This is a genomic window from Cellulomonas olei, assembly GCF_039548315.1.
Lineage (GTDB): Bacteria > Actinomycetota > Actinomycetes > Actinomycetales > Cellulomonadaceae > Cellulomonas.
In genome coordinates, this window is the sequence record NZ_JBCLVN010000034.1 from 1 (window position 1) to 42,429 (window position 42,429).

36 protein-coding genes and 1 pseudogene are annotated in these 42,429 nt (G+C 75.6%); 17 read left to right on the plus strand and 20 right to left on the minus strand.

Annotation, left to right across the window (positions count from 1 at the left end):
* From AAHH18_RS11465 to AAHH18_RS11485, 6 genes and pseudogenes are all read left to right on the plus strand, one after another.
* A pseudogene (locus AAHH18_RS11465) lies at window positions 1-523 on the plus strand (hypothetical protein); the annotation flags it as partial.
* A gap of 187 nt (window positions 524-710) precedes the next feature.
* Window positions 711-2,660 (plus strand): acetate--CoA ligase, encoded by a 1,950-nt coding sequence (gene acs / locus AAHH18_RS11470; RefSeq protein WP_283321908.1) that lies wholly within the window; start codon window positions 711-713, stop codon window positions 2,658-2,660.
* A 169-nt stretch (window positions 2,661-2,829) separates the two neighbouring features.
* The gene (locus AAHH18_RS18305) at window positions 2,830-2,901 is read left to right on the plus strand and encodes a putative leader peptide (RefSeq protein WP_374225953.1); all 72 of its coding nucleotides are present in this window, start codon (window positions 2,830-2,832) and stop codon (window positions 2,899-2,901) included.
* An 84-nt stretch (window positions 2,902-2,985) separates the two neighbouring features.
* On the plus strand, window positions 2,986-4,419 hold the full coding sequence (locus AAHH18_RS11475) for a dicarboxylate/amino acid:cation symporter (protein WP_343301721.1): 1,434 nt from the start codon (window positions 2,986-2,988) through the stop codon (window positions 4,417-4,419).
* 85 nt (window positions 4,420-4,504) lie between these two features.
* Window positions 4,505-4,690 carry a type II toxin-antitoxin system HicA family toxin gene (locus AAHH18_RS11480; protein ID WP_343301722.1) on the plus strand — a complete coding sequence of 62 codons (186 nt, stop codon included), beginning with the start codon at window positions 4,505-4,507 and terminating at the stop codon, window positions 4,688-4,690.
* Between the two features lie 7 nt (window positions 4,691-4,697).
* Complete coding sequence (locus tag AAHH18_RS11485; protein ID WP_343301723.1) at window positions 4,698-5,111, plus strand: hypothetical protein; 414 nt, start codon at window positions 4,698-4,700, stop codon at window positions 5,109-5,111.
* 39 nt (window positions 5,112-5,150) lie between these two features.
* On the opposite strand, the gene AAHH18_RS11490 is transcribed toward AAHH18_RS11485, so the two are convergent.
* From AAHH18_RS11490 to AAHH18_RS11510, 5 genes are all read right to left on the minus strand, one after another.
* The gene (locus AAHH18_RS11490) at window positions 5,151-6,338 is read right to left on the minus strand and encodes a glycoside hydrolase family 1 protein (protein WP_283321753.1); all 1,188 of its coding nucleotides are present in this window, start codon (window positions 6,336-6,338) and stop codon (window positions 5,151-5,153) included.
* Between the two features lie 58 nt (window positions 6,339-6,396).
* Window positions 6,397-9,873, minus strand: a complete 3,477-nt coding sequence (locus AAHH18_RS11495) for a GH36-type glycosyl hydrolase domain-containing protein (protein WP_343301724.1) — start codon at window positions 9,871-9,873, stop codon at window positions 6,397-6,399.
* Window positions 9,874-9,965: 92 nt separating this feature from the next.
* Entirely contained in the window at window positions 9,966-10,868 is a 903-nt protein-coding gene (locus AAHH18_RS11500; protein WP_343301725.1) for a carbohydrate ABC transporter permease, read from the minus strand.
* Window positions 10,869-10,873: 5 nt separating this feature from the next.
* Entirely contained in the window at window positions 10,874-11,839 is a 966-nt protein-coding gene (locus tag AAHH18_RS11505; protein ID WP_283321755.1) for a carbohydrate ABC transporter permease, read from the minus strand.
* A 4-nt stretch (window positions 11,840-11,843) separates the two neighbouring features.
* Window positions 11,844-13,115 (minus strand): extracellular solute-binding protein, encoded by a 1,272-nt coding sequence (locus AAHH18_RS11510; protein WP_283321756.1) that lies wholly within the window; start codon window positions 13,113-13,115, stop codon window positions 11,844-11,846.
* 201 nt (window positions 13,116-13,316) lie between these two features.
* Here AAHH18_RS11510 and AAHH18_RS11515 point away from each other — a divergent pair, with 201 nt between their 5' ends.
* Complete coding sequence (locus AAHH18_RS11515; protein WP_343301726.1) at window positions 13,317-14,417, plus strand: LacI family DNA-binding transcriptional regulator; 1,101 nt, start codon at window positions 13,317-13,319, stop codon at window positions 14,415-14,417.
* A gap of 9 nt (window positions 14,418-14,426) precedes the next feature.
* On the opposite strand, the gene AAHH18_RS11520 is transcribed toward AAHH18_RS11515, so the two are convergent.
* Complete coding sequence (locus AAHH18_RS11520) at window positions 14,427-15,692, minus strand: MFS transporter (RefSeq protein WP_343301727.1); 1,266 nt, start codon at window positions 15,690-15,692, stop codon at window positions 14,427-14,429.
* Between the two features lie 85 nt (window positions 15,693-15,777).
* Between AAHH18_RS11520 and AAHH18_RS11525 the strand changes: the two genes are divergently transcribed.
* Window positions 15,778-16,677 (plus strand): LysR family transcriptional regulator, encoded by a 900-nt coding sequence (locus AAHH18_RS11525; RefSeq protein WP_343301728.1) that lies wholly within the window; start codon window positions 15,778-15,780, stop codon window positions 16,675-16,677.
* A gap of 87 nt (window positions 16,678-16,764) precedes the next feature.
* Here AAHH18_RS11525 and AAHH18_RS11530 read toward each other — a convergent pair whose 3' ends face one another.
* Entirely contained in the window at window positions 16,765-18,117 is a 1,353-nt protein-coding gene (locus AAHH18_RS11530) for an NAD(P)-binding domain-containing protein (RefSeq protein ID WP_343301729.1), read from the minus strand.
* Between the two features lie 90 nt (window positions 18,118-18,207).
* Here AAHH18_RS11530 and mshD point away from each other — a divergent pair, with 90 nt between their 5' ends.
* Window positions 18,208-19,104, plus strand: a complete 897-nt coding sequence (mshD, locus tag AAHH18_RS11535; protein ID WP_343301730.1) for a mycothiol synthase — start codon at window positions 18,208-18,210, stop codon at window positions 19,102-19,104.
* A 35-nt stretch (window positions 19,105-19,139) separates the two neighbouring features.
* On the opposite strand, the gene AAHH18_RS11540 is transcribed toward mshD, so the two are convergent.
* Window positions 19,140-20,000 (minus strand): helix-turn-helix transcriptional regulator, encoded by an 861-nt coding sequence (locus AAHH18_RS11540; protein WP_343301731.1) that lies wholly within the window; start codon window positions 19,998-20,000, stop codon window positions 19,140-19,142.
* A 147-nt stretch (window positions 20,001-20,147) separates the two neighbouring features.
* On the opposite strand from AAHH18_RS11540, the gene AAHH18_RS11545 reads away from it, so the two are divergent.
* The 3 genes from AAHH18_RS11545 (at window position 20,148) to AAHH18_RS11555 (ending at window position 24,576) form a co-directional block, all read left to right on the plus strand.
* On the plus strand, window positions 20,148-21,002 hold the full coding sequence (locus AAHH18_RS11545) for an SDR family oxidoreductase (RefSeq protein ID WP_343301732.1): 855 nt from the start codon (window positions 20,148-20,150) through the stop codon (window positions 21,000-21,002).
* Window positions 21,003-21,104: 102 nt separating this feature from the next.
* On the plus strand, window positions 21,105-23,594 hold the full coding sequence (locus AAHH18_RS11550) for an RNA degradosome polyphosphate kinase (RefSeq protein WP_283321769.1): 2,490 nt from the start codon (window positions 21,105-21,107) through the stop codon (window positions 23,592-23,594).
* A 10-nt stretch (window positions 23,595-23,604) separates the two neighbouring features.
* Window positions 23,605-24,576, plus strand: a complete 972-nt coding sequence (locus AAHH18_RS11555) for an NUDIX hydrolase (RefSeq protein ID WP_283321770.1) — start codon at window positions 23,605-23,607, stop codon at window positions 24,574-24,576.
* Window positions 24,577-24,619: 43 nt separating this feature from the next.
* On the opposite strand, the gene AAHH18_RS11560 is transcribed toward AAHH18_RS11555, so the two are convergent.
* The 3 genes from AAHH18_RS11560 to AAHH18_RS11570 form a co-directional block, all read right to left on the minus strand.
* On the minus strand, window positions 24,620-25,624 hold the full coding sequence (locus tag AAHH18_RS11560) for an inorganic phosphate transporter (RefSeq protein WP_283321771.1): 1,005 nt from the start codon (window positions 25,622-25,624) through the stop codon (window positions 24,620-24,622).
* A gap of 6 nt (window positions 25,625-25,630) precedes the next feature.
* Window positions 25,631-26,251, minus strand: coding sequence for a DUF47 domain-containing protein (locus AAHH18_RS11565; protein ID WP_283321772.1), 621 nt, complete (start codon window positions 26,249-26,251; stop codon window positions 25,631-25,633).
* Between the two features lie 369 nt (window positions 26,252-26,620).
* On the minus strand, window positions 26,621-27,223 hold the full coding sequence (locus AAHH18_RS11570) for a hypothetical protein (RefSeq protein WP_343301744.1): 603 nt from the start codon (window positions 27,221-27,223) through the stop codon (window positions 26,621-26,623).
* Window positions 27,224-27,444: 221 nt separating this feature from the next.
* Here AAHH18_RS11570 and AAHH18_RS11575 point away from each other — a divergent pair, with 221 nt between their 5' ends.
* Both AAHH18_RS11575 and AAHH18_RS11580 read left to right on the plus strand, forming a co-directional pair.
* Complete coding sequence (locus AAHH18_RS11575; protein WP_343301733.1) at window positions 27,445-28,902, plus strand: sugar porter family MFS transporter; 1,458 nt, start codon at window positions 27,445-27,447, stop codon at window positions 28,900-28,902.
* 146 nt (window positions 28,903-29,048) lie between these two features.
* Window positions 29,049-29,816: an ABC transporter ATP-binding protein gene (locus AAHH18_RS11580; RefSeq protein WP_283321774.1), complete on the plus strand. Its 768-nt coding sequence runs from the start codon at window positions 29,049-29,051 to the stop codon at window positions 29,814-29,816.
* Window positions 29,817-29,835: 19 nt separating this feature from the next.
* Here the strand turns inward: AAHH18_RS11580 and AAHH18_RS11585 are convergent, their stop codons facing one another.
* Together AAHH18_RS11585 and AAHH18_RS11590 are read right to left on the minus strand one after the other, a co-directional pair.
* Entirely contained in the window at window positions 29,836-31,575 is a 1,740-nt protein-coding gene (locus AAHH18_RS11585; protein ID WP_343301734.1) for an ATP-binding cassette domain-containing protein, read from the minus strand.
* On the minus strand, window positions 31,572-32,663 hold the full coding sequence (locus tag AAHH18_RS11590) for an ABC transporter permease (RefSeq protein ID WP_343301735.1): 1,092 nt from the start codon (window positions 32,661-32,663) through the stop codon (window positions 31,572-31,574). The genes AAHH18_RS11585 and AAHH18_RS11590 overlap by 4 nt, the downstream gene beginning before the upstream one ends.
* 107 nt (window positions 32,664-32,770) lie before the next feature.
* On the opposite strand from AAHH18_RS11590, the gene AAHH18_RS11595 reads away from it, so the two are divergent.
* Entirely contained in the window at window positions 32,771-33,397 is a 627-nt protein-coding gene (locus AAHH18_RS11595; protein ID WP_283321777.1) for a TetR/AcrR family transcriptional regulator, read from the plus strand.
* 203 nt (window positions 33,398-33,600) lie between these two features.
* Here AAHH18_RS11595 and AAHH18_RS11600 read toward each other — a convergent pair whose 3' ends face one another.
* Window positions 33,601-34,299 (minus strand): alpha/beta fold hydrolase, encoded by a 699-nt coding sequence (locus AAHH18_RS11600; RefSeq protein ID WP_343301736.1) that lies wholly within the window; start codon window positions 34,297-34,299, stop codon window positions 33,601-33,603.
* A gap of 188 nt (window positions 34,300-34,487) precedes the next feature.
* Here AAHH18_RS11600 and AAHH18_RS11605 point away from each other — a divergent pair, with 188 nt between their 5' ends.
* The gene (locus AAHH18_RS11605; RefSeq protein WP_343301737.1) at window positions 34,488-35,042 is read left to right on the plus strand and encodes a hypothetical protein; all 555 of its coding nucleotides are present in this window, start codon (window positions 34,488-34,490) and stop codon (window positions 35,040-35,042) included.
* A gap of 32 nt (window positions 35,043-35,074) precedes the next feature.
* Here the strand turns inward: AAHH18_RS11605 and AAHH18_RS11610 are convergent, their stop codons facing one another.
* Window positions 35,075-36,094 carry a LacI family DNA-binding transcriptional regulator gene (locus AAHH18_RS11610; RefSeq protein WP_343301738.1) on the minus strand — a complete coding sequence of 340 codons (1,020 nt, stop codon included), beginning with the start codon at window positions 36,092-36,094 and terminating at the stop codon, window positions 35,075-35,077.
* A gap of 154 nt (window positions 36,095-36,248) precedes the next feature.
* Between AAHH18_RS11610 and AAHH18_RS11615 the strand changes: the two genes are divergently transcribed.
* The gene (locus tag AAHH18_RS11615) at window positions 36,249-36,638 is read left to right on the plus strand and encodes a VOC family protein (protein WP_343301739.1); all 390 of its coding nucleotides are present in this window, start codon (window positions 36,249-36,251) and stop codon (window positions 36,636-36,638) included.
* Between the two features lie 21 nt (window positions 36,639-36,659).
* On the opposite strand, the gene AAHH18_RS11620 is transcribed toward AAHH18_RS11615, so the two are convergent.
* From AAHH18_RS11620 to AAHH18_RS11640, 5 genes are all read right to left on the minus strand, one after another.
* The gene (locus AAHH18_RS11620; RefSeq protein ID WP_343301740.1) at window positions 36,660-37,742 is read right to left on the minus strand and encodes a serine hydrolase domain-containing protein; all 1,083 of its coding nucleotides are present in this window, start codon (window positions 37,740-37,742) and stop codon (window positions 36,660-36,662) included.
* 65 nt (window positions 37,743-37,807) lie between these two features.
* On the minus strand, window positions 37,808-38,515 hold the full coding sequence (locus tag AAHH18_RS11625) for a helix-turn-helix transcriptional regulator (protein WP_343301741.1): 708 nt from the start codon (window positions 38,513-38,515) through the stop codon (window positions 37,808-37,810).
* An 85-nt stretch (window positions 38,516-38,600) separates the two neighbouring features.
* Entirely contained in the window at window positions 38,601-41,183 is a 2,583-nt protein-coding gene (locus AAHH18_RS11630) for an ATP-dependent Clp protease ATP-binding subunit (RefSeq protein WP_283321785.1), read from the minus strand.
* A gap of 174 nt (window positions 41,184-41,357) precedes the next feature.
* Window positions 41,358-41,714 carry a hypothetical protein gene (locus AAHH18_RS11635; protein ID WP_343301742.1) on the minus strand — a complete coding sequence of 119 codons (357 nt, stop codon included), beginning with the start codon at window positions 41,712-41,714 and terminating at the stop codon, window positions 41,358-41,360.
* Between the two features lie 130 nt (window positions 41,715-41,844).
* Window positions 41,845-42,429 (minus strand): methyl-accepting chemotaxis protein (locus AAHH18_RS11640; protein WP_343301743.1); only part of this gene is annotated, 585 nt, incomplete at its 5' end.

The following is a 42,429-nucleotide window of genomic DNA, read 5'->3' on the forward strand; positions in this document are numbered from 1 at the left end:
GGGCCCCGCGCCGGCCGCCGTGCGCTCGCGCCGCGCCGGGTCCGCCGCTCCGCGCCCGGAGCCGGTCCGCCGCCCGGGCGGTGGCGCCGGCCGGCACCTGCTGGGCGTCCTGGTGGGCCTGCTGCTGGGCGCGGTGGGTGTCTGGGTGACCGTGCTGGGTCAGTCGCGGGTGCTCGGGGCGCAGGCACCGGGCTGGGACGCGTCGTACGACCCGGTCGGCGTCGTGCTGGTCACCGCCGGGGTGCTGGTGCTCGCGCTCGTCGTCGGTCTGGGCCTGTGGACGCCGGCGGTGCCGGTGACCGCGGGCCTCGTCGCGGCGGTGGTGGGCGTCGTGTACCTGTACGTGCCGGCGACGACGCACGCGGACACCGTGCGGTGGTTCGCGACGGACAGCACGACGGGGTCGGTGACGCGGGCGACGGTCACCGCGACCTCCGGGACCGTGTTCGTCGTCGGGGCGCTGCTGCTCGCCGCGGGGCTGACCGTCGCGGCAGCCCGACGCCGGTGGCTGCCCCGCGACTGACCTGCGCCACCTCCCCTCGCACGGGACGAAAGTCCTACTAGAGTGCGGTGGGCGCGGGCCGCACGGTCCGCCACCCGACCGCACCGACGTCGTTGCGCTGGAGGCACCCGTGGCCGTCGACAACTCCGCTCCGCAGACCGCGCAGCCCACGCCGCCCGAGGGGGACGCGGGCTCCCGGCGCGAGAGCCTGGAGAACCTGCTCACCGAGGACCGCCGGTTCCCGCCGGACCCGGAGTTCGCCGCGCAGGCGAACGCGCACGCGGAGCTGTACGCCTGGGCCAACGCCGCGCCGCTGGAGTTCTGGGCCGAGCAGGCGCGCTCGCTCCTTGACTGGTCGCAGCCGTTCGAGGAGGTGCTCGACTGGTCGGGCGCCCCGGTCGCGCGCTGGTTCGCCGACGGGCGCCTCAACGCGGCGTACAACGCGGTGGACCGCCACGTCGAGGCGGGGAACGGCGACCGGGTGGCGCTGCACTTCGAGGGCGAGCCGGGTGACACCCGCACGCTCACGTACGCCGACCTGCAGCGCGAGGTGTCGCGGGCCGCGAACGCCCTGACCGCGCTGGGCGTGCGCACCGGCGACCGGGTCGCGATCTACCTGCCGATGATCCCCGAGGCCGTCGTCGCGATGCTCGCGTGCGCCCGGATCGGCGCGCCCCACTCGGTGGTGTTCGGCGGCTTCTCCGCGGAGGCCCTGCACTCCCGCATCGTCGACGCCGAGGCGTCCGTCGTCATCACCGCCGACGGCGGCTACCGGCGCGGGGCCCCGAGCCCCCTGAAGCCGACCGTCGACGAGGCGCTCGCCAAGGGCAGCGGCGACCTGGTGCGCCACGTGCTCGTCGTCCGGCGGACCGGCCAGGACGTGCCGTGGACGCCCGAGCGCGACGTCTGGTGGCACGACGCGGTCGACACGGCCGACGACCACCACGAGCCCGTGGCCGTCGAGGCCGAGCACCCGCTGTTCATCCTCTACACCTCGGGCACGACCGGGAAGCCGAAGGGCATCTTCCACACCACCGGCGGCTACCTCACGCAGACCGCGTGGACGCACCGCAACGTCTTCGACCTCAAGCCGGAGACGGACGTCTACTGGTGCACCGCCGACATCGGCTGGGTGACCGGCCACTCGTACGTCGTCTACGGCCCGCTGGTGAACGGCGCGACCCAGGTGATCTACGAGGGCACCCCCGACACCCCGCACCGCGGGCGCTGGTGGGAGATCGTGCAGAAGTACCGGGTGTCGATCCTGTACACCGCCCCGACGGCGATCCGCACCTGCATGAAGTGGGGCGAGGACGTGCCGGGCGCGTTCGACCTGTCGAGCCTGCGCGTGCTCGGGTCGGTGGGCGAGCCCATCAACCCGGAGGCGTGGACCTGGTACCGCCGGGTGATCGGCGGGGACCGCACGCCGGTCGTCGACACCTGGTGGCAGACCGAGACCGGCGCGATCATGATCAGCCCGCTGCCCGGCGTCACCACGGCGAAGCCCGGGTCGGCGCAGACCCCGCTGCCGGGCATCGCCGCCGACGTCCTCGACGACGACGCGCACCCCGTGCCGAACGGCTCCGGCGGCTACCTCGTGCTGACGAAGCCCTGGCCGTCGATGCTGCGCGGCATCTGGGGCGACGAGCAGCGGTTCCGCGACACGTACTGGTCGCGGTTCCCCGGCCTGTACTTCGCCGGCGACGGCGCCAAGAAGGACGAGGACGGCGACATCTGGCTGCTCGGGCGCGTCGACGACGTCATGAACGTGTCCGGCCACCGCCTGTCCACCACGGAGATCGAGTCGGCGCTGGTGTCGCACCCGTCCGTCGCGGAGGCCGCCGTGGTCGGCGCCGCCGACGACACGACCGGGCAGGCCGTCGTCGCGTTCGTGATCCTGCGCGGCGACGCCGCGGCAGCCTCCCCGGAGGACGTCGCCACCGAGCTGCGCGCCCACGTCGCCCGGCAGATCGGGCCGATCGCCAAGCCCCGCACGATCCTCGTCGTGCCGGAGCTGCCGAAGACGCGCTCCGGGAAGATCATGCGCCGGCTGCTGCGCGACGTGGCCGAGCACCGGCAGGTCGGCGACGCGACCACCCTCGCCGACTCCTCGGTCATGGACCTCATCCAGCAGGGCCTGGCGGCGCCGCGGGCCTGACGGCACGTCGCAGACGTCCGGTGCGTGAGAGGTCGGCGCGCGCACCGGGCGCCCGGTCCGTACGATGGCGCGGTTGCCCCGCCACGGCGGGGCGTGCCGGCCCGCCGGCCCCGGGTTCCACGGGGCGCGCGCCGGCGCCGACCGCAGCGAGACCAGGGGGCACGTCGACATGACCGGGTGGGACCTCACCGCGCGTCGCGCCGTCGACCTCCGCCGGGTCGCCAGCGCGCTCTGTCGCTGACCGCACCCCGGTCCCGGCCCGCCACGCGGGCACCTCCCCCGTCCCCTCCGGGCCGCTGCGGCGCGCCCGGCGAAAGGCCCTGCCATGTCCTCCACCGCACCCGCGGTCCGCGAGCGCTCGCGCGCCCGCACCCTGCTGGGCAGCTTCGGCACCCAGATCGTCCTCGCGCTCGTGCTCGGCGTCGCCCTCGGCGCCGTCGCGCTCGCCATCGGCCCCGTCGACGCCGGGACCGACGCCGAGACGCCGAACTGGCTCACCTCGACGCTCGACACGATCGGCTCGTCGTTCGTCACGCTCCTGCGGGCGATCGTCCCGCCGCTGATCTTCACCGCGATCGTCGCCTCGGTCGCGAACCTGCGGAACGTCGCGAACGGCGCCCGGCTCGCCTGGCGGACGCTGCTGTGGTTCGCGATCACCGCCGCCGTCTCGGTGGTGATCGGCATCGTGCTCGGCCTGGTGCTCCAGCCCGGCAGGCACACGACCATCTCGCTCGACCAGGCGTCCGACCCGGGCCGGACCGGCTCGTGGACGGACTTCCTCCAGGGCCTCATCCCGGGGAACGTGCTGGGCCTGGGAGCCAGCACGTCCGCGGCGGACGACGGCACGCTCAGCACGTCCGTCAGCTTCAACGCGCTGCAGATCATCGTGGTCGCGATCGTCATCGGCGTCGCGGTGCTGCGCACCGGCCCCAAGGCCGACCCGTTCCTGACGTTCGTGCGGTCGGCGCTCGTCGTCGTGCAGAAGGTGCTGTGGTGGATCATCCGGCTCGCGCCGATCGGCACGCTCGGCCTCGTCGGGCACGCCGTCGCCGCCTACGGCTGGGACTCCCTGGCGTCCCTCGGGCGGTTCGCGGTCGCGGTCTACGTCGGCCTCGCACTCGTGCTGCTCGTCGTCTACCCGGTGATCCTGCGGCTGAACGGCCTCAGCGTGCTTCGCTGGTTCCGCGGCGCGTGGCCGGCCATCCAGCTCGCGTTCGTCTCCCGGTCCTCGATCGGCACCATGCCGGTCACGCAGCGCGTCACGGAGCGCAACCTCGGCGTCCCGTCGGAGTACGCGTCGTTCGCGGTGCCGCTGGCGGCGACCACGAAGATGGACGGCTGCGCCTCGATCTACCCGGCGATCTCTGCGATCTTCGTCGCGCAGATCTTCGGCATCGACCTGTCGGTGCTCGACTACGTGCTCATCGCGTTCGTGTCGGTCGTCGGGTCGGCGGCCACCGCGGGCCTCACGGGCGCGATCGTCATGCTGACCCTCACGCTGTCGACCGTCGGGCTGCCGCTCGCGGGCGTCGGGCTGCTGCTGGCCATCGACCCGATCCTCGACATGGGCCGCACGGCCGTGAACGTCGCGGGCCAGGTGCTGGTGCCGACGGTCGTCGCGAAGCGCGAGGGCATCCTCGACCAGGCGCAGTACGACTCCGCCCAGGCGGAGGACCTCTTCACCGAGGACGCGGACGCCGCCCCGGGCGCGGACGGCGCACGCGAGGTCGAGCCGGTCGGCGCGGCGGGGGCACGCTGACCGCCGCCTAGGCCCCTTGCCTGAGTGATGCAAGGGACCTAGGCTAGGTCAGTGGTCAGTGGTCAGCGGTCAACCGACGCGCCGCGTGCTGCGAGAGCTGCGCGCGGAGGGCTTCGCGCCCGTCCGCTCGCGTGGCTCGCACAGCCTGTGGCGGCACCCGTCCGGTGCCGCGGTCGTCGTGCCTGACGGCTACGCGACCATCTCGCCGGGCGTCTACCGGCAGGTCCGCGCGGTGATCGCCACGGCACGGTCCGCCGAGGGAGAGAGGTGAGGTCCGGATGCAGACCGACCAGGTGAGCGGGAGCGGCAAGCCGCGGTTCCTCGTCCACGTCCGGCGAGACGAGCGGTGGTGGATGGTCTCCGTACCGCAGGTCGGCGGCCTCACCCAGGCCCGCCGCCTCGCCGACGTCGTGACCATGGCCCGCGAGCTCATCTCGGTGTCGCTCGACGTGGCTCCCGAGGACATGGAGATCACGCTCGACATCGAGCGCATCGGGGACCTCGACGTCCAGAGCCGGCTCGAGGAGATCGCGCGCGAGCGCCGCGAGGCGCAGGAGCTCGAGCGTCGGCTCGGGGAGCACACGCGGTCGCTCGCCCGGGACCTCGCGGCGCTCGACGTCCCGCAGCGGGACATCGGTGCGGTGCTCGGCGTGTCGCACCAGCGCGCGCAGCAGCTCCTCGCCTCCGGCTGACCCGCCAGGCCCGCGCGCGGGCGGGCCCGGCGGCGGGCGTCAGCGGTGCGGGTGGGTCAGCTCGCCGGAGCGGGCGACCTGCCCGAGCCAGTGCGCGCTGGGCTTCGGCGTGCGCGCGAACGTCTGCCGGTCCCAGGCGATGAGCCCGAACGTCGGGGTGTACGAGCCCCACTCGTAGTTGTCGAGCGCCGACCAGTGCAGGTACCCGCGCACGTCGATGCCGTCGGCCATCGCGTCGTGCAGCCCGACCAGGGCGTCGTGGGTGTAGTCGATGCGGCGGGCGTCGTCCTGCGTGGCGATGCCGTTCTCCGTGACGACCACCGGCACGCCGCCGGTGCGGGCCCACGCGTTGCGGACGCCGATGCCGAGCGCGGGCGGGAAGTACTCCCAGCCGATGAGCGTCTTCTCGACGTCGTCGGCGACGGGCACGGGCCGCCCGTCCCGGTCGATGAACGTGCGCAGGTACGCCTGCACGCCGATCCAGTCGTCGCCGGCGGCCGCGTCGAGGAACACGTCCTCGCGCGGGTACCCGTAGGCGGCCGTCGCCTCCACGGCGTCCGGCGTGGCGGGGTGGTACGCCTGCGTCGCGACGGACCACCCGGACCGCACCTGCCCGACGCCGGACAGCACGTCCCGCGAGCGCCCGTGCGCCGCGATCAGCGCGTCCGTGATCTGCGGGTCGGGCGCCGGCAGGCGGGACGCCGTCATCTCGGTGCCCTCCTCGCCGCGCGTCATCGCGACCATGTTGGGCTCGTTGACGGTGCACACCCACTCGACGTCGTCGCCGAGCACCGGCAGCACCGCCTCGGTGTAGCGGGCGAACAGGTCGGGCGCGACGGGGTTGCGCCAGCCGCCGAGCCTCGCGAACCAGCGCGGGTGCGTGAAGTGGTGCAGCGTCACCGACGGGGTGAGCCCGTGCTCGCGGCAGGTGTCGACCATGCGGCGGTAGTGCTGGAGCTGCGCCCGCGACACGTAGCCCTGCTCGGGCTCGATCCGGGCCCACTCGATGCTGAACCGGTACGTGTTCAGGCCGAGCCCCGCCAGCAGCGCGATGTCCTCGGGGTACCGGTGGTAGGAGTCGGCGGCGTCGCCGGACGGCTCGGGCAGGTCGGTGCCCGGGGCGTGCTCGCGCACCCACCAGTCGGAGTTCACGTTGTTGCCCTCGACCTGGTGGGCGGCCGTGGCGGCGCCCCACAGGAAGCCGTCGGGGAAGCGGCGGACGGTCATGGGTGGTCCTTCTCGTCGGGGTCGGAGGGGGTCGGGAGGCCTGCTGGGTCGGGCCGGGTCAGGTCCCCGGCGGGGTCCGGACGTCCAGCACGGCGACGTCCCGCAGCAGGTCGAGCGGCACGGCCGCCCCCCCGGTGCGGTACCGGCGCGGCTGCGGCGTGGCGGGCACCGGCGCGGACGCACCGTCCAGGCGCACCTCGACGCCGGCCGCCGCCGGGTCCACGTGGTACCGGACGCGCCGGCTCCGCCCGGCCAGCACCACGTCGACCTCGAGGCCGTCGTCCTCGGGGGCCAGCGCCGGGTCGAGCACCAGCACGTCCGCGCGCTCCTCGAGGCCGAGCAGGCCCTGGACGACCTGGCGCAGGTAGATGCCGGGCCCGGAGGAGTAGACCCGCCAGCCGTCGGCCGTCGGGACGTCGCCGGTGCGCAGCCGGTCGAAGCCCTCGGCGGCGGCGTACCGGTCGGGGAAGGTCGCGTCGGACGACGACGTGTAGCAGGTGCGCTGGCGCGGCAGGGCGCTGGGCACCCGGTCCCGCATCCCGATCGGGGACAGCCGCAGCAGCTCCTCGCCGACAGCGGCGCGGCCCAGGCTCGCGAGCGCCTCGACCCAGCGCACGTGCGCGTGCACGTACATCAGCCCGACCTCGCGGCCGAAGAACGCCGCCTGCTCGGCGCGCAGGAAGCTCTCGACCTCGCCGTCGGCGAACCGCGCCGGGCGGTTCGTCAGGCGCACGCCGTCGGGGAAGTGCAGGTGCTCGCGCACGATCGCCTCGTGCCGGGCGGCCTCGTCGGCGTCGAACAGCTCGGCGATGACGGGGCGGGTCATGGCGATGAGCCGGTACGTGAGGCCCGTCGACGTGTCGCGCGGGTGGATGACCGGCGTGGCCTCGCCGTCCTCGACGGTCGCGAAGCCGGCCGCCACGCCGTCGGGCAGCAGCAGCCGCCGGACGTCGGCGAGCACGTCCGCGGCGGCGGACGCCATGCGGTCGGCGAGCGCCCGCACGCCGGGCGCCGGGGCACCGGCCAGCTCCCCGGCGGCCAGCGTCAGCGCCTGGTACGTGAGCGCGGCCGTCCAGGTCGACGTCATCCGCTCCCGCATCTCCGGGCGCGCGGGCTGCAGGGTGTCGTCCCAGTCACCCTCGCCGTACGCCGGCAGCGCGGTGCCGGGGACGCGGTTGTGCTCCTGGTACGCGAGCAGCGCCTCCACGTGGGCGGCGACGGTCGCGGGCCCGCCGTCGCGGAACGGCACCACCTCGTCCAGCACGCCCAGGTCACCGGTCGCCCGCAGGTACTGCCCGAGCGCGAACAGCGGCCAGACCACCACGTCGCCGTGCGCGTGCTCCTGCAGCACCTCGGCGTAGTCGTCGAACATGAACCACTGCGGGAACGTCCCCGCGACCGACTGCCGGGACAGCACCCGCAGCAGCACGTCGCGTGCGGTCGCGAACCGGCCGGCGGCCAGCAGCAGCTCGAACGGGCCCTGGCACACGTCGCGGGTGCCCCACGCGGCGCCCGAGTACTGCTCGAGACCGTGCGGCACCAGGAAGTGTACCCGCGCGTCGTGCGCCCACCACGGCAGCAGCACCTCGAGCTCCGCGAGCCGGGAGCCGGGCGCGACCCGCAGGTCGCGGGTCAGCGCGGCGAGCGTCGCCCGGTGCCCGGCGGCGTGCCGGGCGCGGTCGAGCCCCTCGGCCACGACGCTGACGGCCTCCGGCACCGCCACGGCCCCGCGCTCCAGGTCCGCCGCGACGGCGACGCGCAGCAGCCGGGTCGCGGACGCGCGGACCGTCACCACGGACGTGCCGCGGTCCTCGCCGTCGGGCAGCAGCACGCCGTCGCCCGCGACCGTCGCGCCGGGCGACGCGGCCAGGACGTAGGTGAGCGCGTCGTGGTGCTCCGCCACCGCGGTGCCGGGCTCCGCGCGGAAGGCGAGCGCGGCGCCGTCGTCCGACGGCTCCGCGCGCCACGCCCCGTCACGGAGCTCGACGTCGGTCGTGACCAGCACGTCCAGGTCCGCGGAGGCGCGCACCTCGGTCAGCAGGACCGCGCGGTCGGAGGCGGCGACGGTCCGCACCTCCACCTCGAGGTCCGCCCACCGGTACAGCCAGCGGGCCTCGCCGACGTCGAGCACGAACGCCGACGGCTGGCCGAGCAGCCGCCACGCGTCGCCCGGACCCGCCGCGACGCCCTCCGGGGAGGTCGCCCCGCCCTCCGGGGAGGCCGCGACGCCGTCCGGGGAGGCCGCCGCGCCGTCGCGGCGCACCAGCACCCGCACGCCGTTGGACCGCAGCAGGTTGAGGTGGTTGCGGTGCACGCTCGCGAACCGGTCGAACGACGTGTTGCCCAGCACCGTGTGGGAGCCGACCACCCCGTGCGCGAACACCGTGGTCGACAGGGTCGGGCGGTCCGGGGCGAGCGCGTCGCCGCAGAGCAGCACGTGGCCGTGCGGCCGGTCGAGCAGGAGGTCCTTCTCCCCGCGCACGACGTGGGCGCCGCCGGAGGTGAAGAACGTCAGCAGCGCGCCGGTGGCGTCGTCCCGCTCCGGGTACCGCGCCCCGTCGCCGAGCGCGAGCAGGGCGTCGTCCGTGAGCGGGGCGCCGGACAGCAGCGGGGCGGTCGCCAGCAGCGAGCGCTCGTCGCGCACCGGTCCCGCGGGTGCGGAGGTCGCCGCCGCGATGCCGGCGCGCGCGACCAGGTCGTCCGCGAGTGCGGGCAGCTCCGCGAGCACCGCCGTCATCGGGCCGCGCCGGTCCGGCCAGAACCCGGTCACGGCGTGCAGGACGCGCGGCGTCGCCAGGTCGCTCGGGTGGGACAGCAGGGCGGCCGTGGCCATCTCGTGCTGCCGCACCCGGTCCGGCCACGGGTCACCCGTGAGGAACGCCGGCGTGAGCCCGGCGCGCGCCCGCGGGGTGTGGAGGTCGAACGCGTCGGTCCCCGCGGCGACGGCACCCTCCGCGAGCACCACGGCCGCCAGCGGCAGGGCCGGCGCGGAGGTCATCGTCTGCCGGCTCAGCACCACGCGGCCGAACCGCGCGTCCCGCTCCAGGCGGTGCGCGACGTACTGGCTCACGTACGGCTCGGACGACTGGGCCGCGGCCTCCGGCGACAGCGACAGGTCCTGCAGGAACGCCACGTCGTACGTCGTGCCGGGCTCGGCGCCGCCCTCCGCCGCGAGCTCGACGCGCCACACCCAGGCCGTGCGGTCCGGGTCCAGCACGAGGTGCACGGTCCAGCGCACGCCCAGACCGGACCCGTCCCAGCGGACCCACCCGTCGCCGACCCGGTGCGCGGCGGGCGACCGGGCGCCCGTCAGCGGCACCGCGTCCACGCCGCCGGGGCCGGTGCGGCGCAGGTGCAGGCCGCCGGTCGCGACGTCGTGCGGCCCCGGCACGTACTGGTTGACGAGCAGGCCGCCGGGGGCGCGGATCGCGCGCACGTCGCCCGCGGGGGTGAGCCGGACGTCGACGCCGCCCGGCGTGGCCACGCCGGCGTCGGGCTCGGTGCGGTGCTGCGGGCGCAGGAGGGTGCGGGTCATCGGTGCGGGAACCTCTTCGGTGGTGCGGGTGCGGGACGGCCGGACGCGGGGCCGGACGCCGGGTGCGCCGTCGCGCGACGGCGCACCCGGTGTCACTTCAGGCCGGTGGTGGCCACGCCCTGGATGAAGTAGCGCTGCAGGGCCAGGAACAGCAGCAGGATCGGCGTGATGATGAGCACCGCGCCGGCGAGCAGCAGGCCGTAGTCGGTGCCGCGCTGCCCGGTCGAGTACAGCGACAGCGCCACCGGCAGCGTGTACATGTCCTGGCTCTGCGAGGCGACCAGCGGCCACAGGAAGTTGTTCCAGGAGCCGAGGAACGTCAGGATGCCGAGCGTCGCGAGCGGCGGGCCGCACAGCGGCATCACGACGCGCGCGAAGATCCGCAGCTCCCCCGCGCCGTCCATGCGCGCGGCCTCCAGGAGCTCGTCCGGGATGCCGAGCATGAACTGCCGCATGAGGAACACGCCGACGGGCTGGGTGACGAACGGCAGGATCAGCGCGGCGTACGTGTTGAGCAGCCCGAGCTTGGTGACCATGACGAACAGCGGCACGAACGTCACGACGCCGGGGACCATGAGCATGGTCATCACGACCGTGAACAGCACCTTCTTGCCGGCGAAGTCCATCTTGGCCAGCGCGTAGCCGACCATCGAGCAGAACAGCAGGTTCCCGAGCACCGTCACGACGGCGACGACGAACGAGTTCGTGAAGTACTGCGTGAAGTGCAGCTCGTCGAACCAGGTGGCGAAGTTCGCGCCGGTCGGCTCCTGCGGCCACCAGGTCGGCGGCCGGGTGAGGATCTCGCGCTGCGTCTTGACCGACCCGAGCACCATCCACACGAATGGCAGCAGCCAGAGCGCGACGCCGACGACGAGGACGGTGTAGGTCAGCGCGCGCCCGGTCGGGAACCGGCGGCGGCGCGGGGACCGCGACGGGGCGGCCTGCGCGCGGGGCGCGGGCACGGCGGGGGTCACGGGCGGTGTCGTGGTGGCCATGTCCCTCAGTCCTTCGAGCGCAGCAGCCGGAACTGCAGCAGGCTCAGGAGCGCGATCGCCAGGAACAGCACGTACGAGGCGGCGGACGCCTGCCCGTACTTGCCGAAGCCGAACTGCTCGAACGTGTAGTAGGCCGTCGACAGGGTGGAGTCCAGCGGGCCGCCCTGCGTCATCACGAAGGCCTCCTCGAAGAACTGCAGGTACCCGACGGAGACGAGCACGGCGCCGAGCAGCAGCGTCGGGCGCAGCAGGGGCAGCGTGATGCTGACCAGCCGGCGCCAGGCGGAGGCGCCGTCCATCGTCGCGGCCTCCTGCACGTCCGCGGGGACGGCCTGGAGGCCGGCCAGGAAGATCACCATGAGCGTGCCGACGTTCCGCCACACCGCCATGAGGATCAGCGCGGGCAGCGCCCACCGGGTGTCCGTGAGCCACGACGGCCCGTCGATGCCGACCCAGCCGAGCGCGGTGTTGATGAGGCCGTCGGGCTGCAGCATGTACCGCCACACCACCGACACCGCGACGATGCTGGTGACGACGGGGGCGTAGAACCCGACCCGGAACGCCGCGCGGAACCGGCCGATGCCGTTGTTGAGCGCGATCGCCAGCAGCAGGGCGACGGCCATCGTCACGGGGATGCCGATCACCACGAACGTCGCCGTGACCCCGAGCGACTTCAGGAACCTCGCGTCGCCGAACAGCGTCACGTACTGGTCGAGGCCCACGAAGTTCACGGCGAGCGGGCTGCGGACGTCGCGCGCGGTGAAGTCCGTGAAGGACATCCCGAACGACGACAGCAGCGGCACGAGCATGAAGAACCCGAAGACCAGGACGAACGGCGCGGCGAACAGCCACGCGACCCGGCCCTGACGGCGTCGGCGCGCGGCGACGGGCCCGCGCTCCGGCGTGCTGCGGCGGCTGGCCGTGCGGCCGGGACCGGTGGCCCCGGCCGCACGGGTGGTGGTCGCGCTCATGGCGTCAGCCCACGCCGATCGACGAGGCCTGCTCCTGGAGGGCGGCGAGCGCGTCGGCCGGCTCCTCGCCGCTGACGATCATGCGCTCCAGGGCGGAGTCGGCGGCGGCGGCCACCTGGACCCACGCGGTGTTGACCGGCGGGGACTGGGTGTCCTGGAGCTGCTCGCCGAAGACGGCCAGCTTCTCGTCGTCGGCCAGGGCCGGGTCGTCCCAGGCGGACTGCTGCGACGGCAGGTCGCCCGTGAGCTCGTAGAAGTCGACCTGCACGTCGGGCTGGGTCAGCCAGTCGACGAGCTTCCAGGCGGCGTCCTGGTTGTCGGAGTCGTTGAAGACCACGAGGTTGGAGCCGCCCGCGAACGAGGTGGACGTCTTCCCGGCGGGGATCCGCGCGGTGGCGTACTGGTCCGCGAACTCCTCGCCGCCGAGCTGCTCGAGCGAGCCCATCATGAACGGGCCCTCGATGAAGGCGCCGACGCGGCCGGCGACGAAGTCGGCCTCGGTGGCGCCGGGGGTCCGGTCGGCCTGGGCGTCCGCGAGGCCCTTGTCGAAGAACGACGTGTAGTACTCGTACGCCTCGGCCATCTCCGGGGTGTCGAGCGTCCACTCGGTGCCGTCGTCGTCCATCAGGCTCGCGCCGTTGGACCACGGGGCCCAGAGCGAGCCCTGGAACGCGTCGTTGCCCGACGCCAGCATCCGGATGCCGTACTCGGCGTCCGTCTTGTCCTTGATGTCGGTGAGCATCTGCTGCAGCTCGTCCCAGTCGGCCGGCGCCTCGTCCCACCCGGCCTGCTCGGCGAGGTCGGTGCGGTAGTAGAGGACGCGGGTGTCGACGTACCACGGCACGCCGACCGCCTGGCCGTCGAGCTCCGTGGTGCCGACGGACCCCTCGAAGAAGTCGCCGGTGTCGATGCCGTCGGGCACCGGGGCGAACGCGTCGCCGAACTCGGCCATCCACGTGGTGCCCATCATCGCGACGTCCGGCGTGGTGCCGGCGGCGATCGCGGTCTGGAACTTGTCGCGGGCGGCGTCCCACGGGATCGGGACGACCTCGATGTCGACGTCGGGGTTGTCGGCGACGAAGTCCTGCACGAAGTCCGGCAGGGCCTCGCCCTCGGCACCCATGGCCCACACGGTCAGCTCGCCGGAGGCGGCCCCGGAGGACAGGGTGGACTCGTCGGTGCTGCCGGTGCCGGTGTCGTCGGAGCGGCCGCACGCGGTGAGTGCGGTCAGGGCGAGCGCGGTCACCAGGGCGACACGCGCAGCGGGACGGATCATGGGTCGTTCCTCCTCGAACGGACGGTGCGGCGGCTGATCGGCGCACGGTGCGCCTCACGGGTCTATGCGCTTAGATCGTGTGTGATGTTAAGCGCATAGAGTGGATCGCGCAACCGGGGGCGCCCCGGACGGACGTCGCGGGTGCCGCGTCCGGCCAGCCCCTACGATCGGACCGGCCACGGGCCGCGAGGGAGGTGAGCAGTGCCGCGTCGACCCACCGTGTACGACGTCGCGGAGCGCGCCGGCGTGTCGATCGCCACCGTGTCGTTCACGTTCCGGCAGCCCGAGCGCGTGCGCGCGTCCACCCGTGAGGCGGTGCTCGTCGCCGCCCGCGAGCTCGGCTACGTGCCGTCGGGCAGCGCCCGGGGCCTCGCCCACGGCAGCACCGGCGCGCTCGGCCTGTACTCGTTCGACCTCATGCTCGCCGCCCCGCAGGAGGGCGCCGACGGGGGCGCCGGCCCCGGCGCCAGCCGCGGCGCGGGTGCCACGCCGGGCACCGACCCGGACTCCGACCCGCGCGCCTTCCCGCTGTACGTGGACGAGGTGCAGCGCGGCGTCGAGCTCGAGTGCTGGCAGCGCGGGCAGGCCCTCCTGCTGTCCAGCGGCTCCGGGTCGGGGGCGTCGGTGACGGAGATCGCCGGACGCGTGGACGGCCTCGCGATGTTCCCCGGGCCGACGCCGGTGGAGGCCCTCGAGCACGTGGCGCGGCGGATCCCGGTGGTGGCGTTCAGCATGCCGCCGGTCGCGGACGGCCTGCACCACGTGACCGTCGACAACCGCGCCGGCATGCGCGACCTCGTGGGCCACCTCGTCGGCGACCACCACCTGCGCGACCTCGCGTTCGTCGGCCGGCTGAGCACGCCCGACTACGCCGACCGGTTCGCCGGGTTCCAGGAGGCCCTCGGCGCCGCCGGGATCGACGTCCCCTCCGAGCCGCTCGACCCCACCGACCTCGCCGAGCCGCACCGGCTGGAGGTGGTCGCCGCCCTCGCGGACGCCGACCGGCTCCCCCGGGCCCTCGTCTGCGCCAGCGACCAGACGGCGCTCGCCGTGCTGGACCTGCTGGCGGCGCGCGGCGTGCCCGTGCCCGACCGCGTCGTGGTCACGGGGTTCGACGGCATCCTCGCCGGGCGGCTGGCGCGACCCACGCTCACGACGGTGCGCCAGCCGATGGCCGCCATGGGGCGCCTCGCGGTGCAGGTGCTCGTGCGGCACGCCGGCGCCGCCGGGGGCGAGCCCGAGTCGCACCGCCTGCCCGTGCAGGTGGTGCGGCGCCGGAGCTGCGGCTGCCCGGACGCCTGAGCGGGACGGTCAGCCCTCCCCGGCGCGGGACGACGCGCGCCCGCCCGGCCGGCCCGCGAGCGCGACCGCCGCCAGCACGACGACCAGGGCGCCGGCCAGCGCGGCCATCGCCGCCGTCGCCGGCACCCGGAGCGTCAGCAGCCCGAGGGCGAGCGCGGGCACGCTCAGCCCGAGGTAGGCCACGAGGAACAGGCCCGCGAGCGCCTCGCCGCGCCGGGCCGGCTCCGCGGCCCCGCTCACGGTGGCGACCGCCGCGGCGAACAGCAGCCCCGCGCCCGCACCGGTCACGGCACCTCCCACGAGGAACAGCGGCAGCGACGCGGCGGCCATGCCGGCGACGAGCAGCACCAGGCCGGCCGCCTCCGCCGCGGCGCCCGCGCGCAGGCGCCGGTCGGTGCGGACGCGGCGGCCCAGCACCTGCGCCGCCGCGGCCGACCCGAACACCACGAACACCACCAGCCCGGCGAGCGCACGCGCGGGGTGGTGCAGCGTGCCGGCCACGAACCCGGGCGCCACGGACGTGAAGACGCCGAACACCGCGAACGACGCCGCGGCACCGGCCAGCGCCACCAGCGACGGCCGCCGCGCGGGGCCGGCCGGCACCCGCGGGCGCTGGGGCCGGTAGGGCGGGTGCGCGGCGGCGCGCGGGCCGCGCTCGACGGTCTCCGGCGTGCGCAGCACGGCCACCACCGCGCCGGCGAGCAGCACGGCGAACACGGCGTACGACAGGCGCAGCGGAGCCACCCCGGTCTGGGCGAGCAGGCCCGCGACGAGCGCGCCGACGCCGAGGCCGCCGAGGTTCGCGACGGTGGACACGGCGTGCAGCCGGTGGTCGGGTGCGCCGGGGCGGTGGCGGGCGTGGAGGTCCTGCAGGTGCGCCGTGGCGGTGGCCGTCAGCGCGCCGACGCCGAGCCCGCTGACGAAGCGGGCCACGAGCAGCAGCGGCAGCGCCGACCCGGACAGGAACAGCACGGCGGCCACCAGCTCCAGGCCGAGTGCCGGCAGCAGGACCGCACGCCGGCCGACCCGGTCGGACACGTGCCCCGCGAGCAGCAGGCTGACGACGACGCCGACGGCGTACGCGGCGAAGACGACGCTCACCGTCAGCGTCGAGAACCCGTCGGCCTCCTGGTAGAGCGGGTACAGGGGCGCGGGGACGGTGGAGAACGCCATCGTCGTGAGGAACGCCGCGGCGACGAGCCAGAAGCCGGTCCCGTGCCCGACGGCGGGGACGACGGGCGCCGGGGTGCCGAGGCGGACGGTCGTGGTGGACATGCCTCCCACGGTGCGCCCGGACGCGTCATCGCGTCCAACGCTGAATCGCGCTCGTAGCCATCGCGTATCGCGATATCGTGCTGCCATGGAGCTCCGGCACCTGGCCGCGTTCGTCGCCGTCGCGGAGGAGCGGTCGTTCACCGCGGCGGCCGCCCGGCTCGTCCTCGTGCAGTCCGCGGTGTCGGCGTCGGTGGCGTCGCTGGAGCGCGAGGTGGGCGCGCGGCTGCTCGACCGGACGCCGCGTCGCGTGGAGCTCACCGACGCCGGGGCCGCGCTGCTGCCGCACGCCCGCACCGCCCTCGACGCCGCGCGCGACGCCCGCGAGGCCGTCACCGCCGTGCGCGGCGGGCTGCGCGGCACGGTGCGCGTCGGCACGCTCACATCCGTGCCGCTGCTCGACGTCCCCGGCCTGCTCGGGGAGTTCCACCGCCGGCACCCCGACGTCGCGCTGCGGCTGACGGCGGCGCCCTCCGGGTCCCGCGGCCTGGTGGCGGAGGTCGCCGCGCGCCGCCTGGACCTCGCGTTCGTCTCCGCACCCGGGCCGCTGCCCGCCGGGGTGCGGCTCACGGAGCTGGCGTCGGCGCCCATGGTCCTCGTCCTGCCCCGGGGGCACGCGCTGGCGGGTGGCGACGCGGGACCCGTGGACGTGCGGCGGCTCGACGGGCTGGACTTCATCGACTCGCCGGAGGGCTACGGCAACCGCGCGGTCGCCGACGCGGCCCTCGCCGGGGCGGGCGTCGGCCGGCGCGTGACGATCGAGATCGCGGACATCGGCACCGCCGCGGCGTACGTGCGTCACGGGCTGGGCGTCGCGCTGCTGCCGCGGTTCGCCGTGGGAGCCTCCGACGGGGTGGTCACGCGCGAGGTGGGCGGCGCGGACCTGCGGTGGCCGCTCTCGCTCGCGACCCCGGCGGACCGTCGGCCCGGGGCGGCCGCCGCGGCGCTGGCGCGGCTCGTGCGGGAGGGGGCCGCGACGGCGGGGTGAGGCGACGGGGCGACGCGGGGCGCAGTGCGGTCGGACCGGTGCGGCCGGACCGGTGCGGCCGGCCCGATGGAGCCGGCCCGGGGCCGGTCAGACCCCGAGCAGCGCGCGCACGCGCCGGACCGCCTCCCGCCCGGCGCGGTTCGCCCCGACCGTGCTCGCGCTCGGGCCGTAGCCGACGAGCTGCACCCGCGGGTCCGCCACCACCTGGGTGCCGTCCACCACGATGCCGCCCTCGGCGTTCCGCAGCCCCAGCGGGCGCAGGTGGTCCAGCGCGGGCCGGAAGCCGGTGGCCCACAGCACGACGTCGGCGGTCTCGTGCACCGGGCCGGAGACCCAGCCCGCGGCGAGCGGACCGCGGGCGGTCGCGTCGTCCCACACGGCGCCGTCCGCCACCAGGCGCGTGAACACCGGCCGGGCGCGCAGCACCCCGGCCGCGATGCCCGCGCGGTACTCCGGCGTCAGGGGCAGGCCGGTCGCGGAGACGATGCTCCCCGGCGGCAGCCCGGCGCGGGTCCGCTCCTCCACCCGCGCCACGGCGGCGCGGCCCAGTTCCGGGGAGAACCCCTCGTCCCGCCAGTCCGGCGGACGGCGCGTGACCCAGGTCGTCGACGCGGCGTGCGGGTGGATCGCCAGCAGGTGCTGCACCGCGGAGATGCCGCCGCCCACCACGAGCACCCGCCGCCCCGCGAGCTCCTCCGGCGTGCGGTAGTCGTGCGTGTGGAGCTGGGTGCCCGCGAACACGTCCCGGCCCGGGTAGGACGGCCAGAACGGCCGTGTCCAGGTGCCGGTGGCGTTGACCAGGGCCCGGGCGTGCCAGGTGCGGACGGTGCGGCGGCGGGCGGGCACGGGCGCCTCGAGGTCGGGGGGCAGGTCGAGGGCCGGCGCCGGCCCGGGGACAGCGCGCGCCGCGCCGACCCCGCAGCCCAGGCCGTCGTCGGGGTCGGGCGGCGCGTCCGGCGTCGTGCCGCGCGCCGGGGTCCCGGACCGGGTGGCGGGGGCGGCCGGGGTGGCCGGGACGGTTCGGGGGGCGGCGTCCGGGTCGCCCGCGCCGGGCCGCTCGACGGTCTCGACCGCGAGCAGCCCGCCGTCGTCGCGGACCGCGCGCACCTGCACGGGTCGCCGCACCGCGAGCCCCAGCTCCTGCTCGTAGTCGCCGAAGTACCGGGTCAGCGCCGCGGACGCCGGCTCGTCGGCGGGGAAGTCGGGCAGCGCGCGCCCGGGCAGCTCGTAGACGCCGTTGACCGTCCGCATCGTCAGGCCCGGCCACCGCTCGCGCCACGCCCCGCCCGGGCCGGGCGCCGCGTCCAGCACCACGTAGGTCGGGCCCCCGGACGTGCCGGCGGGGACGAACCCGGAGCGCGCGAGGTGCGCGGCCACCGCGAGCCCCGCCTGGCCCGCGCCGACGACCACGACGTCCGCGACGGCGTCGGTCGGGGTCACGTCAGGCACACGAGGTCCAACGCCCGGGGCCCCGGGGACGTTCCCCCCGGGGACCGCGCAGGCGCCGGCGCGGGGTGGTGGGATGGGGACGTGCCCGACCCGATCACCGTGACCTCCGGAGCCCTCGACGCCGACGGCGCCCGCGCCGTGCGCGACCTCGCCGCGGCCGCGGCCAGGACCGACGGCGTGCCGCCCCTGTCCGAGCAGCCGCTGCTGTGGCTGACCGGCGGCGGGCCGGGCGTGCAGCACCTCGTCGCGGCAGCCCCGGACGGGACGACGACCGGCTACGCCCAGGTGGACCTGCGCGACCCGGCGCTCGCCACGGCCGAGGTGGTCGTCCGCCCGGCGCACCGCCGGCGCGGGACGGGCTCGGCGCTGCTCGACACCGCCGGCGCGCTGGTCCGCGAGCACGGCGGCGACGGCGTCGCGGTGTGGGCGCACGGCGACCTGCCCGCCGCGCGCGCCCTCGCGGCCGCCCGCGGGCTGCCCGTGGTCCGGGAGCTGTGGCAGATGGCGCTCGACCCGGTCGTCGTGCCGGACGCCCCGCCGCTGCCCGACGGCGTCACCGTGCGCGCGTTCGAGCCCGGCCGCGACGAGGACGCGTGGGTCGCGGTGAACGCCCGCGCCTTCGCCGCGCACCCCGAGCAGGGACGCCTCACGCGCGCCGACCTGGAGGACCGCGAGGCCGAGCCGTGGTTCGACCCGGCCGGGTTCCTGCTCGCGGTCGGCGGCGACCGGCTGCTGGCCTTCGGCTGGACCAAGGTCGCCGACCCCGACGAGGGCGAGGTCTACGCGCTCGGCGTCGACCCGGACGCGCAGGGCCAGCGCCTCGGCCCGGCGCTGACGGCGCGGATGCTCGCCCACCTCGCCGGGCGCGGCGTGCGGCGCGTGGTGCTCTACACCGAGGGCGACAACCACGCGGCGATCCGGGTCTACCGCGCCGCGGGGTTCGAGCGGTCCGCGGTGGACGTGGTGTACGGGGCCTGACCTCCCGGGTGCGGGCAGCGGTCGCCCGCCCCGCATCAGCCGGGGCGGTGGCGGGCCCCGTCGAGCGTCCAGCTCGTGAGCAGGTCGAGCGCCTGCCGCGACGGCGACCCCGGTTCGGCGGTGAACAGGAACAGCACCTGGTCCGGGTCGCCCGGCGTGGTGAGCGTCTCGTACTGCAGCGTGAGGTCGCCGGCCACGGGGTGCCGGAACCGCTTGTCGCCGAAGGTCCGCTGGTGGACCCGGTGCTCCTCCCACCACCGGGCGAACTCCGGGCTGGCCGCGGCGAGCGCACCGACCAGCGCCTGCGTGGCCGGGTCGTCGGGGTCGCGGCCGGCCTCGAGCCGGAGGTTCTCCACGACGGTGCGGGCCTGCGCGTCCCAGTCGACGAGGCGCTCGCGCGCCGCCGGGTCGAGGAACATCCACCGCGCGTAGTTGCGGTCGCGCGCCGGCATCGCGTCGAAGTCGGCGAGCAGCGCCCGGGCGAGCCGGTTGGCCGCGAGCACGTCCGTGCGGCGGCCGAGCAGCAGCGCCGGGACGCCGTCCAGCGCGTCGAGCAGCTGGTGCAGGCCCTGGCGTGCGCGCTGCGCGTGGACGGGGCGCCGGGACGGGCGGGGGGACCCGCCGACGAGGTGCTCCAGGTGTGCACGGCCGGCCTCGTCGAGCTGGAGGGCGGACGCGATGGCCGCGACGACCCCGGCGGACGGGACGATCCTGCGGCCCTGCTCGAGCCGCGTGTAGTAGTCGGTGGAGACCCGGGCGAGCGCGGCGACCTCCTCGCGGCGCAGGCCCGGGACTCGGCGCACGCGGTCGTCCGGCGGGAGCCCCGTCCGCGCCGGGTCGACCTGGCTGCGCGCACGGCGCAGGAAGTCGGCGAGGTCCCGGTTGACGTCGGTCACCGCCCGATCCTCGCGCACGAGGCGGCGGTCGCGCCTGGGTCTGCGCGTCCTGGTCACGGGAGTCCTGGTCCGCGGCGGGCCGGTGGTGCGGCCCCACGGGCCTGCCGCCCGGCCGAGGCTGGAGGCACCGACGAGAGAGGAACTCCCATGACCTATCCCACCGACCGCCCGGCCACCTGGTTCGTCACCGGCACGTCCCGCGGGCTGGGACTCGCCCTGGTCCGGCACCTCCTCGAGCGGGGCGACCGCGTCGCGGCCACGACCCGCTCCCCCGCGCGGCTGCTCGCCGCCCTCGGCGACGCCCCGACCGCCGACCTGCTGCCGCTCGAGGTCGACCTCACCGACCCGGCATCGGTGCGCGAGTCCGTCGCGCGGACGACCGCGCGGTTCGGCGGCGTCGACGTCGTGGTCAACAACGCGGGCTACGGCTACCTGGGCGCGGTCGAGGACACGAGCGAGGCGGACGTCCGCCGCATGCTCGACGTCCAGGTCGCCGGGACGTGGAACGTCCTGCGGGAGGTGCTGCCGGTCATGCGTGCCGCCGGGTCCGGGCACGTCATCACCGTGTCGTCGATCCTGGGTCTGCTGGCCTTCCCGGGCTGGGGGCTGTACTGCGCCGCCAAGTTCGCGGTCGAGGGGCTGACGGAGTCGCTCGCCGGCGAGGTGGCGGACCACGGCATCCGCGTGACGATCGTCGAGCCCGGCTACTTCGACACGGACTTCCTGCGCGAGAGCTCGCTGGAGGTCTCCACGGGCACGAGCGGCGCCTACCCGGGCATCGCGGCGATGGTCGAGCAGCACCGCGCGATGCCGGGCACGCAGCCCGGCGACCCGGTGAAGGGTGCCGCCGCCATCGCGGAGGTCGCCGCCCGCGCCGACGGACCGCTGCGCCAGCAGCTCGGCTCGGACTCCTCGGGCATGGCGGCCGACCGCGCCGAGGCCCTGGCGGCCGAGGTCGCGGCCGCCCGCGGGCTCGCGCTGACGACCGACAAGTCGCGCTGACGACGCCCGCCCGCGCCGGGGCCTGTCGGTCCCGGCGCGGGCGCGCGGAAACGGACTCCCAGCCGCCGCGTGCTGTTCAACCCCGCGTGCCACCATGTGGAGATGACCGACGCCTCCGCCTCCGACGGGACCCCGAAGGGCCGCCGCACCTCGGCCGCGACGACGGCGACCGCCCGCGCCTCCGCCGGCGCGAGCACGTCCGCCGGCGGTGCGCGCCCGGCCCGCGCGAGCACCTCCCGCGCGCGCGGGACGACGCGCCGCACCGCCGAGCAGGACGGCAAGCCCGCCACGGCCCCCGCCCCGGCGACCTCCGCGCCGACCACGCGGACGCGCCCGCTGGCGCCGGAGCTGGCCGCGCACATCGCCGAGCACATCGCGCCGCTGTCGAGCGCCCCGGCGACGGACGCCGCCGAGCTGCCGCCGCTGCCCGTCGACCGGTTCCTGGACCGCGAGGTGTCGTGGCTGGCGTTCAACGAGCGAGTGCTGCAGCTCGCCGAGGACGCGACGCAGCCGCTGCTGGAGCGCGTGCGGTACCTGGCGATCTTCGCGTCGAACCTCGACGAGTTCTTCATGGTGCGCGTCGCGGGCCTGAAGCGCCGCATCGCGACCGGCCTGGCCGTCACCGCGGCGTCGGGCCTCAGCCCCCGGCAGGTGCTCGAGGCGATCAGCGTGCGCGCGCACGACCTGTCCGCCCGGCACGCGCGGGTGTTCGCCGAGCAGGTGCAGCCGGAGCTCGCGCAGCAGGGCATCACGCTGGTCCGCTGGGACGAGCTCGGGGAGGCGGAGCAGGACCGGCTGCGCAAGTTCTTCCGCAAGCAGATCTTCCCGGTGCTGACCCCGCTGGCGGTCGACCCGGCCCACCCGTTCCCGTACATCTCGGGCCTGTCGCTGAACCTGGCCGTCGTCGTGGTGAACCCGACGACCGGCAAGGAGCACTTCGCCCGCGTCAAGGTGCCGCCGCTGCTGCCCCGGTACATCGCGGTCGACGCCCGGGGCCGCCCGAGCGCCGCCCCGTCGCAGGCGCCGACCGACCGCGGGCCGATGTCGTTCGTGCCGGTCGAGGACGTGATCTCCCAGCACCTGGACCAGCTGTTCCCCGGCATGGAGGTGCGGGAGCACCACACGTTCCGCGTCACCCGCAACGAGGACGTGGAGGTGGAGGAGGACGACGCCGAGAACCTGCTCCAGGCGATGGAGAAGGAGCTGCTGCGGCGCCGGTTCGGCCCGCCGGTGCGCCTGGAGATCGCCGACACCATCAGCCCGCGCATCCGCCAGCTGCTCGTGCGCGAGCTCGGCGTGGCCGAGGAGGAGGTGTACGAGCTGCCGGCGCCGCTCGACCACACCGGCCTCAACCTCATCGCCGACCTGGACCGCGCGGACCTGCAGTACCCGCGGTTCGTGCCGACCACGCACCGGTTCCTGGCCGAGGTGGAGAGCGCGACGCCGACGGACGTCTTCGCCGCGATCCGGGCGCGCGACATCCTGCTGCACCACCCGTACGACTCGTTCTCGACGTCCGTGCAGACGTTCCTCGAGCAGGCCGCGGCCGACCCGAAGGTCCTCGCGATCAAGCAGACCCTGTACCGGACGTCCGGCGACTCCCCGATCGTCGACGCGCTGATCGACGCCGCCGAGGCCGGCAAGCAGGTGCTCGCCCTGGTGGAGATCAAGGCCCGGTTCGACGAGCAGGCGAACATCGAGTGGGCGCGCAAGCTCGAGCAGGCCGGCGTGCACGTGGTCTACGGCATCGTCGGCCTCAAGACGCACGCGAAGCTGTCCCTGGTGGTGCGCCAGGAGTCCGACGGGCTGCGCCGGTACTGCCACGTCGGCACCGGCAACTACAACCCGAAGACCGCCCGCATCTACACGGACCTCGGGCTGCTGACGTGCGACCCGGACGTCGGGCAGGACCTCACGCGCCTGTTCAACCAGCTGTCCGGGTACGCGCCGAAGTCCCGGTTCCACCGGCTGCTGGTCGCGCCGCGCTCGGTGCGGTCCGGGCTGGTCGAGCGCATCGACCGGGAGGCGCGCGCGGCGCGTGAGGGACGGCCGGCCTGGATCAAGATCAAGGTGAACTCGATGGTCGACGAGGAGACCATCGACGCCCTGTACCGCGCGTCCCAGGCGGGCGTGCCCGTCGACCTGTGCGTGCGCGGCATCTGCGCGCTGCGCCCGGGCGTCCCCGGCCTGTCCGAGACGGTGCGGGTCCGCTCGATCCTCGGCCGGTTCCTGGAGCACGCCCGGGTGTTCGCGTTCGCCGCGGACGACGGGGTGACGCCGGAGGTCGCGGACGCCGGCCGGGACGCCGGCGGCGACCGGCTGCCCGGGCCGGAGGTCTACATCGGCTCGGCGGACCTCATGCACCGCAACCTGGACCGCCGCGTCGAGGCGCTCGTCCGCCTGGCCGACCCCGACCAGATCGCGGAGCTCGTGGACCTGCTGGACGAGTCGATGGACGACGGCACGTCGTCGTGGCACCTCGGCCCGGACGGCGTGTGGACCCGGCACGCCACCGGGGAGGACGGCCCGCTGCGGGACCTGCAGTCGGTGCTGATCTACCGGCAGCGCCGGCGCCTGGGCGGCGCCCGATGAGGACGGCCCCGTGAGGGCGGTCCCGGTCGTCGAGGCCGCGGGCGCCCTGGTGTGGCGCGTGCGGCAGGGGCGCCTGCAGGTCGTGCTCGTGCACCGTCCCCGGTACAAGGACTGGTCCTGGCCGAAGGGCAAGCTCGAGCCGGGCGAGCACGTCACGACGGCAGCGGTCCGCGAGGTCGAGGAGGAGGCGGGGCTCGAGATCGTGCTCGGCCGCCCCCTGCCCGGCCTGGAGTACCCGTTGTCCGACGGCCGCCGCAAGCGCGTGCACTACTGGTCCGCGCAGGTCGCCGGCCGCCCGGACCGCCCGGCGGTGCACGCCCGCCCGCCGGCGGAGCACGCCTCGGCCGACGAGATCGACCGCGTGCGGTGGGTCGACGCCGAGGTCGCGCGCCGGCGCCTCACCCGCGACGACGACCGGATCCCCCTCGACGCCCTGGTGGCGGAGCACGCCCGCGGCCGGCTCGACACCCGGGCGCTCGTGGTCGTCCGGCACGGCCGCGCCCGCAGCCGCGCGTCCTGGGGCCGGAAGGAGGCGACGCGGCCGCTGACCGACGCCGGTCGCCGGCAGGCCGGGGCGCTCGTCCCGGTGCTCTCGGCGTTCGGGGTCGCGGAGGTCGTGACCAGCCCCTGGGCGCGCTGCCGCAGCACCGTCGGCCCGTACGCCGCCGCCGCGGGGCTGACGCCGGCGGAGGACGAGCCGCTGACCGAGGCGCAGCACGAGCAGTCCCCCGAGAAGACCGCCGACCTGGTGGCCGCGCTGCTGCGGTCGGCCACGGACGTCGCCGTCTGCACGCACCGCCCGGTGCTGCCGACCGTGCTGGGCGTGGTCTCCGCGCACGCGCGGTCGCGGGCGGCGGCCGCCCTGCCCGCCGAGGACCCCTACCTGCGTCCCGGCCAGGTGCTGGTCTGCCACGTCTCCGACGCCGGCGGCAGGCCCCGCGTCGAGGCGGTCGAGGTCCTCACCCCGCTCAGCCGCGGCTGAGCGGCCCCGCGTGACCGGGCCCGCGTCCGGGGCCGGGTCGCGGTCAGTTCAGGAAGGGGCTCATCGCCAGGTAGACGAGCGCCGCGACGCCGGCGGCCGCCGGGATCGTGAGCACCCACGCGACGCCGATGTTCTTCGCGACACCCCAGCGCACCGCGGACAGCCGCTTGGTGGCGCCGACGCCCATGATCGCCGAGGTGATCGTGTGGGTGGTCGAGACCGGCGCGTGCAGCGCGAACGCGTTGACGTACAGCACGACGGCGGACACCGACTCGGCGACGAAGCCGCGCGCCGGGTCCAGCTCGATGATCTTGCGCCCCAGGGTGCGCATGATGCGCCAGCCGCCCGAGTACGTGCCCAGCGAGATGGCCGCGGCCGCCGCGAGCTTCACCCACAGCGGGATGCCGCCCTCGGGGTCCGCCCAGCCGACGGTGAGCAGCGCCATGAAGATGACGCCCATCGTCTTCTGCGCGTCCTGCAGGCCGTGCCCGAGCGCCATCGCCGCGGCGGACGCCGTCTGCGCGAGGCGGAACCGGCGGGTGGTCCGGGACGGCGAGGAGCTCCGCACGAGCCACAGCACGCCGACCATCACGAGGAACGCCAGGCCGAATCCGATCAGCGGCGAGAAGATCATCGGCAGGACGACCTTCTCGACGATCGCGGAGCCGTAGATCGCCAGCCCGCCGGCGAGGCCCGCCCCGACGAGGCCGCCGATGAGGGCGTGCGTCGACGACGAGGGCAGGCCGAACCACCACGTGATGAGGTTCCACACGATCGCGCCGACGAGCGCGCACAGCACGACGACGAGCGCCTGGTGCGACGACGCGTCCCGCAGGTCGACGATCGACGTGGCGATGGTCTCCGCCACCTCGGTGCCGAGCAGCGCCCCCGTGAAGTTCATGGCCGCGGCCATGAGCAGGGCGGCGCGCGGCGTCAGCGCGCGGGTGGACACGGACGTCGCGATGGCGTTCGCGGCGTCGTGGAAGCCGTTGGTGTAGTCGAAGCCGAGCGCCAGGGCGACGACGACCACGACGAGCGCGAGTTCCACCGGGGCTCAGGACTCCTTGAGCGCGATGGTCTCGACCATGTTCGCGACCTTCTCGAACGCGTCCGCCGCGTCCTCGAGCTTCTCCACGACCTCCTTGAGCTTCATCAGGAGGATCGGGTCGGTGATCTCGTCGAACATCTGGGCGAGCAGCTTGCGGTGCGACTTGTCGGCCTGGTTCTCGAGCCGGTTGACCTCGACCCAGTACTCCGACAGCGAGTCCATCGAGCGCAGCCGCGGCATCGCCTCCGCGGTCAGCTCGGCGGCGCGCTGCAGCACCTGGACCTGGTCCGCGACGCGGTTCGGCAGGGCGTCCAGCTTGTACAGGACGATGAGGTCGGCGGCCTCCTCCATGTAGTCCATGCAGTCGTCCAGCGCGGACGCCAGGCCGTAGATGTCGTCGCGGTCGAACGGCGTGACGAAGGTCTGGTTGAGCCGCCGCATGATCGAGTGGGTGGCCTCGTCCGCCAGGTGCTCCACCTCGTTCAGCTGCTTGGCGAGCGCCTTGCGGGCGGGGCGGTCCGCCCCGAGCAGCTCGGCCAGCAGGTTCGCGCCGGTCACGAGGTGCGCCGCCGATGCGGCGAGGAGGTCGAAGAACGAGGTGTCGCGCGGGGTGAGGCGCAGGCGCACGGGAGGCTCCGGGGAAGAGGGCTCTTGTCAGGCACAGGCTAGGGCAGCCGTGGGGTGAACTCACAACCCCGAAGGTGAACGCAGGGTGAACGCGCACGGAGTCCCGGGTGTCGCGCTCGTCACGTCCGGGCCCGGTCCGGGACCGAGGTCACACGTCGACGTGCGCCACGGAGGATGAGGACGCCGGACCGGGAGCGCCTCTCGGCGCGAGGCCGCTCGGAGCGGCTGGTGTTGGAGCCCGGGGCTACCGCGGCCCGGCGTCGCGAACCACTGTACGCGTCGCCCGCAGGCGCGTCGCGGGCTGGACGGGGTGAGGAATCCCACGGCATGCGGGCCGTCCCGGCGGTGTTGTGAGGAGAGGACGGCACGTCACTCCAGCGCCCCGGCGCGCCACAGCTCGGCCGCGTGCTCGAGCTCCTCGGCGGTCCGCACCAGCGACCCGGCGCTGCGCGTCAGCCGGGCGGACGAGTCGTCCGCGGCGAGGTCCAGGTGGTCGGCGTCGAACGCCGCCCCGGTGCCCAGCACCCGGCAGAACGCGGCCCCGCGCTCGAGCGCCACGTCCAGGTCGCCGGTCCACAGTCCCGACAGCACCGCGTCGAGCACCTCGCGGACCTCGTCCGGCCCGGGCGGGCTCGGCACGCCGGCGACGACGTGGTGCACCGGTGCCGCGTGCAGGCCCTGCCGGTACCGGTCCGCGATGGTCTGCGGGTCCCGCCGCACCCACTCGCGCAGCACGTACAGCCGCCACAGCGTGCCGGGCAGCGTCGTCGCCGGGCTGTCGGACCACAGCGCGGCGACAGCGTCCAGGCCCTCGTGCTCGACGAGCCGCACCAGCCGCTCGACCAGCGCGGGGTCGTCGCCGCCGGACCGCCCGCGGTGCACGATCGCGGACGCGGTGGTGTGCGCGACCTCCGAGCGCAGGGCGGGGTCGAGGTCGCCGGGCAGGGCGTCAGCCGCCCGCGGGTCGAGCATCGCGGGCCGTCGGAAGCGCGGGCGGGGCCCGCCGGAGTCGGACGTCACCCCTCGATTGTCGGCCCTGCCCGCGCCTGCGCGCCTGTCCGCCCCGCGCCGGCCGCCCGTGGCGAGGGGCCCCCGTGCTTCCGCATGCGAGATGCGGCGGACAGGTGAAAGGTGGGATGGCCCTGCGCCGCCCCCGCGGCCCGGGGGCGTCACCGTGGAGCAAGGAGAGCGTCATGGCGCAGTCACACGTCCCGTCGGCGGGCCGGCACCCGTCGCACAACAAGGCGATCGGCCTGGCGGTCGCCGCCGCGGTCGGCGGGTTCCTGTTCGGCTTCGACTCGTCCGTCATCAACGGCGCCGTCGACGCGATCCAGGGGCAGTTCGACCTCGGTTCCACCCTCACCGGCTTCGCGGTGGCCGTCGCGCTGCTGGGCTGCGCGTTCGGCGCGTGGGCCGGCGGCAAGCTCGCGGACCGCTGGGGCCGCACCCGCGTGATGGTGCTCGGCGCGGTGCTGTTCTTCGTCTCGTCGATCCTGTCGGCGATCGCCTGGAGCGTCTGGGACCTCATCCTGTGGCGGGTCATGGCCGGCATCGGCATCGGCATCGCCTCGGTGATCGCCCCCGCCTACATCGCCGAGATCGCCCCCGCGGCGCTGCGCGGCCGGCTCGGCTCGCTGCAGCAGCTCGCGATCACGATCGGCATCTTCTCCGCGCTGCTGTCCGACCAGCTGCTGCAGGAGGCCGCAGGCGGAGCGTCCGAGGTGCTGTGGCTCGGGTGGGAGGCGTGGCGCTGGATGTTCCTCGTGGCCGTGGTCCCCGCCGCGGTGTACGGCATCCTCGCCCTGCGCATCCCCGAGTCGCCGCGGTACCTGGTGGCCCAGGGCCGGCGCGACGAGGCGGTCGCCGTGCTGCAGTCCGTGCTCGGCCCGGACGAGGACGCCGGCGAGCGCGTGGACCAGATCGAGAAGACGATCGAGAAGGACAAGCAGCTCGAGGCGCAGGCGACGCTCCGCGGCCCGCGGTTCGGGCTGCTGCCGGTGGTGTGGGTCGGCATCCTGCTGTCGGTGTTCCAGCAGTTCGTCGGGATCAACGTGATCTTCTACTACTCGACGACGCTGTGGCAGGCCGTCGGGTTCGACGAGAGCCAGTCGTTCCTCGTCTCCACCATCACGTCGGTCACGAACGTGGCGGTGACGTTCATCGCGATCGCGCTGATCGACAAGATCGGCCGCCGGCCCATCCTGCTCACCGGGTCCGCCGGCATGACCGTGGCGCTCGCCGTGATGGCGCTGGCGTTCACCCAGGCGTCGGGCTCCGGCGAGGACGTGTCGCTGCCCTCGCCGTGGGGGCCGGTCGCGCTCGTCGCCGCGAACGCGTTCGTCGTGTTCTTCGGGGCGTCGTGGGGACCGCTGGTCTGGGTGCTGCTCGGGGAGATGTTCCCCAACCGCATCCGCGCGGCGGCCCTCGGCGTCGCGGCCGCCGCGCAGTGGATCGCGAACTTCCTCATCACCGTGACGTTCCCGCCGCTGCTCGACACGTTCGGGGCGACCGGGCCGTACCTGATGTACGCGGTGTTCGCGGGGCTGTCGTTCGTGTTCGTGCTCGGCAAGGTGCCCGAGACCAAGGGCGTCGAGCTCGAGGACATGGAGGACCTGCCGCCGGCGCGCAGCCGCGGCACGGCGCGCACGTGACCCCGGCTTGATCCCGGCCGAGCCCCTCGCGGAAACTACGCGGGGGGCTCGGCCGTTGGACGGACCGGACACCGCTCGAAGGGACACACCGTGGGAACGCCGCACCAGCACGCCACCGGCACGCACCGGGCGGAGGTGGTGGCCCCATGACCGGCCCCGCCACGCTCGCCGCGCACGACGTCTGGGCCGGCTACGGCGGCGCCCCCGTCCTGGCGGGCGCGACCCTGTCGGTGGCTCCCGGGGAGACGGTCGGCCTGATCGGCCGCTCCGGGGCCGGCAAGTCCACGCTCGTCCAGGTGCTGCTCGGCCGGCACAAGGCCACGCAGGGGCGCGCGACGTACGGCGGCCGGCCGGTCGCGAAGATGTCCCGCAAGGAGGCCAAGGGCTTCCGCGCCCTGGTCCGTGCGGTCCACCAGGAGGGCCTGGTCGGCGTCGACTCCCGCTCCACCGTCCAGCGGGTGCTGAAGAGCACGCTCGACGACGCCCGCAAGGCCGGGCGGGCCACCGGCCAGGAGCCGGCCGACGTCCTGGCGCGGGTCGGCCTCGAGCCGCGCTACCTCGACCGCACGCTCCACTCCCTGTCGGGCGGGGAGAAGCAGCGCGTCGCGCTCGCCGACGCGCTCGCCACCCGACCCGAGGTCCTCGTGCTCGACGAGCCCGCGACGGCGCTCGACCCCGCGCTGCGCGACGCGGTCGCCGACCAGCTCGCCGGGCTGGCCGAGGCGGGTGTCGGGCTGCTCGTCGTCTCCCACGACCTGCGGATGGTCGACCGGCTGGCGGGCACGGTGCACGTGCTCGCCGAGGGCCGGATCGCGGAGAGCGGGCCGCTGCGCACCCTGCTGTCCGACCCGCAGCACCCGGAGACCCGCGAGCTCGCGGAGGCGTTCCCGGAGGCCGTCGGCGCGTTCCGCTGAGCGCGGCGGCCGGTCCGCGTCACGCCCGGCCGTCGGCGAGGACCAGCACCTCCTCCAGGCGCGCGGGCACCGACCGGACCCGGCCGGTGACGCCCGCGGACGCGAGCACGCGCTCCACCGCACCGGGCTCCGCGCCCGCGACCCGCACCGACCGGCCCGCGACCGTGACGGGGAGCCCCGCGGCGCCGAGCGCGGCGAACGCGGCCTGCCAGCCGGCCCCGACGACCTCGACCGCCGTCGACCCGTCGAGGACGTCCGGCAGGGTCCCGGACGCCACCCGCCGCCCGTGCGCCATCAGCACGAGGGCGTCGCACTGCTCGGCCTCCTGCATGTAGTGCGTCGTCACCAGCACCGCCACGCCCGCCTCGGCCTGCGCACGGACGGTGTCCCACAGCGCCGCGCGCGCCAGCGGGTCGACGCCCGACGTCGGCTCGTCGAGCACCAGCAGCTCGGGGCGGTGCGCCAGCGCGGCCGCGAACGCGAGCCGGCGCTGCAGGCCGAGGCTCAGACCCCCGACCAGACGGTCCGCGACCGCGACGAGGTCCGCCGGCAGGTCCGGGACGTCCCGCGACCCGTACGCGGCGGCGACGAACGCGAGGTTCTCCGCGACCGTGAGGTCCGCCGCCAGCCCGAGCCCCTGCGGGACGTACCCGATCCGGCGCCGGACCGCCCGCGACGGGGCGCCGCCCAGCACCCGGACCGAGCCGGACGTCGGCGCGAGCAGACCCAGCACCGTGCGGATCAGGGTCGTCTTGCCTGCACCGTTCGCCCCCAGCAGGCCGACCACCTCCCCCGGGCGGACCGTCAGGGAGACGTCGTCGACCGCCCGCAGGCCGCCGAACGCGGTCACGACGTGGGCGGCGTCGACGGCCGGGGCGGGGCTCCCCGCGGCGACGTCGACCGGAGCGGCGCCGTCCGTCACCGTCGGAGGCTCCGACGGGCCCCGGCGTTCGAGCGTCAGGGCGATCACGGCGTCCTCCAGGTCGGCCGGCGGACCGCCGACGCCCGCGGGCACGAGCGCGTGGCGCGCACGCCCGCGCCGCCACGCCGCGACCTCGCCGCGCGGCCCGGTGGCGGACGGCGCCCGCCTCGCGGGTCCGACCAGCACCGAGCCGCGGACCTGGCCGGCCGCCAGCGCCGGGTCCCCCCGGTACACCTCCGCCCCGCGGTCGAGCACCAGCACCGACGCGGCCCGCTCCGCCTCGTCCAGGTAGGTCGTGGTGACGAGCACCGCGGTACCGCCGGCCGCCGCGGTGGACAGCAGCCGCCAGAGCTCGACGCGGCTGACCGGGTCCACGCCGGTCGACGGCTCGTCGAGCACCACGAGGTCCGGCCGGTGCAGCATCGCCAGGCAGAACCCGAGCTTCTGCCGCATCCCCCCGGACAGCTGCCGGCCGAGCCGGTCGGGCACGTCGGCGAGCGCCGCGGCGGTGAGCAGCTCCTCGGCGCGGGCCCGGGCGGTCGCGGCGTCGAGGCCGTACGCCCGCGCGACCAGCTCGACGTTCTCGGCGACGCTCAGGTCGCCCCACACCCCGGACGTCGCCGGCAGGAACCCGGTGCGCCTCCGGTCGGCGCGCCGCACCCTGCCCGAGACGGGCACCTCCCGGCCCACCAGCACCCGGGCCAGCGTCGTCTTGCCCGCGCCGTCACCGCCGACGACGGCGGTGACCTCGCCCTCCGGCACCGGGAGCGTGACGTCCGCCAGGGCGGCGCGCCCGCCGCGGTGGACCGTCAGACGCTCGACGCCGTAGCCGGTCACCGGGCCACCGCCGCGACCTCGGTGACGGCACCGGGAGCGCCGTCACCCGCGCCACGCGGTCGGCGGGGGGTGATCGACGCACGGAACCGCCACACCGCCGCGCCGAACACCGCCACCGCCATGCCCGACAGCACCACCACGGGCAGCCACAGCGAGTCCAGCCCGGCGTCGCGCAGCATCACGCCCTGCGCGACCTGGGTGAAGTAGGTCAGCGGCAGGCAGTACCCGATCCACCGGACGCCCAGCGGCATCGCGTCGAGCGGGAAGATGATCCCCGACAGCAGGATCTGCGGGAGCAGCACGAGGATCGCCGCCTGGATCGCCTGCCCGGCGTTCTGCGACACCGTCGAGATGAACACGCCGAGGCCGAGCACCACGAACAGGAAGACCGCTCCGGCCAGCACGAACACCAGCACGCTGCCGGTGAACGGCACGCCGAAGATGAGCATCCCGAGCACCGTGACCACCGCCATGTCGAGGGCCGCCAGCAGGAAGTACGGCGCGATCTTGCCGACGATCACGTCCACCGGCCGCAGCGGCATGACGGCGAGCTGCTCCAGGGTGCCGGCCGCCCGCTCCTTGACCAGCCCGATGCTCGTGATGATCGTGCCGATGAACGTGAGGATCAGCCCGATCAGCGCGGGGACCATCACCCACGACGTCTCGAGGTCGGGGTTGAACAGCACCTCCGGCCGCACCGCGTCGCCGAGCCGCGCGACGACGACGTTCGCGGCCTGCGCGGCGAACAGGTTCGTGCCGTCGATGAGCACCTCGGGCACGTCCCCGTCGGCGGCGGTGACGACGGCGAGGTCGTACCGGTTGGCCGCGAGCGCGTCGACGGCGTCCTCGCGCCCCTCGGACGGGCGGACCGAGCGGATGTCGAGCGTCCCGGCGGCCGGCGACCCGGCGACGCGGTCCGCGGTCGCCTCGGCCTGCGGCCCGACGACCACCGTGGTGAGGCTGTCGACCGTGAAGTTCGCGGCGAAGCCGAAGATCGTCAGCAGCAGCAGCGGCAGCACCACCAGCATCGCGACCGTCCGGCGGTCGCGCCGCAGCTCCCGGAACTCCTTGAGGATCATCGCGCGCATGCTCGCCTCCCGGGAGCGTCGGGGGCGCCGTCCGCGACGCCCGTCCCGCCCACCGTAGCACTGAAGCGGAACCTCCGATTCCGGTTAATGGCGGTTAGGGTGTCGACGTGAGGGCGGACGCGGCACGGAACCGGCAGCGCATCCTCGACGCCGCCCGCACGCTCTACGGCTCCCGCGGCCTCGACGTGCCCATGGAGGCCGTCGCCCGCGCCGCCGGGGTCGGCGTCGGCACCGTCTACCGGCACTTCCCCGACCGGGCGACGCTGGTGCGCGCCGTGATCGCCGACCGCCTCGCCCACGTCGGCGGGCTGGTCGCCACCGCCCACGCCGACCTCGCCGGCGACGACCCCGCGGCCGCCTGGGACGCGTTCCTCACCGGCGTGCTCGAGTCGGGGCTGCCGATGCTGGTGCCCGCCCTGGCCCCCCGGTCCCGGGACGCCGACCTGTTCACCCCCGAGCTCGTCGCGGAACGCGCCCGCACCGCCTCCGGCGCCGCCGCCGTGGTCGGCACCGCGCAGCGGCTGGGGCTCGTGCGACCGGACATCGGCGTCCCCGAGATCCTGCTGATGTTCGCCGCGGCCCTGCGCCCCCTGCCCGGGCTGCCGGACGTGCTCAACGCGGCCATGCTCGAGCGGCGCGGACCGCTGCTGCGCGCCGCGCTGCGACCCGGGGGCGACCCGCTGCCGGGACGCCCCGTGGACGTCCAGGACCTGCTGTCGGCGCTGACCCCCTGACCCCCTGGCCGCTGACCCGCTCGACCCTGACCCTGACCCTGCCTCCCCCCGCGCCGCTCCCTGCCCGCGGACGCGCCGGGCCGCGTCGAGAGGCCGGCACCCGGGGTGCGTGCCCATGCACGACCCCCGCCTGGTGGCCGCTCGACGGGTCGCGGCGCGCGGGAGCGCGGGCGAGAGCCGCAGGGCCGCCCGGGGCGGCGCGGTCAGGCCGGGAGGTCGGCGAGGAACGCCCGCACCAGGGCGGTGAACGCCGCCGGGTCGTCGAGCGGCAGCCCGTGACCGGCCCCGGCCACGACGAGCGCCCGGCCCCGCGGCAGGTGCGCGACGACGGCCTCGGTGTGCGCGTGCCGCACGACGTCGTGCTCGCCGGCCGCCACCAGCACCGGGACCTCCACCCGGGCCAGCGCCCGCAGGGGGATGCGCGGCTGGCGGACCATGAGGTCCGTCACCTCGGCCCGCGCGCGAGCCCGGGCGTCCACCAGCCCGCGTGCCCGCTGCGCCAGCCACGTCAGCGTCACCTCGGCGCGCGTGCGGGCCGACAGGCCGGCCGGCTCCGTGTTCGCGCCGTACAGCACGAGCGAGCGCACGAGCCGCGGGTGGCGCAGCGCGAGCAGCAGCGCGACGTTCCCGCCGTCCGAGTAGCCGACGACGTCGACCGGACCGGTGACCCCCAGCCCGCCGAGCACGTCGGCCACGTCGTCGGCCATGCGCGCGATCGTCAGCGGCCCGGTGCCGCGCGGCGACCTGCCGTGCGCCCGCGCGTCGGGGGCGATGACGCGGTGGTCCTCCGCGAGCCGCCCGGCCACCGGCGCCAGCGACCGGGCGTCCTCGCCGTTGCCGTGCAGCAGCACGAGCGCCGGACCGTCCCCGGCGACGCTCACGTGCAGGGGCGGCTCGCTCACCCGTCCGACGGTACCCGCGCCGCCGGCCCGACCAGCCGGGGCGGCGCGGACGGCCGACCGGTGCAAGGGCGCGACGACCGGGCACACAGACGGGGTGCACGGGCCCAGGCCCCTGTGCGCGACGCGCCCGCGCACCGGCACCGGGCACCGCGCACCCGCACCTGGCACCGCGACGACGGGAGGTCACCGTGCACCCCGACCAGCGCGGCACCCGGCCGCCCCCGGCGCGCCGGACCCCCGCCGCCCGCGGGGTCCTGCCCGCGCTCACCGCCGTGGCCCTCGCGGCGTCCGCGGGGTGCGCGGCGGGCGCGACCCGCAGCGAGACGTGCGTCGACTGGGTGCGGTTCCCGACACCGGCGGACGCGGTGGCCGAGGCGGACGCCGTGGTCCGCACGACCGGTCCGGCGCCTGCGTCGGGGGCGGCGGAGCTGTTCGGTGCCGACGCGAGCGTGCACACGGTCCGCGTCGAGGCGGTGCTCGCCGGTTCCGGTGCGCGCGCCGGGGAGGTCCTCGAGGTGGCGTCGACCCCGCTCACCTGCACGGGAGGGAGCCGCTACCCGGACGGCGACCCGCTGGAGGCCGCCGGGACGCTGCTCGTCCTGCTGGAGCGTGACGAGCAGTCGGGCACCTGGCGGACCCTCACCCCCGCGCAGGGTGTCGTCGCCGCGCCCGACGGCGCCGTGCCGGGCTCCTGGCCGGCGGCGACCACCGGGGCGGGAGACGCCGCCGACGCCCCCGGCTGAGCCGACGCGCCGGCGCACCGGCGCTCGCGCGCTCACACGCCGGGCGTCGACCCCCGCAGCACGACCTGGCCGGTGACGCGGACCGTCTCGGGTTCGCCCGCTGCGGGCGGCTCGAGCGCCAGCCGGACCGCCAACGCCCCGATGTCCGCGAGCGGCAGCCGGACCGTGGTCAGCCCCGGCATCGCGTCCCGCAGCAGACCGACGTCGCCGTAGCCCGCGACCGCGAGGTCGCCCGGCACGGACAGCCCGGCGTCGCGCGCGGCGGCGAGCGCCCCCGCGGCCATCACGTCGCTGACGGCGAGCACCACCTGCACGTCCGCCCGGTCCTCGACGACCTGGCGCATCCCCTCGTAGCCGCCGTCGCGGGAGAACGCCCCGCGGACCACCACCGGCGGGGGGCACCCCAGCGCGGCGAGCGCGGCGACGGCGCCGGCGCTGCGGTCCGCCGCGAGCGTGTGCGTCTGCGGGCCGGCGAGCACGGCGAACCGGCGGTAGCCCCGGCCGTGCAGGGCCGTCACCAGGTCGGACGCCCCCTCCCGGTCACCGACCACCACCGTCGGCACGCCGAACGTCGCGCGGCCGACGGACGCCACCGCCCCGCCCACCGCGCGGAACGAGTCCACGGCGGCGCGCACCGCCTGCTCCCCCGCGGGATCGGCCTGCCGCCCGCCGGCGAGCACGACCGCCCGCGCACGCTGGCGCTCCAGGAGGGCGACGAGAGCCGCCTCCCTGCCCGGCTCGTGCCGGGTCGACGTCAGGGTCACGCTCAGGCCGGCGTCCTCCGCGGCGGCGACGACCCCCGACGCGAGCTCGGCGCAGGCCGGGTCGGCGATGTCCGGCACGACCAGCCCGAGGGCCGTCGTCCGGCCCCTCGCCATGGCCTGCGCGATGCCGTCGGGCGAGTAGCGCAGGCGGGACGCGGCCTCGAGCACCCGCTCGCGGAGGTCCGCCCCCACGGTGCGGTTGGCGCTGCCGTTCAGGGCCCGGGACGCGGTCGCGAGCGACACACCGGCCTCGCGGGCCACGTCGCTGAGCGTCACCTGTCCGGCCATGGCCGCAGGGTAGGCGCATTCCCGGGCGTGCCGAGGGCCGCTTCTGGGTGGCAGGACCCAGCCGCGCGCACCCGACCGCGCGGGCGACGTCCGCGGCCGCCGGGTGTCCGGAACGTCCACGACGGCGCGACGGGCGCCGCCCTACGGTCGGGGCATGACACCTCGCCTGGACCTCGTCGGCCTCGTCGCGGCCGACCTCCCCCGCACCCTCGCGTTCTACCGCGCCCTCGGCGTCGACGTCCCGCCCGGGGCCGACGCCGCGCCGCACGTCGAGCTCGCTGTCGGCGGGCTCCGGCTGGCCTGGGACACCGTGGACGTCGTGCGCTCCTTCGACCCCGGGTGGGAGCCGCCGACCGGCGGGCACCGCGTCGCGCTGGCGTTCGCGTGCGCCGACGCCGCGGAGGTCGACGCCACCTACGCGCGGATGGTGGACGCCGGCTTCGCCGGGCACCTGCCGCCGTGGGACGCGGTGTGGGGCCAGCGCTACGCCGTGCTGCACGACCCCGACGGCACCGCCGTGGACCTGTTCGCACCGACGGCCTGAGGCGGTCCGGCGCCTCCGCCCTCACACCGCGGCCCACCCCCGGCGCGCGGCGAGCCCCGCGATCGTCCGCCCCACCACCGACCGGGCCTGCGGCTCGCCCGGATCCTGGTCGACGAGCACCGCGATCCCGCCGCCGGCCGCCGGGTACCCGCGCAGCTGGCACTGGAACCCGTCGCCCCACCCCTGGGTCATGACGCACGGCCGCTCGGCCGACCCGAGCACGAACACCCCGCGGCCCACGCCCAACTCGCCGGCGTCGTCCAGCATCGGCGCGGCCGCGTCGCCGCCCAGCAGCACGCCCTCGCCGGAGCCGGACCAGCACCGCACGAGGTCGGCGAGCAGGACGCCGGTCTCCTCGGGGGTGGACCACAGGCTCGAGGCCGCCAGGCCCGCGTAGTGCACCCGCCCGCCCGGCACGCGCGTGCCGTCGGGTCGGTGCCCGGCGGCGGCGGAGGCGGCGATCCGCGCGACGGCGTCACCGCGCGCCGCCCCCGGTGGCGGGACCTCCCCGGCCCACACGGCCGTGGCGTTCAGGCCGAGCGGCCGGGCGACCTCGCGGTGCACCACCTCGGCGAACGCGTCGCCCGTGGCCGCCTCGACCGCGAGCTCGACGAGGCAGTACCCGGCGTCGGAGTACGCGAACGCGGTGCCGGGCGCGGCGGTCACGCGGACGGGGCCGGGGTGCGCGGCCGTGCGCCCGGCGACGACGTCCGCGGTGGCGGGCGCCGGGCCCGCGGTCGGCTCGAAGGCGCCGGGCGGGTCCTCGACACCGCCGCGGTGCGCGAGCAGGTCCCGCAGCGTCGGGCCGGCGGCCCCCGGGACGGCGACCTCGACGGGGACGAGCTCGCGCACGTCGGCGTCCAGGGCGAGCAGGCCGCGCGCGGCGAGCCGGAGGACCACCACGGCCGCGACGGTCTTCGCCGCGGAGCACAGGTGCATCGGGGTCGACGCCGTCAGCGGCCGGCCCGTGGTGGCGTCCGCCGTCCCCGCGACCCGCACGACGACCCCGTCGCGGGGGTCCACGACGACCGTCGCGACACCGACGGCGGACGGGGGTGCGGCGTCGGGCGCGTCGACGGCGGGGTGGTCGGTGGATCCGGGCACGCGGCCTCCAGGCAGCGAGAGGGTGACCCGCGCTCCTCGCCCTGGATGCGGCTGGACCGCCGACGCTAGCCCCCACCTCCGACACCCCGGCGCTCAGCGGCGAGCGCGCCCGGCGGGACGCCCGCCAGCGCCCGGACCTCGCGCGACAGGTGCGGCTGGTCGGCGTACCCCGCGCGGTGCGCGACCTCGGCGAGCGGCAGCCCGTCGTCCAGCAGCCCCAGCACCCGCTGGAGGCGCAGCACGCGCCCGAGCGTCCGCGGGCCGTAGCCGAACGCCGCGAGGCTGCGGCGGTGCAGCGTCCGCGTCGTCACCCCCAGGGCGTCGGCCACGTCCTCGGCACCCCGGCCGGCGGCGACCATCCGGGCCGCGACCGCCGCGTCCCGCGGGCGCCCGCCACGTTCCGCCAGCCGGCCCGCCATCAGACGCTCCAGGACGGCGGCGCCCCCGGCGGCGACCGCGTCGGTCCAGGCCCTCGACAACCGGTCGCCCCAGACGGCCGCGAGGTCGGGCCGCAGGTCGCGCAGCGCGTCCGCCGGGACGTCGAGCAGGACGGGCGCGGCACCCGGGGGCAGTTGCACCCCGGAGACGGGTCGCCCCGCCGGCACCGGGCCGGTCGTGTGCGCCGTCGTGTCCGGCCCCGCCACGAGCAGGCGGCCGTCCGACCACAGCAGGTCCATGCAGCCGTCCGGCAGGATGCGCCCGTCCGCGGCGGACGCGTCGACCGTCCAGACGACCGCGCCGGGGACCAGCCGGGACGGCCGCTCGACGTACACCCGACCAGTATCGCCACGCCCGTGACGCGACGAGGGCCGGGCCCGCACCGTGGTGCGGACCCGGCCCTCGTCGAGGCGGAACCTGTCAGGCCGGCATCAGGCCCGTGCCGCCGTCACCGGACGACGCGATCGGCGGCGCCGGCGGGACGTCCGCGCCGGAGCCCGGCGTGCCCGCGGAGTGCGCCCCCACGGCCACCGGCTCCTTCGTGCGCGGCCCCCGGGCCTCGCCGCGGAACGTGAACTCGCCGAGGATGCCCTCGCCGTGCGCGTCCACGACCACCTGCTGACCCGCGTGCAGCTCCCCGAACAGGATCTTCTCCGACAGCGCGTCCTCGATCTCCCGCTGGATCGCGCGGCGCAGCGGCCGGGCGCCCAGGACCGGGTCGTAGCCCTTCTCCGAGAGCAGCTTCTTGGCCGCCTCGGTGAGCTCGATGCCCATGTCCTTGTCCCGCAGGCGGGCGTCGAGCTTGGCGATCATCAGGTCGACGATCGCGAAGATCTCCGGCTGCGAGAGCTGCGGGAACACGACCACGTCGTCGACGCGGTTGAGGAACTCCGGACGGAAGTGCGTCTTGAGCTCGTCGTTGACCTTCGCCTTCATGCGCTCGTACGACGTCGACAGGTCGCCGCCGGCCTGGAAGCCGGTCTGGACGCCCTTGGCGATGTCCCGGGTGCCGAGGTTGGTGGTCATGATGATCACGGTGTTCTTGAAGTCGACCACCCGGCCCTGCGAGTCGGTCAGGCGACCGTCCTCGAGGATCTGCAGCAGCGAGTTGAAGATGTCCGCGTGGGCCTTCTCGACCTCGTCGAACAGCACGACCGAGAACGGACGACGGCGCACCTTCTCCGTGAGCTGGCCGCCCTCGTCGTACCCGACGTAGCCGGGGGGCGAGCCGAACAGCCGCGAGACGGTGTGCTTCTCCGAGAACTCGGACATGTCGAGCTGGATCAGCGCGTCCTCGTCCCCGAACAGGAACTCGGCGAGCGCCTTGGCCAGCTCCGTCTTCCCGACGCCGGTGGGGCCGGCGAAGATGAACGACCCACCCGGGCGCTTCGGGTCCTTCAGACCCGCACGCGTGCGGCGGATGGCCTGCGAGAGCGCCTTGATGGCCGCCTCCTGGCCGACGACCCGCTTGTGCAGCTCGTCCTCCATCTTGAGCAGCCGGCTCGACTCCTCCTCGGTGAGCTTGAACACCGGGATCCCGGTGGCCAGCGCCAGCACCTCGGCGATGAGCTCCTCGTCGACCTCGGCGACCGCGTCCAGGTCGCCCGACTTCCAGGCCTTCTCCTTCTCCTGGCGCTTGAGGCCGAGCTGCTTCTCCTGGTCGCGCAGGCGCGCGGCCTTCTCGAAGTCCTGCTCGTCGATCGCCGACTCCTTGTCGCGGCGCGTCTCGGCGATCTGCTCGTCGAGCTCGCGCAGCTCCGGCGGGGCCGTCATGCGGCGGATGCGCAGGCGGGCGCCGGCCTCGTCGACCAGGTCGATCGCCTTGTCCGGCAGGAACCGGTCGTTGACGTACCGGTCGGCCAGCGTCGCGGCGGCCACGAGGGCGCCGTCGGTGATCGAGACGCGGTGGTGCGCCTCGTACCGGTCGCGCAGGCCCTTGAGGATCTCGATGGCGTGCTGGAGGTTCGGCTCGGAGACCTGGATGGGCTGGAACCGGCGCTCGAGGGCCGGGTCCTTCTCCACGTACTTGCGGTACTCGTCCAGGGTCGTCGCGCCGACGGTCTGCAGCTCGCCGCGGGCCAGCATCGGCTTGAGGATGCTCGCGGCGTCGATCGCGCCCTCGGCGGCACCCGCACCCACGAGGGTGTGGATCTCGTCGATGAACAGGATGATGTCGCCGCGCGTGCGGATCTCCTTGAGCACCTTCTTCAGGCGCTCCTCGAAGTCACCGCGGTACCGGGAACCGGCCACCAGGGCGCCGAGGTCCAGCGTGTAGAGCTGCTTGTCCTTCAGCGTCTCCGGAACGTCGCCCCGGACGATGTCCTGGGCGAGGCCCTCGACGACCGCCGTCTTGCCGACGCCGGGCTCGCCGATCAGCACCGGGTTGTTCTTGGTGCGGCGGGACAGCACCTGCATGACCCGCTCGATCTCCTTCTCGCGCCCGATGACCGGGTCGAGCTTGCCCTCGCGCGCGGCCTGCGTCAGGTTGCGGCCGAACTGGTCGAGGACGGCGGAGCCCGAGGGCTGACCCTCCTGCGGGCCGCCGGCCGAGACCGGCTCCTTGCCCTGGTAGCCGGACAGCAGCTGGATGACCTGCTGGCGGACGCGGTTCAGGTCCGCGCCGAGCTTGCCGAGCACCTGCGCCGCGACGCCCTCGCCCTCGCGGATGAGGCCGAGCAGGATGTGCTCGGTCCCGATGTAGTTGTGGCCGAGCTGCAGCGCCTCGCGCAGCGACAGCTCGAGCACCTTCTTGGCGCGCGGCGTGAACGGGATGTGCCCGCTGGGGGCCTGCTGGCCCTCGCCGATGATCTCCTGCACCTGGGCGCGCACCGCGTCGAGCGAGATGTTGAGCGACTCGAGCGCCTTGGCCGCGACACCCTCCCCCTCGTGGATGAGACCCAGGAGGATGTGCTCGGTGCCGATGTAGTTGTGGTTGAGCATCCGCGCCTCTTCCTGGGCGAGGACGACCACGCGACGGGCTCGGTCCGTGAATCTCTCGAACATGTGCACTCCTCACGAGCGGCGTGCTCGCCGCGCGACCCGGCCCGTTGACCCGGGGTCGACACGCACGACGAGTCGGCGTTGTTCGATGCTAACGGCGGGGTGTGTCGCGGGCGTCCCGTGTTCGCCCCTGGCGTGACGGCGGAAGCGGCGACCCGGCTGCTGCGGACCGGGCCGTCAGCCGGCCGCGTGGGCCTCGAGGTACTCGGCGGCGGCGGACCGCAGCACCTCCGACAGGTCGCGGTGCTCGGCGGCGGCCTGCGCGCGCATCCGCTGGTCGAGCGAGCGCGGCACCCGGTACCGCCACGTGGGCGAGGGTCCGACGCCACCCTCCTCGAGCGGCGGGCGGCCCGGACGGCTCCGTTCGACCAGGGCGCGGCTCGCGGCGTCGTCCGCGGCGGCCTCCTCGAGCAGGGCGCGCGACGCCGCACGTGCCGCGGCGCCGCGGAGGACCTCGGCCCCGGGCCGCACCGCCGGCTCGTCCGACGCGGCCCACTCGCCGAGGGTGCCCGGCCGCTCGTCGTCCCGCGTCATCGCCCTCATCCCTCCCCGTGCTTGTCCACGCTGTCCGCGCACCTGATCGCCATCCCCGCACCGAACCACGGCCGAGACGATTAGTGTGACACAGAACCCACAGCCGTGACAGCCGTCAGCACGGCTCCGGTCAGTACATGAACTGCGCGACGCGCGCCCGGAGCTCCTCCGACATGCGCGCGAGCTCGCGGACCGCCCCGCCGACCTGCCCGACGATCTGCGACGACGACGCGGCGGCGGAGGCGACGCCGGTGATGTCCGTGGCGATCTCTCCCGAGCCCGTCGCGGCCTCGGCCACCGAGCGGCACATCTCGTTGGTCGTGGCGGTCTGCTCCTCCACGGCCGAGGCGATCGTCAGCTGGTAGTCGTTGAACGACGCGATGATCTGGGAGATCTCCCCGATCGCGGTCACGGCCGACCCGGTGTCGGTCTGGATCGCCTCGACCCGCCGGGCGATGTCCTCCGTGGCCTTCGCGGTCTCCTGTGCCAGCTCCTTGACCTCCCCGGCGACCACCGCGAAGCCCTTGCCCGCCTCACCGGCCCGCGCCGCCTCGATCGTCGCGTTCAGCGCCAGCAGGTTCGTCTGCTCCGCGATCGAGGTGATCACCTTCACCACGTTCCCGATTTCCTGCGACGAGGACCCAAGACGCGCGACCTGCTCGTTGGTCATGGCCGCCGCCGACGTCGCCTGACCCGCGACCTTCGCCGCCTGCGA

Excerpts from the sequence above, each read along its gene's own strand:
- AAHH18_RS11475 (WP_343301721.1), top strand. The coding sequence starts at position 2,986 with ATGTCCTCCACCGCACCCGCGGTCCGCGAGCGCTCGCGCGCCCGCACC.
- AAHH18_RS11485 (WP_343301723.1), top strand. The coding sequence starts at position 4,698 with ATGCAGACCGACCAGGTGAGCGGGAGCGGCAAGCCGCGGTTCCTCGTC.
- AAHH18_RS11490 (WP_283321753.1), bottom strand. The coding sequence starts at position 6,338 with ATGACCGTCCGCCGCTTCCCCGACGGCTTCCTGTGGGGCGCCGCCACG.
- AAHH18_RS11495 (WP_343301724.1), bottom strand. The coding sequence starts at position 9,873 with ATGACCCGCACCCTCCTGCGCCCGCAGCACCGCACCGAGCCCGACGCC.
- AAHH18_RS11500 (WP_343301725.1), bottom strand. The coding sequence starts at position 10,868 with ATGGCCACCACGACACCGCCCGTGACCCCCGCCGTGCCCGCGCCCCGC.
- AAHH18_RS11505 (WP_283321755.1), bottom strand. The coding sequence starts at position 11,839 with ATGAGCGCGACCACCACCCGTGCGGCCGGGGCCACCGGTCCCGGCCGC.
- AAHH18_RS11510 (WP_283321756.1), bottom strand. The coding sequence starts at position 13,115 with ATGATCCGTCCCGCTGCGCGTGTCGCCCTGGTGACCGCGCTCGCCCTG.
- AAHH18_RS11520 (WP_343301727.1), bottom strand. The coding sequence starts at position 15,692 with ATGTCCACCACGACCGTCCGCCTCGGCACCCCGGCGCCCGTCGTCCCC.
- AAHH18_RS11525 (WP_343301728.1), top strand. The coding sequence starts at position 15,778 with ATGGAGCTCCGGCACCTGGCCGCGTTCGTCGCCGTCGCGGAGGAGCGG.
- AAHH18_RS11545 (WP_343301732.1), top strand. The coding sequence starts at position 20,148 with ATGACCTATCCCACCGACCGCCCGGCCACCTGGTTCGTCACCGGCACG.
- AAHH18_RS11550 (WP_283321769.1), top strand. The coding sequence starts at position 21,105 with ATGACCGACGCCTCCGCCTCCGACGGGACCCCGAAGGGCCGCCGCACC.
- AAHH18_RS11570 (WP_343301744.1), bottom strand. The coding sequence starts at position 27,223 with ATGCTCGACCCGCGGGCGGCTGACGCCCTGCCCGGCGACCTCGACCCC.
- AAHH18_RS11575 (WP_343301733.1), top strand. The coding sequence starts at position 27,445 with ATGGCGCAGTCACACGTCCCGTCGGCGGGCCGGCACCCGTCGCACAAC.
- AAHH18_RS11580 (WP_283321774.1), top strand. The coding sequence starts at position 29,049 with ATGACCGGCCCCGCCACGCTCGCCGCGCACGACGTCTGGGCCGGCTAC.
- AAHH18_RS11590 (WP_343301735.1), bottom strand. The coding sequence starts at position 32,663 with ATGCGCGCGATGATCCTCAAGGAGTTCCGGGAGCTGCGGCGCGACCGC.
- AAHH18_RS11610 (WP_343301738.1), bottom strand. The coding sequence starts at position 36,094 with ATGGCCGGACAGGTGACGCTCAGCGACGTGGCCCGCGAGGCCGGTGTG.
- AAHH18_RS11615 (WP_343301739.1), top strand. The coding sequence starts at position 36,249 with ATGACACCTCGCCTGGACCTCGTCGGCCTCGTCGCGGCCGACCTCCCC.
- AAHH18_RS11630 (WP_283321785.1), bottom strand. The coding sequence starts at position 41,183 with ATGTTCGAGAGATTCACGGACCGAGCCCGTCGCGTGGTCGTCCTCGCC.
- AAHH18_RS11635 (WP_343301742.1), bottom strand. The coding sequence starts at position 41,714 with ATGACGCGGGACGACGAGCGGCCGGGCACCCTCGGCGAGTGGGCCGCG.